The sequence below is a fragment of the Clostridium punense genome (assembly GCF_017874425.1).
In the GTDB taxonomy this organism is placed as follows: Bacteria; Bacillota; Clostridia; order Clostridiales; family Clostridiaceae; genus Clostridium_J; species Clostridium_J punense.
The window spans coordinates 1-57,671 of sequence record NZ_JAGGLL010000005.1 but is presented as its reverse complement, the minus strand read 5'-3'; the positions used below and the strand labels follow the sequence as shown (position 1 = coordinate 57,671).

Annotated in this window: 55 protein-coding genes, 4 tRNA genes and 1 pseudogene; 52 read left to right on the top strand and 8 right to left on the bottom strand. The window is 32.2% G+C overall.

Going from position 1 to position 57,671, the window contains the following annotated elements:
- Nucleotides 1-194 precede the first annotated feature (194 nt).
- The 17 genes and pseudogenes from J2Z44_RS04460 to J2Z44_RS04380 all read left to right on the top strand — a co-directional run bounded on the left by J2Z44_RS04460 (nt 195) and on the right by J2Z44_RS04380 (nt 20,334).
- Nucleotides 195-431, top strand: coding sequence for a Veg family protein (locus J2Z44_RS04460; RefSeq protein ID WP_021282260.1), 237 nt, complete (start codon nt 195-197; stop codon nt 429-431).
- An 886-nt stretch (nt 432-1,317) separates the two neighbouring features.
- Nucleotides 1,318-2,880 (top strand): DUF3794 and LysM peptidoglycan-binding domain-containing protein, encoded by a 1,563-nt coding sequence (locus J2Z44_RS04455; RefSeq protein WP_021282259.1) that lies wholly within the window; start codon nt 1,318-1,320, stop codon nt 2,878-2,880.
- 395 nt (nt 2,881-3,275) lie between these two features.
- Nucleotides 3,276-4,118: a 4-(cytidine 5'-diphospho)-2-C-methyl-D-erythritol kinase gene (ispE, locus tag J2Z44_RS04450; RefSeq protein WP_021282258.1), complete on the top strand. Its 843-nt coding sequence runs from the start codon at nt 3,276-3,278 to the stop codon at nt 4,116-4,118.
- Nucleotides 4,119-4,237: 119 nt separating this feature from the next.
- The gene (locus J2Z44_RS04445; RefSeq protein WP_021282257.1) at nt 4,238-4,438 is read left to right on the top strand and encodes a CLC_0170 family protein; all 201 of its coding nucleotides are present in this window, start codon (nt 4,238-4,240) and stop codon (nt 4,436-4,438) included.
- 204 nt (nt 4,439-4,642) lie between these two features.
- Nucleotides 4,643-6,100, top strand: a complete 1,458-nt coding sequence (locus tag J2Z44_RS04440; RefSeq protein ID WP_021282256.1) for a spore germination protein — start codon at nt 4,643-4,645, stop codon at nt 6,098-6,100.
- Between the two features lie 60 nt (nt 6,101-6,160).
- A complete protein-coding gene (locus tag J2Z44_RS04435; protein WP_209649368.1) occupies nt 6,161-7,264 on the top strand; it encodes a GerAB/ArcD/ProY family transporter in 1,104 nt (367 codons plus the stop codon).
- Nucleotides 7,254-8,426: a Ger(x)C family spore germination protein gene (locus J2Z44_RS04430; RefSeq protein ID WP_021282253.1), complete on the top strand. Its 1,173-nt coding sequence runs from the start codon at nt 7,254-7,256 to the stop codon at nt 8,424-8,426. The genes J2Z44_RS04435 and J2Z44_RS04430 overlap by 11 nt, the downstream gene beginning before the upstream one ends.
- A gap of 366 nt (nt 8,427-8,792) precedes the next feature.
- Nucleotides 8,793-9,407, top strand: a pseudogene (gene spoIIR / locus J2Z44_RS04425) (stage II sporulation protein R); the annotation flags it as partial.
- A gap of 925 nt (nt 9,408-10,332) precedes the next feature.
- Entirely contained in the window at nt 10,333-11,364 is a 1,032-nt protein-coding gene (locus J2Z44_RS04420) for a D-alanine--D-alanine ligase family protein (RefSeq protein WP_209649367.1), read from the top strand.
- Nucleotides 11,365-11,600: 236 nt separating this feature from the next.
- Nucleotides 11,601-12,023: a YwiB family protein gene (locus J2Z44_RS04415; protein ID WP_021282250.1), complete on the top strand. Its 423-nt coding sequence runs from the start codon at nt 11,601-11,603 to the stop codon at nt 12,021-12,023.
- Nucleotides 12,024-12,072: 49 nt separating this feature from the next.
- The gene (locus J2Z44_RS04410) at nt 12,073-12,996 is read left to right on the top strand and encodes a sigma-54 interaction domain-containing protein (RefSeq protein ID WP_021282249.1); all 924 of its coding nucleotides are present in this window, start codon (nt 12,073-12,075) and stop codon (nt 12,994-12,996) included.
- Nucleotides 12,997-13,414: 418 nt separating this feature from the next.
- Nucleotides 13,415-15,022, top strand: coding sequence for a CTP synthase (locus tag J2Z44_RS04405; RefSeq protein ID WP_021282248.1), 1,608 nt, complete (start codon nt 13,415-13,417; stop codon nt 15,020-15,022).
- A 202-nt stretch (nt 15,023-15,224) separates the two neighbouring features.
- On the top strand, nt 15,225-15,920 hold the full coding sequence (locus J2Z44_RS04400; RefSeq protein WP_021282247.1) for a response regulator transcription factor: 696 nt from the start codon (nt 15,225-15,227) through the stop codon (nt 15,918-15,920).
- Nucleotides 15,917-17,290, top strand: coding sequence for a sensor histidine kinase (locus J2Z44_RS04395; protein ID WP_021282246.1), 1,374 nt, complete (start codon nt 15,917-15,919; stop codon nt 17,288-17,290). Before J2Z44_RS04400 ends, J2Z44_RS04395 begins: the two co-directional genes overlap by 4 nt.
- 720 nt (nt 17,291-18,010) lie before the next feature.
- Nucleotides 18,011-19,507, top strand: coding sequence for a transcription termination factor Rho (rho, locus tag J2Z44_RS04390; protein WP_378109477.1), 1,497 nt, complete (start codon nt 18,011-18,013; stop codon nt 19,505-19,507).
- 108 nt (nt 19,508-19,615) lie between these two features.
- Nucleotides 19,616-20,005, top strand: coding sequence for a nucleotidyltransferase substrate binding protein (locus J2Z44_RS04385; RefSeq protein ID WP_021282244.1), 390 nt, complete (start codon nt 19,616-19,618; stop codon nt 20,003-20,005).
- Nucleotides 20,006-20,007: 2 nt separating this feature from the next.
- Nucleotides 20,008-20,334 carry a nucleotidyltransferase domain-containing protein gene (locus tag J2Z44_RS04380; RefSeq protein ID WP_021282243.1) on the top strand — a complete coding sequence of 109 codons (327 nt, stop codon included), beginning with the start codon at nt 20,008-20,010 and terminating at the stop codon, nt 20,332-20,334.
- A 155-nt stretch (nt 20,335-20,489) separates the two neighbouring features.
- Here the strand turns inward: J2Z44_RS04380 and J2Z44_RS04375 are convergent, their stop codons facing one another.
- Nucleotides 20,490-22,331: an urease accessory protein UreH domain-containing protein gene (locus J2Z44_RS04375; RefSeq protein ID WP_021282242.1), complete on the bottom strand. Its 1,842-nt coding sequence runs from the start codon at nt 22,329-22,331 to the stop codon at nt 20,490-20,492.
- A 203-nt stretch (nt 22,332-22,534) separates the two neighbouring features.
- Here J2Z44_RS04375 and J2Z44_RS04370 point away from each other — a divergent pair, with 203 nt between their 5' ends.
- Together J2Z44_RS04370 and J2Z44_RS04365 are read left to right on the top strand one after the other, a co-directional pair.
- Nucleotides 22,535-23,227, top strand: a complete 693-nt coding sequence (locus tag J2Z44_RS04370; protein ID WP_021282241.1) for a hypothetical protein — start codon at nt 22,535-22,537, stop codon at nt 23,225-23,227.
- Nucleotides 23,228-23,427: 200 nt separating this feature from the next.
- A complete protein-coding gene (locus J2Z44_RS04365) occupies nt 23,428-25,869 on the top strand; it encodes a heavy metal translocating P-type ATPase (protein WP_082206879.1) in 2,442 nt (813 codons plus the stop codon).
- Between the two features lie 161 nt (nt 25,870-26,030).
- Here J2Z44_RS04365 and J2Z44_RS04360 read toward each other — a convergent pair whose 3' ends face one another.
- Together J2Z44_RS04360 and rpmE are read right to left on the bottom strand one after the other, a co-directional pair.
- Nucleotides 26,031-26,228 carry an alpha/beta-type small acid-soluble spore protein gene (locus J2Z44_RS04360; RefSeq protein WP_021282237.1) on the bottom strand — a complete coding sequence of 66 codons (198 nt, stop codon included), beginning with the start codon at nt 26,226-26,228 and terminating at the stop codon, nt 26,031-26,033.
- A 324-nt stretch (nt 26,229-26,552) separates the two neighbouring features.
- On the bottom strand, nt 26,553-26,765 hold the full coding sequence (rpmE, locus tag J2Z44_RS04355; protein WP_021282236.1) for a 50S ribosomal protein L31: 213 nt from the start codon (nt 26,763-26,765) through the stop codon (nt 26,553-26,555).
- A gap of 422 nt (nt 26,766-27,187) precedes the next feature.
- On the opposite strand from rpmE, the gene J2Z44_RS04350 reads away from it, so the two are divergent.
- From J2Z44_RS04350 to upp, 10 genes are all read left to right on the top strand, one after another.
- Nucleotides 27,188-27,799 (top strand): thymidine kinase, encoded by a 612-nt coding sequence (locus tag J2Z44_RS04350; RefSeq protein WP_209649366.1) that lies wholly within the window; start codon nt 27,188-27,190, stop codon nt 27,797-27,799.
- 89 nt (nt 27,800-27,888) lie between these two features.
- On the top strand, nt 27,889-28,887 hold the full coding sequence (locus J2Z44_RS04345) for a DUF1385 domain-containing protein (protein WP_031271051.1): 999 nt from the start codon (nt 27,889-27,891) through the stop codon (nt 28,885-28,887).
- Between the two features lie 52 nt (nt 28,888-28,939).
- The gene (gene prmC, locus J2Z44_RS04340; protein WP_021282233.1) at nt 28,940-29,791 is read left to right on the top strand and encodes a peptide chain release factor N(5)-glutamine methyltransferase; all 852 of its coding nucleotides are present in this window, start codon (nt 28,940-28,942) and stop codon (nt 29,789-29,791) included.
- A gap of 254 nt (nt 29,792-30,045) precedes the next feature.
- Nucleotides 30,046-31,128: a peptide chain release factor 1 gene (prfA, locus tag J2Z44_RS04335; protein ID WP_021282232.1), complete on the top strand. Its 1,083-nt coding sequence runs from the start codon at nt 30,046-30,048 to the stop codon at nt 31,126-31,128.
- A gap of 108 nt (nt 31,129-31,236) precedes the next feature.
- On the top strand, nt 31,237-31,809 hold the full coding sequence (locus J2Z44_RS04330) for a hypothetical protein (protein WP_021282231.1): 573 nt from the start codon (nt 31,237-31,239) through the stop codon (nt 31,807-31,809).
- A 165-nt stretch (nt 31,810-31,974) separates the two neighbouring features.
- Complete coding sequence (locus J2Z44_RS04325) at nt 31,975-32,703, top strand: ZIP family metal transporter (RefSeq protein WP_021282230.1); 729 nt, start codon at nt 31,975-31,977, stop codon at nt 32,701-32,703.
- 327 nt (nt 32,704-33,030) lie between these two features.
- Entirely contained in the window at nt 33,031-34,080 is a 1,050-nt protein-coding gene (locus tag J2Z44_RS04320; RefSeq protein ID WP_209649365.1) for an L-threonylcarbamoyladenylate synthase, read from the top strand.
- A 163-nt stretch (nt 34,081-34,243) separates the two neighbouring features.
- A complete protein-coding gene (locus J2Z44_RS04315) occupies nt 34,244-34,690 on the top strand; it encodes a low molecular weight protein arginine phosphatase (protein ID WP_021282227.1) in 447 nt (148 codons plus the stop codon).
- A 216-nt stretch (nt 34,691-34,906) separates the two neighbouring features.
- The gene (gene rpiB / locus J2Z44_RS04310; protein WP_021282226.1) at nt 34,907-35,356 is read left to right on the top strand and encodes a ribose 5-phosphate isomerase B; all 450 of its coding nucleotides are present in this window, start codon (nt 34,907-34,909) and stop codon (nt 35,354-35,356) included.
- Between the two features lie 20 nt (nt 35,357-35,376).
- Complete coding sequence (upp, locus tag J2Z44_RS04305) at nt 35,377-36,006, top strand: uracil phosphoribosyltransferase (RefSeq protein ID WP_021282225.1); 630 nt, start codon at nt 35,377-35,379, stop codon at nt 36,004-36,006.
- A gap of 232 nt (nt 36,007-36,238) precedes the next feature.
- Here upp and J2Z44_RS04300 read toward each other — a convergent pair whose 3' ends face one another.
- From J2Z44_RS04300 to J2Z44_RS04285, 4 genes are all read right to left on the bottom strand, one after another.
- A complete protein-coding gene (locus J2Z44_RS04300; protein WP_021282223.1) occupies nt 36,239-36,664 on the bottom strand; it encodes a hypothetical protein in 426 nt (141 codons plus the stop codon).
- Between the two features lies 1 nt (nt 36,665).
- Nucleotides 36,666-37,190 (bottom strand): RNA polymerase sigma factor SigY, encoded by a 525-nt coding sequence (gene sigY / locus J2Z44_RS04295; protein ID WP_021282222.1) that lies wholly within the window; start codon nt 37,188-37,190, stop codon nt 36,666-36,668.
- A gap of 315 nt (nt 37,191-37,505) precedes the next feature.
- The gene (locus J2Z44_RS04290; RefSeq protein WP_021282221.1) at nt 37,506-38,057 is read right to left on the bottom strand and encodes an NADH peroxidase; all 552 of its coding nucleotides are present in this window, start codon (nt 38,055-38,057) and stop codon (nt 37,506-37,508) included.
- Nucleotides 38,058-38,276: 219 nt separating this feature from the next.
- Nucleotides 38,277-38,978, bottom strand: a complete 702-nt coding sequence (locus tag J2Z44_RS04285) for a Crp/Fnr family transcriptional regulator (RefSeq protein WP_021282220.1) — start codon at nt 38,976-38,978, stop codon at nt 38,277-38,279.
- A 388-nt stretch (nt 38,979-39,366) separates the two neighbouring features.
- Between J2Z44_RS04285 and J2Z44_RS04280 the strand changes: the two genes are divergently transcribed.
- The 18 genes from J2Z44_RS04280 to mreB all read left to right on the top strand — a co-directional run bounded on the left by J2Z44_RS04280 (nt 39,367) and on the right by mreB (nt 55,668).
- Nucleotides 39,367-39,855 carry a deoxycytidylate deaminase gene (locus J2Z44_RS04280; protein ID WP_021282219.1) on the top strand — a complete coding sequence of 163 codons (489 nt, stop codon included), beginning with the start codon at nt 39,367-39,369 and terminating at the stop codon, nt 39,853-39,855.
- 32 nt (nt 39,856-39,887) lie between these two features.
- Complete coding sequence (locus J2Z44_RS04275; protein ID WP_021282218.1) at nt 39,888-40,916, top strand: glycosyltransferase family 4 protein; 1,029 nt, start codon at nt 39,888-39,890, stop codon at nt 40,914-40,916.
- A gap of 594 nt (nt 40,917-41,510) precedes the next feature.
- Nucleotides 41,511-41,885, top strand: coding sequence for a hypothetical protein (locus J2Z44_RS04270; protein ID WP_021282217.1), 375 nt, complete (start codon nt 41,511-41,513; stop codon nt 41,883-41,885).
- 4 nt (nt 41,886-41,889) lie between these two features.
- The gene (locus J2Z44_RS04265; protein WP_021282216.1) at nt 41,890-42,570 is read left to right on the top strand and encodes a F0F1 ATP synthase subunit A; all 681 of its coding nucleotides are present in this window, start codon (nt 41,890-41,892) and stop codon (nt 42,568-42,570) included.
- Between the two features lie 175 nt (nt 42,571-42,745).
- Nucleotides 42,746-42,994 carry an ATP synthase F0 subunit C gene (atpE, locus tag J2Z44_RS04260; protein ID WP_021282215.1) on the top strand — a complete coding sequence of 83 codons (249 nt, stop codon included), beginning with the start codon at nt 42,746-42,748 and terminating at the stop codon, nt 42,992-42,994.
- A gap of 99 nt (nt 42,995-43,093) precedes the next feature.
- Nucleotides 43,094-43,573 carry a F0F1 ATP synthase subunit B gene (locus tag J2Z44_RS04255; protein WP_021282214.1) on the top strand — a complete coding sequence of 160 codons (480 nt, stop codon included), beginning with the start codon at nt 43,094-43,096 and terminating at the stop codon, nt 43,571-43,573.
- Nucleotides 43,574-43,576: 3 nt separating this feature from the next.
- Entirely contained in the window at nt 43,577-44,632 is a 1,056-nt protein-coding gene (locus J2Z44_RS04250) for a F0F1 ATP synthase subunit delta (protein WP_209649364.1), read from the top strand.
- A gap of 38 nt (nt 44,633-44,670) precedes the next feature.
- Nucleotides 44,671-46,188: a F0F1 ATP synthase subunit alpha gene (gene atpA / locus J2Z44_RS04245; protein WP_021282211.1), complete on the top strand. Its 1,518-nt coding sequence runs from the start codon at nt 44,671-44,673 to the stop codon at nt 46,186-46,188.
- Nucleotides 46,189-46,217: 29 nt separating this feature from the next.
- Complete coding sequence (gene atpG, locus J2Z44_RS04240) at nt 46,218-47,072, top strand: ATP synthase F1 subunit gamma (RefSeq protein ID WP_021282210.1); 855 nt, start codon at nt 46,218-46,220, stop codon at nt 47,070-47,072.
- Nucleotides 47,073-47,108: 36 nt separating this feature from the next.
- Entirely contained in the window at nt 47,109-48,503 is a 1,395-nt protein-coding gene (gene atpD, locus J2Z44_RS04235; protein ID WP_021282209.1) for a F0F1 ATP synthase subunit beta, read from the top strand.
- A gap of 40 nt (nt 48,504-48,543) precedes the next feature.
- Nucleotides 48,544-48,945, top strand: coding sequence for a F0F1 ATP synthase subunit epsilon (locus J2Z44_RS04230; RefSeq protein ID WP_021282208.1), 402 nt, complete (start codon nt 48,544-48,546; stop codon nt 48,943-48,945).
- A 177-nt stretch (nt 48,946-49,122) separates the two neighbouring features.
- A complete protein-coding gene (locus tag J2Z44_RS04225; protein WP_021282207.1) occupies nt 49,123-49,674 on the top strand; it encodes an SLAP domain-containing protein in 552 nt (183 codons plus the stop codon).
- A gap of 172 nt (nt 49,675-49,846) precedes the next feature.
- Entirely contained in the window at nt 49,847-50,545 is a 699-nt protein-coding gene (locus tag J2Z44_RS04220; RefSeq protein WP_021282206.1) for a hypothetical protein, read from the top strand.
- Between the two features lie 27 nt (nt 50,546-50,572).
- On the top strand, nt 50,573-51,826 hold the full coding sequence (murA, locus tag J2Z44_RS04215; RefSeq protein ID WP_021282205.1) for a UDP-N-acetylglucosamine 1-carboxyvinyltransferase: 1,254 nt from the start codon (nt 50,573-50,575) through the stop codon (nt 51,824-51,826).
- 376 nt (nt 51,827-52,202) lie between these two features.
- Entirely contained in the window at nt 52,203-53,330 is a 1,128-nt protein-coding gene (spoIID, locus tag J2Z44_RS04210) for a stage II sporulation protein D (protein WP_021282204.1), read from the top strand.
- A 145-nt stretch (nt 53,331-53,475) separates the two neighbouring features.
- The gene (locus J2Z44_RS04205) at nt 53,476-54,159 is read left to right on the top strand and encodes a M23 family metallopeptidase (protein WP_021282203.1); all 684 of its coding nucleotides are present in this window, start codon (nt 53,476-53,478) and stop codon (nt 54,157-54,159) included.
- 125 nt (nt 54,160-54,284) lie between these two features.
- A complete protein-coding gene (gene spoIIID / locus J2Z44_RS04200; protein WP_017413501.1) occupies nt 54,285-54,539 on the top strand; it encodes a sporulation transcriptional regulator SpoIIID in 255 nt (84 codons plus the stop codon).
- A 94-nt stretch (nt 54,540-54,633) separates the two neighbouring features.
- Entirely contained in the window at nt 54,634-55,668 is a 1,035-nt protein-coding gene (gene mreB / locus J2Z44_RS04195; protein WP_021282202.1) for a rod shape-determining protein, read from the top strand.
- Between the two features lie 86 nt (nt 55,669-55,754).
- Here mreB and yyaC read toward each other — a convergent pair whose 3' ends face one another.
- Nucleotides 55,755-56,312, bottom strand: a complete 558-nt coding sequence (gene yyaC, locus J2Z44_RS04190) for a spore protease YyaC (RefSeq protein ID WP_021282201.1) — start codon at nt 56,310-56,312, stop codon at nt 55,755-55,757.
- A 183-nt stretch (nt 56,313-56,495) separates the two neighbouring features.
- Here yyaC and J2Z44_RS04185 point away from each other — a divergent pair, with 183 nt between their 5' ends.
- From J2Z44_RS04185 to J2Z44_RS04165, 5 genes are all read left to right on the top strand, one after another.
- Complete coding sequence (locus tag J2Z44_RS04185) at nt 56,496-57,146, top strand: hypothetical protein (protein WP_021282200.1); 651 nt, start codon at nt 56,496-56,498, stop codon at nt 57,144-57,146.
- A gap of 158 nt (nt 57,147-57,304) precedes the next feature.
- Nucleotides 57,305-57,379: transfer RNA gene (locus tag J2Z44_RS04180), tRNA-Thr, on the top strand.
- A 6-nt stretch (nt 57,380-57,385) separates the two neighbouring features.
- A tRNA-Tyr gene (locus J2Z44_RS04175) sits at nt 57,386-57,470 on the top strand.
- A gap of 5 nt (nt 57,471-57,475) precedes the next feature.
- A tRNA-Val gene (locus J2Z44_RS04170) sits at nt 57,476-57,551 on the top strand.
- 30 nt (nt 57,552-57,581) lie between these two features.
- Nucleotides 57,582-57,656 (top strand) — tRNA-Thr (locus J2Z44_RS04165).
- Nucleotides 57,657-57,671: the final 15 nt, after the last annotated feature.

Genomic DNA, 57,671 nt, shown 5'->3' with positions numbered 1-57,671 from the left:
TAAAGGCTAATGAGATTGAAATTTTTAACATTTCAAGTTTACATATTCGACAAAAAATCCAAATTATGCAACAATTCAAGAAATTTAACAAAACTTTAACATTGACAACTGTATTGTTCATATTGTACAATTGTAGGTTTACTTGACATAAATCCCATTTACCCCTATAATATAATTAGAAAGAAGGTGCTACCATGGATAGAAAAAATGTATTGACTTCAATTAAAAGAGACATTGAGAGTCATGTTGGCGAAAAGGTAACATTGAAGGCTAACGGCGGCAGAAGAAAGATTATTGTTAATGACGGCGTTTTGGAAAAAACTTATGACAGCATATTTGTAATTCGACTAGAAAATGCAACTCAAAGAACTGTTACATACAGCTACAGTGATGTGCTAACAAAAACTGTTCAATTAGTGTTTGCAGTATAGTAAAACATAATTTTAATTTTGACATCAAAGAGTTTGTTTGTTTAATAATTAATATTAAACAATACATGCAGTTTTATTCATAAAAAGGTGAAGTGCTATAGCACTTCACCTTTTCTTGTTATATATAAAACTTATTTTCATTAAAAATAATATTAGCAAAACCTTAAGAATAGCAGCTTTCAAAGGAGATCTAAAAGCATAATTACGGTGACTCCTTCTTTAAAATGGGGTGATAATAACTCTAGTCATTCTAAAAATATATGTAATCTATTGTAGCTGAATTTCTTAGTAATCTGGGGCCTTTATAGAAATATTATAGGATCTTAAGGGTGTCGAAAATTTTTAATTTTTATTTATAGGGAAGTTCTATTTTAATGCTGTGGTTAATATAATTAAATGTACAAAATCTTTAAGATAATTTTAAAGTTCATGTGAGGGGTTTTCCAAAGGCAAGACTTTTAGGCATCTTCAAAAAATAAATAAGTCAATCTGCTCGTCTATTTTGTGTTATACTGCGTCAACAGAACCCTTTGATAGCCCCACTATCTGCGGAACCTGTTTCCTGGTCTGCACAAGCTTGCTTGTGAACACACGCTTGCTTGTGAACACAAAATAGCCTTCACATCTTTGACTTGTTATTTATTTTCAGATGCCTTATATAAAAAAAAGAAAGATGGTGGGTGCCATCTTTCAGCTATGGTATAAAAGGGTATTGAGAATTTATGAGAGGTTATATGGTCAATAACCACTTTTATTGTAAAATATTTTTCGACATATGTCAACATATTTTAGCGAAATTTGTACTATATTTTTTTTCGACATTAGTTATATTTTTTTATGGTTGTCTATATAAATTATTAGTAGGTATTTTAGGAGGGATATTGTTATGCGCTTGGATTTAATCAAGGACAATATAGAGTACGAGCAATTATTAGGTCAAAACTCTACAGATATGGTAGTTAAAGAAGAGTATGTAATACCAGATACACTTCCAGATGTAAATGAAGTGTTAACATTAGATGCTAAGCCTATGGTAACTAACAAAGATGTTTCCAATGGAAAGGTTAATGTAGAAGGACAGATCCAATTTACTGTTCTTTACATGGCTAAGGAAGATGAAGTTATTGAGGCTCATCCAGTTACTTATAATTCTAAGTTCGCAAGCAGTCTTGATGTGAACGGTGCAACTAATGACATGCTTTGTGAAATAGATTTATGCATGGAAGATATTAAATGCATAATTATAAATGAAAGAAAAATATCTATTCAAGGAGTTATGAACATAAAATGCGATGCTTATAAAATGAATTCCTTTGAAATAGTTAAGGATGTAGAGAATGGAAATGATCTTCAATTCTTGAAAAGCCCAATGACCGTAGACAAGGTTATGGATCCAATTGGTGGAGAAATTATAGGTAAGTGCGAGTTAAAGGTTGACATGGATAAACCTGAAGTTGGTAAGGTTGTTAATTACAATGTGAACATAGGTAAGAAAGATATTAGATTATATGATGGCGGAATACGTATAGAGGCAGTAGCTAACGTAACTATATTGTATAAGGCTAAGGGCTGCAAGGATTTAGTTGCAGTTTGTACAAATGTTCCATTAAACAAGGAGTTAACTTGTGAGGGATTAAGACCAAATATGGAGCACTACACAGATTTTACTGTTGCTTCCTTTGACCATGATGTAAGAGAAGATGATATGGGGGAAAATAGAATAATTGATGTGGAGTTCCTTGTTAGGACTTGTACTCATGTTATGTACAAGGATGAAGTTGAGATGATTGAGGATGCTTACTCACCAGCTTGCATGCTTGATATGAATGCAGAAGAGTATGATATAAATGTTATTCAAGGACAAGGACAACATGAAAGCCTTGTTAAGGGTGATATTGAAGTTGGAGAAAACATGCCAAAGCCTAATAAGGTTATTATGGCAAATGGAACAGTTTCTATTGTTGATAAGAAGATTTCTGATGATAAGGTGACTATAGAAGGTGTGTTAAAGGTTGATGTATTATACTCAACTGAAGACGAGGTTAATTATGTAGCATGTATTTCTGATGAAATTCCATTCACTTCTCAAATTGAAGTAAGTGGTGCTATGGACAATATGGAGGCATTAACTAAGGCTTTCTTAGAGATGCTAGAAGCTAGTGTTGAGGTTGGAAATATTTCAATTAGAGCTATTGTTAGGACTCAATGCAAGGTTTGCTACAATGCTAAGAAAAAATTCTTAGTAGATATGCAAGCTTCAGAGGAAGAAGTTCCTAAGAAAAAAGCAAGTATCATCATTTATGTAGTTCAACCAGGAGATACTTTATGGCAAATAGCTAAGAAGTACTTCACTACTAAGGAAGATATTATGGCTATAAATGATATGGCTGAAAATGGGGATATTAAACCAACTCAAAAATTAATCATCCCAGGAAGAGCTGTAGTATAGCAGTAATTTAATAAATTTCTCAGTAGCGTATTAGTTAAACTTAGTAGCTAGTTAGAGAAATACTCGCTCTATAGTAGTGAGAAGTATTAACGCTTAATAAGACATAATATTTTTACTTTAGGCATCTGAAAATAAATAATAAGTCAAAGTAGACTATCATACTGACTTATTTATTTATCGAAGGTGCCTTATTTATATAAGGGGTACTACCATTAAGGTGGGCCTCTTATTATTTTACTATTCATGGTTTGCATAATCTGTTGAGTATATACTATACTAAGGTTATAAAAAACATCAATAAGTAAGAAGTAAGCACGAATGATCTTGTCACTTTTAGCTCTTAATTACTGAATAAATTATTATTATTATTATTATTATATAGGTTGGTGAGAAAAATGAAATTAAAAGCATATGGAAAAATTAATATATCCTTAGATGTAATTGGAAAAAGAGAGGATGGTTATCATCTTCTTAGAATGATTATGCAAACTGTAGATATTTATGATGAACTTACCTTTGAACCTTGTGAAGAAGGAATACATATAACTTGTGATAAAGAAGGTGTGCCTACAGATAAGAGAAACCTAGTGTATAAGGCTATTGAGTTATTTAAAAACACCTATGAAATTCAAGGTGGAATTAAAGTACATATAAATAAAAATATCCCTATGGAAGCAGGCATGGCAGGGGGAAGTACTGATGCAGCAACAGCTTTAAAGGCTATGAGGGATTTATATAAGCCTGAAGTTAGTAACCAGGAGTTGATGGACTTAGGTGTAAAAATTGGGGCTGATGTACCTTATTGTATTTTAGGTGGCACTGCACTTTGTGAAGGAATCGGAGAGGTAATAACACCATTAAAGCCCTTTAAAAATAAAGTTCTGTTAGTGGTCAAACCTAACTTTGGAGTTTCTACTGTGTCTGTGTATAAAGCTTTTAATATAAAGGAAGTTAAGGATCATCCTGATACAGAAGGCTTAATTACAGCTATGGAAAAAGAGGATGTAAGCTATGTAGCTGAAAATATGATGAATTTATTGGAAGAGGTTACTATTAAAAAAAATGAGGAAATACAGGAAATTAAAGCGTTTATGGTAGAAGAAGGTTCTTTAGGTGCAATGATGACTGGGAGTGGACCTACGGTATTCGGATTCTTTGAAAGCAAAGACAAAGCTGAAAAGTGCTATGAAAAGTTAAAAGGAAAGTATAAAGAAGCTTTTGTTACAACTACAATTTAGTAATCTAAAAACCGCCTTGAGGAAGTTTTTCCTCAAGGTGGTTTTTTATTATGCATATAAAAATCATATTAGTTAAAACTAATTAGGAAATTTTTATAAAGGAAGATGTGATAAAGCTTATGATTAGGACTATTATTGAGCGTTTTGATATTTATTTATTAGTACTTTCTTTGGCTGCAGGCATCCTAGTAGCTTACTTTGATGCTAAAAAATTTAAAAAACAAGATAAGCCAGTAGCCTATAAACAGGCTAGATACCTTGGTATAGGAGTTGCAGCTGTTGCAATAATATTCTACATTATCAGGTTTATGGTTGTTTAAAATCATAATTGATGGATTCAAATAAAATGCAAGCTATAAGAAATAAGTTTTGTATTATTAACCTTCAAGGAGACTTTGAAAAATAGTCGTCCTAGAGGGTTGTCCGCTATTAAAAAGTCTTAGTAAGCCAGTATGAATAGGCATAAGGCCTAAGTGCTTAACTTGGATTCTTATAATTTAGGTAAGGAAAGGGAAGTGAGTTAATTGCAAGAACAAATTCGCGAAAACATTTCTCAAAAGTCGCAGCAAAACATGATGTATGTTAGGGAGCTGTTTAAAAATGCAGCAGATGTTGTATTTAGAGAGTTTAAAATAGGAAATCTTAATGCTGGGTTAGTTTATATTGATGGTATGGCAGATAAAACTTTGCTTAATGACTTCTTATTAGAGCCATTGATGGATAGTGGAGAAAATATAACTCCAGAGCAGCTAATGGATAAAATTATTGCTATTTCCGATATGAAAAAAATTACTAAGTTAAATGATGGTGTAAATGCAGTGCTTGCAGGAGAGTCTCTAGTTTTTATTGATGATTTGGGAGCGGCCCTTACTATAGCAAATAGATCATGGCCTAATAGGGGTATTGGAGAGCCTTCAGGAGAAACTGTTATAAGAGGTTCTAGAGAAGGATTCACTGAAACCATAAGGTTTAATACAGCGCTTGTAAGAAGAAGAATCAGGGATACAAGATTAAAGGTGGAACCAAGTCAGGCCGGAGTACGGTCTAAAACTGATATGGCAATTATGTATATTGATGACATTGTAAATCAAGATGTGCTAGAAGAATTAAAGACTAGATTAAAAGATGTAAATATTGATGCAATTTTGGATAGTGGATATATAGAGCAATTTATAGAAGATGATAAGACTACTCCATTTCCTCAAATTCAAAGTACTGAACGTCCAGATGTAGTAGCAGCAGCCTTATATGAGGGGAGAATTGCAATCTTTGTAGATAACTCGCCCTTTGCCTTAATTGTGCCAGCAGTACTTGCACATTTTTTTCAATCTCCAGATGATTACTATAACAGATGGATAAGTGGGTCTGTAGTTAGAATAATTAGGTTGTTTGCAATAGTACTATCTTTAATTTTACCAGCATCCTATGTAGCTATGACTTCTTTCCATACGGGGCTCATTCCTACAAAGCTAGCCTATGCTATAGCTGCCTCAAGAGAAGGTGTTCCTTTTGCAGCTTACGTTGAGGCACTACTTATGGAAGCTGCTTTGGCTTTCTTAATAGAAGCTATTATAAAGCTTCCAAAGCCTGTTGGGTCAACTATTGGTATTGTTGGAGGTCTTATCATAGGACAGTCAGCAGTTAGTGCAGGACTTGTAAGTCCAATTATGGTTATCGTATTAGGACTTACAGCCATTACTACTTTCTTAATTCCAAACTATACTGTAACTACTGCCTTTTCTTATTTTAGAGTAATGCTTATTTTGCTTTCTTCATTTTTAGGGCTTTATGGAATTATGCTTGGGCTTATTTTCTTACTAATTCATTTGACAAGAATAGAGAGCTTTGGAATACCTTATTTAGCTCCAGCAGTAAATACAATTATGAAGGACTTAAAGGATTTATATGTGAGAATGCCTCTAAAGGACTTTAAAGAAAGACCTGAATTTTTAGAGCCTAAGGATAAGGTGAGACAAAAATAACTGGCTTAGGCATCATTGATTTATTATTTATTTTCAGATGCCTTATTGGAGGAATGAAAGGTGAAAGATAAAAATTTTATACAAGACTTTGGATTGTTTGCAAGCTTAGTGGTATCTATGATAGGAATAGGGGTGTTTTATAGCCCGGCCTTAGTGGCAAAATATGTTGGTGCTGATGGATGGATAGTTGCCATCATCACCGCTGCAGGAATTTTTTTAATAATGTATATGATGTATTACTTAATGAAGGCTAACAACTATGAGGATATTGTAGTTATTCTTGGGAATATCTATGGAGTAGCCTTAGGAAGAATTATATCTATACTTTATGCAATTATGATGATTCTTGCTCTGGGTATATCCTTAAGGGTATTTTCAGAAGTAATAACCATGTTCCTCTTAGTCAACACACCCACAGAGGTAATTTTAATAACTATGATTTTCCTAGGAATATTTTTGAGTAGGGGAGGATTAGTTAATGTAGTTAATTTTAATGAATTGGCTTTCTGGATGATATTTATTCCAGCTATACTAGCCTTTCTTTTGACTCTGCCAACTGCAGATTTTACAAATTTGCTTCCTGTATTCTCCACAGTCCCAGTAAACTATTTTAAAGGAAGCTTCGAACTGCTATTTTTACTAAATGGATTTTCTATGGCCTTTATATTAATACCTTATGTTAAAAAGAAGGAGCGAATAGGAAAAATTCTAAGACGTAGTAGCATTTTCATAGGGGCCTTTTACGGAGTTACTTTTATATTGGTTGCAGCAACTTTATCTGTAGCACAAACTAGGGACACTATATTCCCAACTATTACAATGATTCAATCTATCACATCAAGAGCTGGTTTTTTAGAGAGATGGGATAGTTTAATTATGGCAATTTGGGTTATTTTCTACTTTACTGCCTTTGCGAATACCTATTATTTTTCTTCTTATATAGCAAAGCATGTGTTTAATCTTAAAGATATTAAAATTGCTTCCGTTATTTTTCTGCCAGTAGTTTATATAGCAGCTCTATTTCCTGAAAGTGTGGTTGATGTAAGGAATTTAAAGATGGGCTTCATAAGAATGGGTTTCATTGGTACACTTTTCGTGGTTATAGGCATTACTTTTTTACTTAGCTATATTAGGAAGGGGAGAGGAGTCAAAAATGAAAATTAAGAAGGTTCTTCCAGCACTAATTATTAGCCTGTTGCTTACTGGTTGTTGGGACAATGTGGAGATAGATAGAAAAGCTTTTGTAGCTACTATTGCAGTGGATATTGGAAAAGATATAAAAGAGAGAGAAGGACTTAAGGTATTTAAACCAACAGATGCCTTTGCAGAAAAGCCTATAGATGTTTTAAGTGTGACCTATGGTTTTCCTGATATAAGAAATATGGAGCAGGAAAAGGGTGCTGCGGAAGAGCTGGCGATAACTGTAGGTGGCTACTCTATGACAGATACTTATTTTAAAGCTATTGCACAAAGTAGTAGAAATCTTCAGTTTAGTCATAGTAAGGTGTTGTTCTTAAGTGATGATTTGTTTAGATACCCTGAGGTTGCAAAAGAAGTTATGGACTATATTGAAAGGGAACCATCCTTAAATAGAACAACCATTATGGCGGTAGTAGAGGGGAAAGCTGAGGACTATGTAAAGTTTAAGCCTCTTATGGAAGAAAATATAGAAAACTATATCACAGGACTCATGGGAAACAACAGCAGAAATGGCTCAGTATATCCTGTGAATCTAAATAAATACATAGATATGTCTACTCAGCAGGATGTTAATATGTTGCCATTATTCAAACTTGAAGAAGGTAATAAAAATCTAGTATTATCAGGGATAACCTTAATTAAGGATTATCAAATTGTAGGATACCTAAATGATAAGGAGGTTACTGATGTTCAAATCTTAAGAGGAGATATAGGCTCTTGCAAAAAGGTGGTTTATAAGGATGCTCACCCTATAGATTATTATATTAGAGATGTGTCAACCAAGGTTGATATGAATTTAGTAGATGATAAACTAGTGATAAACTATAAGATTTTCACTGAGGGAACTATTAAGGGCTACTATACAGATGCTAACCTACTAAACACTGATGTAATAAGAGAGATAGAGCAGTACTTTGCTGAGTCTATGGAAAAGGAATTAGTTGGCATAGCTGATGTAACTAGAAATAAGCTTCAAGTAGATTTATTAAATGTTAAGGAAAATTTGAGAAAGTATCATCCTAGAATTTGGGGTGAAATTCAAAGTAGATGGCCACAGGTTTACCAAAATGCAGAAATAAAGGTTACTGTAGATAACCATATAAGAACAGTGGGCTTAACTGATTAAAGAAAAAGAAGCCAACTAGAGAGCTTTTGCTGGAATTCTTAGAAGGAAGGCTTCTTAGAGTTTTAACAAAGCCCTCTAGGGGCTTTTTTTTAATTCTATAGGAAATTCAACTTTTTTGCGCTAGCAAAATGCCTGGAAGGTGTTGAAGTCACAGGGTTTCAGAATAAGTGTAAAAAGGTGTAAGCAATCGCTAGCTTTTAAAAGGGAGTGTGCATACACGCATTTGTTCTTATCTAGAGTTTTCTATTCTTCCTCTTAAATAAAAATAATTTAAAATTTTTCTCAGTCAGTGTATAGAACTTGTCCTCTTGGTAATAATTAGGATATAACAGTAATTAATTAAGGGATTCAAGGGGGAGAAATAAAATGAAAAAGTTTTTAACAATGGTGGTTACAGTATTAGTTATATTAACATTCTTGACAGGTTTATATAGTGCTAAAAATATAGGTGCTGCAAATGCACAAACTTTACAAATAAACGAGGAAGAAGTAGTTGACTCAACAATAGAAGATATTTCAGAAAAATTAATTAGATTCCATGTTATTGCAAATAGTGATGAAGAAAAGGATCAAGCTCTAAAATTAAAGGTTAGAGATGAGGTTTTAAAATATATTCAACCAATGCTAAAAGATAGTAAGGACATTGACAACTCAAGAGAAATTCTTAAAAGAGAAAATGAAAATATATTAAATATTGCAAGAACTGTGATTGAAGCAAACGGTTATAGTTATAAAGTAGATTCAACTCTTTCAAGAGAGTATTTTCCAGTTAAGACTTATGGAAATATCACACTTCCACAGGGTGAATATGAAGCTTATAGAATACTTATAGGAAGTGGAGAAGGTAAAAACTGGTGGTGTGTTATGTTCCCGCCAATATGCTTTGTAGATGTAACCAAAGGGGCAGTAGCATATGAAGAAACAGAAAAAGAAATGAAAGAAGTGCTTTCTGAGGATGAGTATAAAATGGTTGATAACAAAGTAAGTGAACAAAAGAAAAATGCAACAGTATCAAAGGAAAGTAATAAAAGTACTGCAAAGAAGTCAAGCAATTCAACTGCTAAAAAGAATACTACAGAAAAAGAAAAAAATAATTTAAATAAAACTTTGAGTTTAGAAAAAGAAAAAATTGTAGATAATACTGAGGATAACAATATAGTAATAAAATTTAAAATTGGGGAAATATTAAAAGATATAATTAATTAAAATAGATATAAGCTTTTAGAAGATAGTTAGTTGCATTCGTGTACTAAAAGTATTAATGAAACTAAGTAAATAGCTAATCGAATTGAAGGAGGTTTTCTCCTTCGATTATGATTATAAGTAAAGATAAGAGAACCTCCCCCAATATAATCTCCTTTCTCTTATCTTTGCTTTAATAATGATAAGCAGTAGAGCATTTATCTAATAGGATTCAATTTATGAAATATAAGTATTAAAGGTCAGCAAAGAAGAAAATTACTTTGCTGACCTTTAAGCATCTTCGAAAATAAACAAGTCAATATGCTTGTTTATTTTACGTTATAATGCATTAACAGGTTCCTTGTCTGCGCAAGCTTGCTTGTGAACACAAGCTTGCTTGTGAATGCAAAATATACTTCATATTTTTCACTTAATATTTATTTTCAGGAACCTAATTTTCGTAAAATTTAAACTTTAAGCTAAATCATAAAAACTTCATTTTAAAGGTTGAAGAAATAAGAAGATAGGCATAGAATTATTTAAGAGTAAGGAATAAAGAAAATCAGTAGAAGTTTTTTTTGAAGGTTGTTGTTTAAGCTTTAAATCTATCTGGTGATTAGTGTAATAACCCTATTTAATATAGGTTTAAAGTTAAGATATGTTTCACAAGAGAATACTATATTGAATAAATTGTTAATATAAATTATTGTTAGGAGAGATAACTATGAAGAAAAATGTAGCTATATTATTTGGAGGGCAGTCTACAGAGCATGAGGTTTCTAGAGTGTCAGCTACATCAGTTTTAAATCATATAAACAATGAAAAGTATAATATTTACCCAATAGGAATCACAAAAGAAGGTAAGTGGTTTTTATACAAGGGAGAATATGAAAATATTGCCAGCGGACAATGGGAACAGGATAATGAAAATAAAGTTTCTAATGGGTTAGAAGTTCTTGTAGATAAAAAAGTTGAAGTTGTATTTCCTGTACTTCATGGAATGTATGGAGAAGATGGTACAATTCAAGGGTTATGTAAGTTAATGAATATCCCTTGTGTAGGCCCTTCTGTAATGAGTTCAGCAGTATGTATGGATAAAATTTATACTAAGTACTTATTAGAACATGGAAACATTAAGCAAGCTAAATATGTAGTAGTTACAACCTTTGATTATAAAAAGGATAGCAGCGTTTTTGTTAAGGCCATAGAAGAAAATTTAGGATATCCTTGCTTTGTTAAACCAGCAAACAGTGGATCTTCAGTAGGAATTACTAAGGCTCATAACAGAGAAGAGCTTGTTAAAGGATTAGAATTAGCGCTAAACCATGACAGAAAGGTTTTGGTTGAAGAGGGATTAAATGCTAGGGAGATAGAAGTATCTGTGTTAGGAAATGATGACCCTAAGGCCTCTATTCCAGGAGAGATTATTCCGGCTAAGGAATTCTATGATTATGAAGCAAAGTATCAAAATGCAGCTTCTAAGCTTTTAATTCCAGCAGCATTGCCAGAGGAAAAGTTAAGTATTATAAGAGATTTAGCAGTTAAGATTTATAAAAAGCTAGATTGTTCAGGAATGGCTAGAGTAGACTTTTTAGTGGATAAGGACACAGAGGAAGTTTACTTAAACGAAGTTAACACAATTCCAGGCTTCACAAGTATTAGCATGTACCCTAAAATGTGGGAAGCAACGGGACTTTCTTATCCAGCTTTAATTGATGAGCTTATTGAATTAGCTATAGAAAGAAATAATAGTTAGGATTAATAACCAAGCTATGAAATTAAAGGAATTTCATAGCTTGGTTATTTAAGTTTTATAGGAAAAATGATATTATTTAATAGAGGAATGAAAAGTGAGACTTAATATCTTATAAGTGAATACTGAGAGGTTCATTTAAGTTTTCTAAGAGAAGTTAGTTGTTTGATAATTCTATGTAAAATATAAATTAAGGCATCTTCAAATGCCTAATCTAAAGAATTTAAGAGGAGTTAAATATGAAGAATAACGCAGTTATAAAAGTGGCAAGCATTCAAAATCATGAAGAAGATGAAAAGATTGAAGTTGTAAGTATAGGAACCTTCTGCAAAGAAGAGGAAGTTTTTGTGGCAACCTATGAGGAGTCAGAACTTTCTGGTATGGGAGACACTACAACTATATTTAAAATTGGTAAGGATTATTTTAACTTAATCCGTGAAGGTGAAATTAATACTGTGATGGAGTTTAAGAGAGGCCATAGTACCTCCATTTTATATAATACACCTCAAGGTGGGTTAGCATTACAGGTGAAAACAAGAAGTCTAAAAATTGATATAAATGATTTAGGTGGAACTGTAGACCTTGAGTATGATATTTTTGTTGATGGCAAGCAAAGTATTAATACAAAGCTTATAGCTATTATTGATGTAAAGCAAAACTAAAGTAAAAATTGTTTATTATATAAAGGGTTAAAACTTGGGGGCAAAATTTATGTATACTTTTGATGATATTGTTGGAGATAGTAAAAGTATAAAAAGAGTTAAGGAATTGGGTAAGAAGGCTTGCAATACCACCTCACCAGTTCTTATATATGGAGATACAGGCACTGGGAAAGAACTTGTTGTACAAGCTATTCATGAAGGTTCTTCAAGAAGAAATAAAAGCTTTATACCGCAAAACTGTGCAGCTATACCAGAAAATCTTCTGGAGAGTATTTTCTTTGGGGTGTCAAAAGGAAGTTTCACAGGAGCTGAATCAAAGCTAGGCTTATTTGAACTTGCTGATGGTGGAACATTATATTTAGATGAGCTTAACTCTATGCCTATAAACTTTCAAGGGAAGTTACTAAGGGTACTGCAAGATGGAGAGATTAGAAGAGTTGGGGATACTGTTAGTAAAAAAGTAGATGTAAGGATTGTTGCATCTTTAAATGAAAATCCAGAGGAGCTTGTAGGTGGTGAGAAGCTTAGAAGAGATTTGTACTATAGGCTCAATGTGCTTAGAATTGATTTGCCTCAGCTTAATGAAAGAAAAGAGGATATTCCTAAGCTAGTTAGTCATTTTATTGAAAAGTTTAATAACAGGTTTAATAAAATAATTACTGGTATTAAAGAAGATGCTTTAAAGGCCCTAATAGCTCATGACTATGAAGGAAACGTTAGAGAACTTGAACATATCCTAGAGGGTGCTTTTAATTTAAGAAATGAAGGCTATATTGAGCTAGAGGATTTATGTCTAAGAATGGACACGGGAAGCTTCATGTGTTGGTCCTTGAAAGATAAATTAGAATATTATGAGAAGAAATATATTAAAGAGGCAGTAATAATGTCAGGTTATAATATTTCTAAAGCAGCTAAAATTCTAGATATACCAAGGCAAACTCTTCAGTATAAAATTAAAAAATATGAAATATAAAATTTTATAAGGACACCTATGGACTTTTCTAGGAAAATATACTTTTCGTGACACAAAAAAGTTTTAAGGTAACAAAGGGAGTGACTTGGTATAAGATGAATCCAACCATTGTACTCTTATAATATGAGGGCTGTATTGTGAAAAGCTTTGTTGAGGAACAGAGAATATTGCAATGCAGCTTTTTTAATCAGGTTCAAATGAATTTTAAAAGAATTTACTTATTAAAAAAAGCAAAAAAATAAAACAAAAAACACTAGCATAAACAAAAAATATATGATAGTATAATATTTGTTTTTAAATACAGATATTCCATTTTATTTTATAGGGTAATTTTTATTATAATAGGGAATGGCGACTAAGTCAATAGTATTTTTAAATAAATTTAAAATTTCATATAGGAACTTAAGGAGGAATTTTTGTGAGCACTAAATATGTTTTTGTCACTGGTGGAGTTGTTTCATCTTTAGGAAAAGGGATTACTGCGGCTTCTTTAGGAAGATTACTTAAAAATAGAGGATTAAAGGTTTCAATTCAAAAATTTGACCCATATCTCAATGTGGACCCAGGTACTATGAGTCCTTATCAGCATGGGGAGGTTTTTGTAACGGATGATGGTGCAGAAACAGATTTGGATCTTGGTCATTATGAAAGATTTATTGATGAAAATTTAAGTAAAAACAGTAATGTGACTACAGGGAAAGTCTATTGGTCAGTGATTTCCAAAGAAAGAAGAGGAGATTATTTAGGGGGAACTGTTCAGGTAATTCCGCATATCACAAATGAGCTTAAAGATCGAGTTTATAGGGTGGCAAAAGAGAAAAATGTAGATGTAGTTATCACAGAAATTGGTGGAACTGTAGGGGACATTGAGTCTTTACCATTTCTAGAGGCTATAAGACAAATAAAATATGAAGTTGGAAGAGAAAATGTCTGCTTCATTCATGTGACCTTAGTTCCATACCTTGGCAAAGCAGGTGAATTAAAGACAAAGCCTACTCAACACTCTGTTAAAGAGTTAAGAAGTATAGGGATTCAGCCTGATATTATAGTTTGTAGAAGTGAAAAAGAAATTCCTATGGATTTAAGAAATAAGATTGGACTGTTTTGTAATATTGATGGAAGAGCAGTAATTCAAAATTTGGATGCGGAAAATTTATATGAAGTTCCTTTAATGCTTCACCATGAGGGTTTAGATACTTTAGTCTGTGAAAAGTTAAATTTAGACTGCAGAGCAATAGATAATACTGCTTGGATTGAAATGGTAAATAAGCTTAAAAGTCTAAAAGAAAATGTAAGTATTGCTTTAGTTGGTAAGTATGTAGAACTTCATGATGCCTACATATCAGTGGTTGAAGCCTTGAGTCATGGAGGTCTTAACTGTGATTCAAATGTTCACATTAAATGGATTAATGCAGAAGAGGTAACTAGAGAAAATGTTGAAGGTCTTTTAGGAGAAGTAGACGGCATATTAGTTCCAGGAGGCTTTGGGGATAGAGGAGTAGAAGGAAAAATTGAGGCTATTAGGTACTCAAGAGAAAACAAAGTGCCTTTTTTAGGAATATGCCTTGGAATGCAATGTGCAGTAATTGAGTATGCAAGAAATGTATTAGGTTATAAGGATGCTAACAGTGCTGAGCTTGTGCCGGAAACTACATATCCTGTAATTGACTTGATGCCTGACCAAAAGGATGTGGATGAAAAAGGTGGAACCATGAGACTTGGTTTATATGCTTGCAGATTATCTAAGGATACTAAGGCCTTTGATGCATATGGTGAAGAAGTAATATATGAAAGACATAGACATAGATATGAGTTTAATAATGAATATAGAGAAGAATTAATAAATGCAGGGTTAGTGCTTAGTGGAACTAGTCCAGATAAAAGATTAGTTGAAATTGTTGAGCTTAAGAATCACCCTTGGTTTGTAGCTTCTCAATTCCACCCAGAACTAAAATCTAGACCAAATAACCCTCACCCATTATTTAGTGAGTTTGTGAAAGCTTCTTTAGAAAATAAAAATAAATAAGCTTTAAAAGCCTAAGGTTGAAGAATAGTAAATTTTCACTTTTATTCTTTAACTTTAGGTTATTTAGTTTTATAACCAAATAACTAAGAAGAGTGTTTTTAAAAAACTTTGTGAATAATAATAGTAGTTTACATATAATATCCATAAAATTATGATAACATTAAATTTATTTAAGCTATAGGATTACATGAGGTGATGATTTATGAGCAAGAAAAAAATTTTAGCCGTAGATGATGAAGTTAAAATTCTAGAAATAGTTAAGGCTTATTTAGAACATGAAGGCTATGAGGTTATTACTGCTACCGATGGTAAAGGAGCCATAAGTAGGCTTTCGGAAGAGGATTTTTCTCTAGCAGTACTGGATTTAATGCTTCCAGATATGACAGGTGAGGAAATTTGTAGGCTTATTAGAAAGAAATCAGATATGCCAATAATAATGCTTACTGCAAAGGTGGATGAGAGTAGTATTATAAATGGTCTTAACATAGGAAGTGATGACTATGTAACAAAACCCTTTAGTCCTAAGCAACTAGTTGCTAGAGTTAATGCTCTAATAAGAAGGTATGAAAGCAAGTTTTCAACAGAGAATATTTTAACTTACAATGAAGAGCTTTTTATAGATTTAGACAACCTAGAAGTTAAAAAAGGAGATAAAATATTAACTTTAACTGCCACGGAATTTAAAATTTTAACTCTTCTTGCGAAAAATCCTAAAAGAGTGTTCAGTAGGGAGGATTTGATTAGCCATGTGCTAGGAGAGGATTTTGAAGGCTTCGATAGAACCATTGATTCTCATATAAAAAATCTAAGACAAAAGGTTGAGGATAATACGAGAAAGCCTAAATATATCATAACAGTTCACGGCTTTGGATATAAATTTGGTGGTGAAGTGCAGTGATAAAGCTGAGAGGAAAACTCATAACTTCTAATATTATAGTATCTTTAATAAGTATTATTTTAGTTGGAGCTCTATCTATGAATCTATTGGAGAGTAACTATAAAAAGCTGGTGCAACAAAACATTGAAGATAAAACTGAGGCTATTGTGCAAAATTTAGAAAACCAATATAAAGGTGGGAGCTTTAATGTTTATGCCGTTGAAAATATAGGAATAGATGCAATGAATAATGGACTTATAATAGAAGTTTTAAACAATGAGAAAGATGTAATATGGGATGCTATGAAATTTAATCATGGTATGTGCCAAAACATACTGCAAAATGTAAGCAATAACACAAGGCGAAATTCAAGTGCTCCAATAAAGTATGTAACAAAGACTTTTGACTTAACTGTAAACAATGAAAAGCATGGAGTAGTTAATATAAGTTATTATGGTCCTTTTTACTATAAAGATAATGATCTAGTTTACTTAAAAAGTTTAAGAAATGCTATGATTTTTGTGGCTATTGTTGCTTTGATTTTATCTATAACTATTGGACTTCTTATATCCACAAAAATAAGCAGCATGATTTCTAAGGTAGTTACCTCTACAGCTATGATCTCAAAGGGGAATTATAATATGATAAGTAATGACTCAGATATTGAGGAGATGAATACTCTTGTGGATTCTGTAAATAATTTATCTTCTTCTTTAAGAAAACAAGAGTATCTCCGCAAGGTTCTTACAAAGGATATGTCACATGAGCTAAGAACACCTTTAACTACCTTGCAGGGGAATTTAGAGGGAATGATTGACGGCATATGGGAGCCTACATCGGAAAGGCTTCAAAGTTGTAATGATGAGGTTATTAGATTGTATAGACTAGTAGGAGATTTAGAAAATCTTGCAAGGATTGAAGAGGAAGAAGTTATTCTTAGCAATAGTGAAATAAATATAGGAGATTTAATTTCTAGCATATTAAGTAATTTTGAGAAACAATTTCTAGATAAAAATATAAAAGTTCAGTATAAGCCTAAGGACATTTTTATTCATGGAGATAAGGATAAGCTAAGTCAAGCCCTTATAAACATTGTATCTAATAGTGAAAAGTACACCCTAGAAGGTGGCGAAGTTTATTTGAGTATTTCTCAGGAGAAGAATAAAGTGGTTATAAAGGTGAGAGATACGGGGATAGGTATTGATAAGGAGCATTTACCTTATATTTTTGAAAGGTTCTATAGAGCAGACGAGTCAAGGGCTAGAGCTACAGGGGGATCTGGCATTGGCCTTGCAATAACTAAATCCATAATTGAGGCTCATAAAGGAAGCATTGAGGTTAATAGCAAGATAAATGAAGGTACAGAGTTTATTGTTTACCTTCCTAAGTAATTAAGGCATTTTCAAAAAATAAATAAGTCAGTATGCTCGGCTATTTTGTGTTATACTGCGTCAACAGAACCTTTAGATAGCCTACTATCTGCAGAACCTGTTTCCTTGTCTAACTCAAAATATCCTTCACATCTTTGACTTGTTATTTATTTTCAAATGCCTAAAGTGAAAGTAAAGGCGCCTTACATGCTTTTGCTTTCACTCTTTTAAATTATCATAAATAAAAATATAAAAGTTACTAGTTTTTTAATTTTATTTAGTGTATATTTATAGGTATAAAATTATTTAAGGACTTCTTCTGTTTTTTTACTTTCATTTGAATTTTCTTCATTTTAAAATAAATTAGATATGTATACAAAGACTTGTAAAATTAATGGTTAATATAATAAAAGATGGTAATAATTTATTTATGCATATTTTTAGAAATTCCACTATAAGGCATCTTCAAAAAATAAATAAGTCAATCTGCTCGTCTATTTTGTGATATACTGCGTCAACAGAACCCTTTGATAGCCCCACTATCTGCGGAACCTGTTTCCTTGTCGGCACAAGCTTGCTTGTGAACGCAAAATAGCCGTCACATCTTGAACTTGTTATTTATTTTTAGATGCCTAAATACAAATTAAATTAATCCCAACATGAATTTATAATTATATATAGTTTTATATGGTCTTTAGGTATTTGGAGGTGTAATACTTGACTAATAAAGAGTTAGATAATATGAATCTTAGTGAACTGAGAGAAGTTGCTAAGAATCTTGGTATAAAAAACATTGCTAAGTTTAAAAAGGCAGAACTTGCTGAGGAAATAAAAAGGGTTTCTCCTGTTGCCATTGAGAAAGAAGGGGTAATTTTAAGAGAAAAAATTAGTCCTAAAACTGATTTTAAGGAATCTAGGGAAGTTGATTCGGACAAGGGTCGTGAAGAAAGCTTTTTCGGTAACAACAGTAGAGATAACAATACTTTCACTGAAAGCACTAGGGATGAAGATTTAGCTACTCCTTCTGAGGATTTTGGGAAGGTGGAAGCTATAGAAGAAAAAGAAGAGAGCTTTGAGGAAAGAAGAGAAAAGCTAAAAGAATTAATTAGTGAATCAAACTCTGCTAAAGGTGTTTTAGAAATTAGTGATAATAGTAACTTTGGTCTTTTAAGAAGTAATAATTACTTAAGTGGAGATGATGATATTTATGTTTCCTTATCTCAAATTAGAAGATTTAACCTAAAGGTTGGAGATGAAGTTCAAGGTAAGGTAAGAATTCCAAAAGAAGGAGAGAAGTATAAGGCACTTTTATATGTGGAAAAGGTTAATGGAGAGAATCCTGATAAAGCCATAAGAAGAGTACCTTTTGAAAAGCTAACTCCAATATATCCACAAGAGAAAATAAAGCTTGAAACTAATCCAGAGGATTTATCTTCAAGACTTATGGATATAATATCTCCAATTGGAAAAGGACAAAGAGGTGTTATTGTAGCACCACCTAAAGCAGGTAAAACAAGCATTTTAAAGAAAATAGCTCAAAGCATAACTAAAAATAATCCAGAGGTAAAGCTTATTGTACTTCTAATTGATGAAAGACCAGAAGAAGTTACTGATATGCAAAGATCTATTGATGGAGATGTAATTTATTCTACTTTCGATGAAGAACCAGAACATCACGCTAAGGTTGCTTACATGGTTTTAGAAAGAGCTAAAAGATGTGTAGAGCAGGGTCAGGATGTGGTTATATTATTAGATAGTATAACAAGGCTAGCAAGAGCTTATAACTTAACTATTACTAGAACAGGAAGAACCCTATCAGGGGGACTTGATACTGGAGCTCTTCTAATGCCTAAAAAGTTTTTTGGAGCAGCTAGAAACGTTGAAGAAGGCGGAAGCTTAACAATTCTTGCCACTGCTTTAGTTGAAACAGGAAGCAGAATGGATGATATGATTTTTGAGGAGTTTAAGGGTACTGGCAACATGGAAGTGCACTTAGATAGAATTCTTCAGGAAAGAAGAATATTCCCTGCAATAGATATCTATAAATCTGGTACTCGTAGAGAGGACTTATTATTAAGTAAAACAGAGCTAGAGGTTACTTATAACATAAGAAAACTTATGTATAATGAGGGAAACACTGCAGCAGTTACAGAAAAGTTACTAAGTGTTTTATCAAAAACAAAAACTAATAAGGACTTCTTTGATATTTTAAGTAAGAGCCCGGAACTACTTAAGTAATGTAAGTATAGGATAATAAAGGTAGTACTAGTTCGCTCTATAGGATTTTTCCAAGAATCTATCACTGGTGGAGAGTATAGTTAAATTGGTTAAAAGTAGGTGTTATGTATGAATCAAGATATACGTTGGAAGCAAAGACTTTCAAACTTCAAAAAAGCAACAACTCAATTAACTGAGTTTATAGAAAAAGATAGTCTTAATAAATTTGAAGTACAAGGATTAATTCAATGCTTTGAGTACACTTTTGAATTAGCATGGAAAACAATGAAGGATTACTTAGAATTTGAAGGTTACGAAGTGAAAAGTCCGAGAGCTACCATTCAAACGGCTTTCCAAATTGAATTGCTTACTGATGGACATATATGGATTGATGCCTTAGAAAAAAGGAATTTAATGGCACATACCTATGATGAGGAAGTTGCAAAGCAAGCAGAGCAATTAATAAAAATAAGTTATTATCCAGTAATTAAAGAGTTGTTAGGCAAATTAGAGGGATAACAATGGATTTTGGATTAAAAGAATTTGATTTAAGTTATATAATAAAAAAAGTAAGTGAGTTTAATGAGATCGAAAAAGCTGTTATTTTTGGTTCGAGGGCTAAAGGAAACTATAAAGCTGGTTCTGATATTGATATAGCTATTATGGGAGATAAGGTAAATTTTGATGTTATGTCAAAATTACATTCCTTACTAGAAGATCGAGGACCTTTACCATATTTATTTGATATAATAGATTATACGCATTTAAATCATGATGAGCTAAAGGCCCATATTGATAGAGTGGGGAAGGTAATCTATGAAAAAACAGTTAGCAACGAGAAAGAATAAATTAAATATCTTTAACTTAAAATAAATATTTAAGACTAAAAAGAAATACCCAATAAGTAGTGTAAAAATACTACTTATTGGGTATTTCTTCATAGAATTTCAAGTGAAAAGTTAGACCAAGGTTAACCAATATTGGAGAAAGTGTAATTTATTCTCTAATAAATGTATTCTGTTCTAAGTTGTTCTAAATCTGCCTTATTTACATCATCTACAACTTGGAAGAACAATACTAGCTGATCTTTATTTAAAATTAAGTAAGTACCGGGATTTTGGAATAGTTTTTCAAACTCACCTTTTGAATTAGTTATTTTAAAGGAAGTTACTTTATTATAACCAACATCTAATATAGTATATTCTCCATCAGGAGAGTCCATTTTGCTTAAATCAAAATCAATTTTTGCATTGATACCTTTGTTTAGCACTACCATTAGTGGCTCGAAATCTGCCCCTACTCCTTTGACGGTTAGACTTTGTATATCTCCAGAAACTGTAGCTTTTTTTATAAGTCTTTCAGTTGGAACCTGAGATATATTTGTTCCGTAAATTGTAGGTTCTTGAGCAGCTGTGCCACTAGCAGCACCTCCACCGCAACATCCAGCAGCATTAGAAGATGGAGCAGCGTTTTGAGCAGCTGATATATCAGACTGACTTATGGTATCTAAATTGTCAACAACCTTTATTAAACCTCTAATCATTCCCATCCAACAACTATAGTTAATATCTTCATTACCAGGAGTAAATTCTATAACAGTTTCTCCTTTAGATAGCTTTTGTCTTTTATTCATGGATGGTATAACAATTTCGTTATTACAAGAAGTTATAGTCTTTCCTTCTACTATTAATTTTGCGGGAACTCCCTTTTGAACAAAGACTACATTAGGATTATACCCGCTAGCATCAGCAGTAATCCTTACTTCTTGCACTCCATTAACAACTTTTGCCTTATTTTCTTCTGTAATTTGTACATTTGCTGAAGTGGTTTTTGAACTTAAAAGAGCCATAGGAGATAGGTTAATTCCTAAAAGAGTAAGTCCTCGATTAGACATAACAATACCAAGGACCACTACTATTATTCCGCTAAGTTTCATTAATTTTTTAGTGTTATTTTGGTTCATAAGATTAGCTACTAATCCGAAGCCAAGCATTAGTGGAACTGTTCCTATAGAAAATATAAACATGGATAAGGCACCTTTTATAGGGCTTCCTGTAGCTAAGGCATAGAGCTGCATGGTTTGAAGAGGACCACAAGGCATAAAGCCGTTAAGTAAACCTACAACAAAGGGGGTAGATCCCTTTCCTTTACTATTGCATTTTGACCAAGGTAACTTTATAGCAAGTCCTCTAAAGGTTGAAAAACCAGCCATGTTAAAGCCCATAATTACCATGAAGATACCTGCAATTATTGCAATAGAAGCTTGAGTTGTAAGAGTTAAGGAGAATACAGAACCCAAGGCTCCAACGATACCCCCTAAAACTGTATAAGAAATTACTCTGCCTAGATTATACATTAAGGAAGGTTTTATAGAATCAACCTTGCTCTTAGCAATGGTGGTAATACTTTGAGACATCATTATACCGCCGCACATTCCAACACAGTGCAAGGAAGTAAGTAACCCTACAACAAATAGCATGAAATAGGTAGTATTTGCTCCTAGTTTAGAGCTCATATCAAAGGCACCAGAGTTTTGGCTTAGCCTTATAATTATAAAGGCAATTAGAACAACTCCAATAATTGATAAGTATTCTGAAGGTTTATCTGAAGATTTATTATCCTTTGCTAAGTCAGACTCAATAGAGTAGCCGGCTTTTTCGATTGCTGAGCATATTTTAGCATAAGAGCAAGCTGAATCATCGAATTTTACAAAAACTGAAGATTTCTTATAGCTGGCTTTAACTTCTAAAATTCCCGTTAGTTCATTGATTTCATCTGTGATTAAGGCTTCACAGGAAGTACACACCATATTTCCTACCTTAATATTTATAGTTTTTATTGACAAATCTCTCACCTCTCATATAAAAATTAATAAGTACCTTGAATTTAGTTAATAATAATATACATAAATTTTATGTAGATTTTATGTAAAGATGAAGAAAAAAATCTTTTAAATTATCAATTTATCCATAAAAAATTCATAAATTCATGATAAGCTATATTCATAGACACCCCCCGAGGGGGTAGGGAGATTAGGAGGATACATTTATGTTAAAAACCAAAGCAGTTGTTATAAGTACTATAATTTTAGGGGTTGCACTTACTGCAACAGGTTGTGGAAATAAAGGAAATGTAGATGAAACAAAGGTTAAGGCATCAGAGTCTTTTGTAAATATAATAAAAGAAAATAAGAAGGAAATAGGTTTTCATGCAGAATTATCTCACTGGGGACTTAAGCTTCCTACAGGAGAAAAGTTCGAATGGACTAAAGATACTTCAGCCAATGAAATAGATTTTGCTATGGTAGTTCCTGCAGACCAATTTACAAAAGCTGGAGTAGATGTTACTAAAATTGATTCAAAGGAGCTTGTATTTAAGCCAGCAGCCAATGAGGGGGGGATGGAGACCCCAAACTTATTAATTAAACCTTACAACTTAAATGATAAGAAACAAAACTCAAATGGAGCTGAAGATGCCTTTAAAAGATTACTAAAGGTTCAAGAAGTGCCAGTAAGCTATGATGCAAACTCCAAGAGTTATGCCTTAAACTTAGCAGAAGGTTACAGAGTTAACTGGACTGAGAAGTTAGGTGAAAATCCTTCAGATATTATATTTACTTTAAAGGCAGAGCCTTTAATTAAAGCAGGTCTTGATATAAATAAAATTTCTGGAGAAGGATGGGCGTATAGTAAGGAGAATAATACCTTAGTGAAAGAGTTTAAGGTATCTGAAAATAAGTAATAAGTGAAAGCGGTGAAAGATATTTTCACAGAGGCATTGTAAAATAAATAGCAAAAGATACAAGTTCCTTAGAGCGGTAGAACTATCTAGGGAACTTGTTGATGCAGTATAACACAAAATAGACAAGGATGCTGATTTGCTTATTTGTGAGGATGTCTAAGTTATAAGGCTTTGAATTGCAAATGAAAGGAGATTTTAAAATGGAAAGTAAGATGCTTAAAATACAAGGCATGACTTGTGCAGCTTGTGCTAAGGCTGTAGAGCGTGCTTCTAAAAAGGTAGATGGAGTTAATGAGGCAAGCGTAAATTTAGCAACAGAAAAACTTACAGTGACCTTTGATGAAAGTAAAACAAACTTGGATGCTATAAGTGCAGCTATAACAAAGGCTGGATACACTGCATCTGTAGAAACCACCACAGCAACCATTAAAGTTGGAGGAATGACTTGAGCCTCTTGTGCTAAGGCTGTGGAGTCAGCTGTAAGGAAATTAGATGGAGTGGTTGAAGGAAATGTAAACTTAGCAACAGAAAAGCTTACCGTAACCTATGAGCCTTCAAAGCTTAGAATTTCTGATATTAAGGCTGCTGTAGTGAAAGCAGGATATAAAGCAAGTGAAGAAGAAACTACAGTAGATAAGGATAAGGAAAATAAGGAGAGAGAGATTAAAAATTTATGGAAGAGATTTTTAGTTTCTGCAGCCTTTACTCTACCTCTTCTTTATATATCTATGGCACATATGTTAGGCTATATGCTGCCAGAGTTTTTTGACCCAATGAAAAACCCAATTAACTTTGCTATGTCGCAGTTAATTTTGGTTATACCTGTAATGATTGCGGGCTGGAAATTTTTTAAGGTTGGTTTAAAATCATTAATAATGAGAAGTCCTAATATGGATTCTTTAATTTCTATTGGAACTTGGGCTGCTTTTTTATTTGGATTATTTGCTATATATCAAATTTTAAATGGCAACGTAGATTATGCCTATGAGCTGTATTTTGAATCAGGAGCTACTATATTAACCCTAATTACTTTGGGTAAATATTTAGAGTCTGTAACTAAAGGCAAAACTTCTGAGGCTATCAAAAAACTAATGGGTCTTGCACCAAAGACTGCTACTATAGTTAGAGATGGAAAAGAAGTAGAAATTTCTATAGATGATGTAGAAGTTGGAGATATAATTCTTGTAAAGCCAGGGGAAAAGTTACCTGTAGATGGAGAAGTAGTAGAAGGAAATACTTCTATTGATGAATCTATGCTTACGGGAGAGAGTATGCCAGTTGAGAAAACTATAGGCTCTAAGGTTATTGGAGCAAGTATTAACAAGAATGGGTCTATAAAGTATAAAGCTACAAAAGTTGGTAAGGACACAGCTCTTGCACAGATTATAAAACTTGTTGAGGATGCTCAAGGGTCTAAGGCACCAATTGCAAAGATGGCAGATATAATTTCAGGATATTTTGTACCAACAGTTATTACTATTGCAATTCTTTCAGCTCTAGCATGGGCTATTGCTGGTGAAACTCCAGTATTTGTTCTTACTATATTTATTTCAGTTTTAGTAATTGCTTGTCCTTGTGCTCTTGGTCTTGCAACACCTACAGCTATAATGGTGGGTACTGGTAAGGGCGCAGAGCATGGAGTGCTAATTAAAAGTGGTGAAGCCTTAGAAACTGCACATAAAATTAAAACAGTGGTATTTGATAAGACAGGGACTATTACTGAAGGTAAACCAAAGGTAACAGATATAGTTGTAAATAATATATCAAAAGAAGAATTACTTCAAATTACTGCTAGTGCAGAAAAAGGTTCGGAGCATCCTCTAGGAGAAGCTATTGTTAAGCATGCAGAAGAAAGTGGTATTGAATTTAAGAAAACTACTAACTTTAAAGCTATCTCTGGTAAGGGAATCGAAGTTACTATCGACGAAAAAAATATTTTATTAGGAAATAAGAAGCTAATGGTGGAAAGTGAAATTTCTATTGAAGCTTTAGAGGAAGAATCAAATAGATTAGCTACTGAAGGAAAAACTCCAATGTATGTAGCCGTTGATAAAGAACTTAAGGGAATTATTGCGGTGGCAGATACAGTAAAAGAAAGCAGTAAAAAAGCTATTGAAAAGCTTCACTCCATGGGAATAGAAGTTGCTATGCTTACTGGAGATAATAAAAGAACAGCAGATGCTATTGCAAAACAAGTTGGAATTGATGTGGCCATATCTGAAGTACTACCTCAAGATAAAGCAAATGAGGTTAAAAAACTTCAAAGCCAAGGTAAAAAAGTGGCTATGGTTGGAGATGGAATTAATGATGCACCAGCTCTTGCCCAAGCAGACATCGGAATTGCAATTGGATCGGGTACAGATGTAGCTATGGAATCAGCAGACATAGTGCTTATGAGAAGTGACCTAATGGATGTACCAACAGCAATTCAGCTAAGTAAAAAGACAATTTCAAACATTAAACAAAACTTATTCTGGGCTTTTGGGTACAATACTTTGGGAATACCAGTGGCTATGGGAATACTTTATGCCCTTGGAGGACCATTATTAAATCCAATGATTGCAGCCCTTGCTATGAGTTTTAGCTCAGTATCAGTACTATTAAATGCTTTAAGATTAAAAACCTTTAAGCCTATGGCATAGGGAAATATTGTTGATAGGAAAATCCGTTTGTTGTGGAACTTTCCAGTAAAAAGTTTTTAAAAGTGAGAAATAAGAGGTTTAAGAAAATTATTTTTAATAAAATAGGAAAAGCTGTAGGAAAAGGTCTTCCTGCAGCTTTTTCTTTTAGTTATAAATTGTGATTATAAATTTCTTTCGTAAGATTCTACCATTCTTTTAACCATTTGTCCGCCTACTGATCCTGCTTCTCTTGAAGTTAGGTCTCCATTGTAGCCTTCTTTTAAGTTAACTCCCACTTCTTTAGCAGCTTCCATTTTAAATCTGTTTAAACCTTCTTTTGCTTCTGGAACTAATGCTCTGTTATTACTGTTATTTGCCATTGGGAATTCCTCCTTTTGATATAAACCATAAAGTTTATAAGATTAATTAATCAATAGTCATTAATTAATAACTCTTAATTAATGATTATCAACTAAGTGTTATTATTGTGTGCTGATTCAAATTAATTAACCTATTAAATTAGAGGAAATTGAGAAATATATTGCCTTAATTAGAATTTTTAGGATTATAAAGTGAAAATTTACCTTATGCACCCATGAAGTATTAAGGGTGCCAAGAGTGATTCAAGTAAGGTTAAGGTCTTAGTTTTTATTATATTGCAAATGCAAAAAAGGAGAAGTTTCCTTCTCCTTATTAAAGTCTAATTATTCTTCGTTTTTAAGATTAAATTTCTTCATGAACTTATCAACTCTTCCACCAGCATCAACAACTTTTTGCTTACCAGTGAAGAATGGATGACATTTAGAACAAATTTCTACTTTTAACTCACCTTTAACAGAACCAGTTGTAAAAGTGTTTCCGCATGCACACTTAACTACTGTTTCATGGCTATAATTTGGATGTAATCCTTCTTGCATATCTTTCACCTCTTTCGAAATTACATATATACCCGTATTGTCAACTTCTAAATTATAGCACAAGGTCCTATATTGGTCAACATAAACCTCACTATTTATTGCGGAAAATTGTGAATTTCAGTGTAAAAATAAATAGTTTACACATGATTAGCTATAAGTAGTAGATTATGGATAAAATTTTTCATAAATAAAATCACATAGAAGCTGTGAATAGTTGAAGTATAATTTCAAGATAGGATTTATATAGGATTCTAAGTTGGGAATTTTGCCTATTTATCTTTAAAGTCTTTAAGAGGATGAAGGTAAATTAGCACATAAGAAAGGAATGACTTTGGTTATCTATATATAAATATAATTTGATAAACCAAAAGATTTCTTATAAAATATACATATATTATATCTTGAAGCTATGGAGGATTAACATGAGTAAATTATATTTTAGATATGGTGCAATGAATTGTGGGAAATCAACAAACCTTTTACAGGTGGCACATAATTATGAAGAGAGAGGTATGAAGATTTTAATTATAAAGCCAAAGACAGATACTAAAGGTGGAAATAAGGTAGTTTCAAGGTTAGGGGTTACACGACAGGTTGATTTGCTTTTAGATGGTGAGGAAAATGTACTTGAAAAGGTATCTCAATATATAAAAGAAAATGGAAATATTGACTGCATATTAGGAGATGAAGTGCAGTTTTTTAAAAAACATCAAATAGATGAGTTATTTGAAATTGCAGTAACTTTAAATATACCAACAATATGCTATGGTCTTAGAACAGACTTTCAAATGAATGGCTTTGAAGGAAGTGAAAGACTACTATTATTGGCTCACAGCCTAGAGGAGCTTAAAACCATTTGTAAATGTGGTAAGAAAGCTTTATTAAATGGAAGGCTAATAAATGGAAAGTTTGTTTTTGAAGGCGAGCAAATTGCTATAGACAAGGAAGATAATGTGGAGTATGAAGCCTTATGCCCAAAATGCTTCTTTTTATATAAAGAGCAGTATGAGAAGGGGAGAAACAAGGATGAATAATATAAGTTTCATCATGGAAACCTATATAGTCATAGTAAAGTAGAGTTGAATCTAGTTTGTTTAAAGGAGATAGAAAGGTAGGTGTACACATGAGTAAGAAGGTCTCTGTGGGAGGTCAGGCGGTTATAGAAGGTGTAATGATGAGAGGTTCAAAGGGGTTGGCTACTGCTGTAAGGCTACCTGATGGAACAATAGAAATAAAAAAAGAAAACTATGAAAGTTTTTCAAAAAGAAATAAAATTTTTTCCTTGCCAATAATAAGAGGATTTATATCCTTAATTGAATCTCTAATTATTGGAATGAAGAGTTTAGAGTTTTCAGCTTCCTTTTTTGATGATGAAGAAGAGGAGCCTTCGAAATTTGATAGTTGGTTTAAAAATACCTTTAAAGAAAAGAGCAATGATGTAATAATGGGGATTTCTCTAGTGGTATCTCTTGCATTTGCAGCTCTCCTGTTTTTTATATTGCCTACAGTACTTACTAGTTTTGTTAAGAGTAATATAACAAAAAATACTATTATATTAAATGTAATTGAAGGAATAATAAGGGTTGCAGTATTTTTATTATATATTTACCTTGTAGGTAAAATGGAGGACATTAAAAGAGTGTATCAATATCATGGTGCAGAACATAAGACTATTTTCTGTTATGAGGCTGGAGAAGAATTGACTCCAGAGAATGCTAAGAAGTTTAGTAGATTTCACCCAAGATGTGGAACAAATTTTTTGTTTTTGGTCATGGTTATTAGCATTATTATATTTTCCTTTACAGGATGGCAGTCTGTAGGGCAAAGAATACTATGGAGACTGTTACTTTTACCTATAGTTTCAGGGGTTACTTATGAGGTAATTAGGTGGCTAGGAAAGAGTAATAATTCCTTCGCTAGCTTTGTTGCAGCACCTGGGTTAAAACTCCAAGGAATAACGACTAAAGAACCTGATTTATCAATGCTTGAAGTGGCAATAGCTTCCTTAAAGGCTGCAGAAGGTATAGAGGATAATATTACTGAGGAGGATAAGGGCAATAGTGCTACGGATGAAGAGAACCTAATGAATATAAAGGCTGGTAGTGAGGCAATAAATATATAAAATTATAATACTTGAATAGTGAATAATTTCGTTTGGAAAGAGGATAAAGTACATGAATATAGCACAGCTATTAACTAAGGGATATGAACTACTTAAAGAAGAAGATATTGACAGCTATATGATTGATGCACAACTACTTCTTTGTAAGGTTTTAAATGTGGAAAAGTTGTTTATAATGATGAATAGAAACTTAGAAGTGGATGGAGAAAAGGAAGAGGAATTTTTAAAGCTTATAAACCTTAGAAAAAGCAAGATGCCTATAAAATATATATTAGGTTTTAGTGAGTTTATGGGTTTAGAATTTAAAGTTAAAGAAGGGGTTTTAATTCCAAGACCTGATACTGAGATATTAGTTGAGGAAGCCATCAGCATAATTAAGGAAAAGAGTTTTGAAAAAGTTTGTGATTTATGTTGTGGCAGTGGAGCTATAGGAATTTCTATTGCTCACTATACTAAAAATACAAAGGTTTATCTTTATGATATTAGTGAAACAGCCTTAGAAGTTACAGAGGAAAATATAAAAGGATTAGGAGTTCAGCATAAGGCGCAAGTCTATAAAAGTGACCTTTTTAGTAAAGCTGTTGAGGAAAATCACACCTTCCAGATAGTTGTGTCAAACCCACCTTATATTAGGACGGAAGTGATTCCAACTCTTATGGAGGATGTGAAAAATTTTGAACCCTATATTGCCCTTTGGGGTGGAGATGATGGGTTAGATTTTTACAGGACTATAACTTTTCAGAGTAAAAAAGTATTAGAAAAGGGCGGATACTTAGCTTTTGAGATTGGACATGATCAAAATATGCAGGTAGAAGAGATTTTAAGAAATGAGGGATTTATCAATGTGTACTCCTTAAAAGATTTAGCAGGTAATTACAGAGTGGTCATAGGAAATTTACCATAAAGCTTTTTCGAAAATATATAAGCAGTATATTTGTTTATTTTGACTTGTTATCTATTTTGAAATGGCTAAAAATTTTTATTATAAAATTGAAAATTGATATTTTTATGGTATAATGATATGATGTGAAAAACTATGACATGAAGATGAAATTTATATTTAATCTTTGAAGTCTTTTTAGGAACTAGGTGAACTTAGTATAGTGAGTATTAAAGTTAGTTCCATAGAATACAAATTTAAATACGGAGTGATAAGTTATGTTAGATAGATTACATTTTTTAGAAAATAAGTATGATGAATTGTCCAATAAAATAAGTGATCCTACTGTAATGGCTAACCAAAAGGAATGGCAAAAATTATGTAAGGAACATGCTGACCTTGAAGTAATCGTGACAAAATATAGAGAATACAAAGAGGCAGAAACAGACCTTGAGGCTAACAAGGAAATGCTTAATGAAGAATCAGATAGAGATATGAGAGAAATGATTCAAGAGGAAATCAAATCTTTAACTGAAACTTGTGAAACTTGTCAAGAAGAGTTAAGAATTCTTCTTTTACCTAAGGATCCAAATGATGATAAGAACGTGTTCATAGAAATAAGAGGAGGAGCAGGTGGAGATGAAGCAGCTCTATTTGCTGCAAACTTATTTAGAATGTACACAAGATATGCTGAGCGTAACAGATGGAAAGTTGAGGTTATGAGTGCTAATGAAACTGATATTGGTGGTTTCAAGGAAGTGGTATTCATGGTTAAGGGAGATAGAGCTTACAGTAAGTTAAAATATGAAAGTGGAGTTCATAGAGTTCAAAGAGTTCCAGACACAGAATCAAGCGGAAGAATTCATACATCTACAGCTACAGTTGCAGTGCTTCCAGAGGTAGATGATGTTGAAATCGAGATTGGTGCAAATGATATAAGAACAGATGTATTTAGAGCTTCAGGAAACGGTGGACAGTGCGTTAACACTACTGACTCAGCGGTTAGATTAACTCACTTACCAACTGGACTTGTGGTTTCTTGCCAAGATGAAAAGTCACAACTTAAAAACAAGGAAAAGGCTATGAAAATCTTAAAAGCAAGACTTTTTGAAGCTGCAGAAGCAGAAAGACTTGCTGGAATTGCTGAAGACAGAAAGAGTCAGGTTGGTACAGGAGACAGAAGTGAAAGAATTAGAACTTATAACTATCCTCAAGGAAGGGTAACAGATCATAGAATAGGGGTTACTTTATATAAACTTGATGCTTTTCTTGATGGAGACATCGATGAAATGCTAAATGCACTAATAACTACAGACCAAGCTGAAAAAATGAAGGCTATGGGAAACAGTAGTGAGTTCTAAAATAAGGCTTTCTTAGATTATGTTTTAATTGGAATCTGAGTTAAGGCAGCATAAAAACTTACAAAGATATGCTATATATTTACTAATTTATAATTTGGAAGGTGTTTTATGGATATCGATAAAGTCCTAAGAAAGCAAAAAAAATCTTATAAAAGGTTTATGCTATCAATGGGCTTTATTTTTGTGCTTTTGCCCATTGTGCTACAACTAAGTGGAAATTTTAATATGTTTTTTATATTTTACCTAGTGCTTATTGAAACTTTAATCATTTTTTCTATGGTTATTAGACATAATGAGGAATACCTAGTATATAAATTAGAGGGAACTAGGCTTACTATTATAGTTGGTGCTAGAAAACGTAGATATAATATTTCTACAGAAAAGGTGGCCATAGTCCACACCATAAAAAATGAAAAGATTTTTGATTTAATGATTGTAACAAAATCAAGGTTTAGAAATAAAAGGTTGGGCCACTTGGATTTTAGAGTGTTAGAGAAGTACCCAGAGGTAGAGAAGGTTTATAATAAAGTTAAAATGCCTGAAGAAGGGCCATACTTTTTTTTCATAATAAGAAAGGGTGGAATGAGGAAGTATCTTTTATTAAACTTATTGTATAAGTATTCTTCTAATGCTATTTTTACTGAAAGTGCAGTGGAGAGAATTAAAGAAACTAGAAATTAGAATAAACCTACAGATGGAGAAATAAATTGTTAGTATAGGGAAGGAAATTAAAATTAGCTTATAAATTTAATTACTTTACCCCTTAAGGCTTTTAGAAATAAATATATATAATTATAGACTTAAGCCTTTATTAACTGTTTTATTTTATATTTGTGGGGGGATAATATGAATAGCACCATTTTGACTATAGGGATTTTTTCGGCTATAGTTTCACTAATCGGTACACTGCTTGGAGCTCTTATAGGGGTAACTATTAAAAAACCTACTAGAAAGCTCCTAGGAAGTATTTTAGGAATTGCTTCTGGAATAATGATTTCTATAATATTTCTAGAACTTATTCCGGAGTCTATTCACAAAACTAACTTCTTAACTACTTTTATTGCTATATTAATCGGAATTGTTGTAATAGGCTTTACAGATTACTTAAGCAAAGATAAAAAGTGGGCAAAGGATAGTCATAGGAAAGTAGCTTTTCTCATGGCTTTAGGTCTTATGCTACATAATTTTCCTGAAGGAATTATTATGGGTTTTGGCTTTGTAAAAGAAGCTAATTTAGGCATTAAAATGAGTCTTTTAATTTCTATTCATGATATGCCAGAGGGTATAGCAATAGCAGCACCTCTTATTGCCTCAGGGGTTAAGGGGTCAAAAATCCTATGGTATGCCTTTTTAGTTGCTCTTCCTACTGCCATTGGTGCGTGGATAGGTATATTAATTGGTGCTATATCTCAAGTTTTTCTAGGATATTGTATAGCCTTTGCTAGTGGTGTTATGCTTTATGTAGTTTTTGGACAAATGATACCAGAAAGCAATGAGCTTTGCAGCAGTTATAGAAATGCAATTACCATACTAATTGGTATTATTTTTGGTTTTGTTATGATAAATGTAATATAAGATTAAAAACTTTTTATAGGTAGATAAAGTTAATAATCATAGTGAATGAGAACTTATATTAAGTTTTTTAGGATTTATGAAGGAATAAAGTAAATAATCTTCTACAAGATCTAATGGACTAAGGTAAGAAGAGCGTTTATGTATGAAGCTATATTTGATACTATAAGGCACTTTTAAAAAATAAATAAGTCAGTATGTTTATCAATTTTGATTTGTTATTTATTTTTAAATGCCTAAGGCTTTCAAGAGGAGTAAATAAAAATTCATCTTGAAAGCCTATATTTTAATAATATTTTTTATTAATAATTAGTTTTTGAGGTGTTAAAAATGAAAACAAAAGTTGCCATACTAAATGAACAAAGTTTAGACAAAAATATAATATTAGAAGCAGCGGAGATTATTAAAAGGGGAGGAGTAGTTGCTTTCCCAACAGAAACTGTTTACGGTCTAGGAGCTAATGCTTTAGATGAAGAGGCAGTTAAAAAGATTTTTATTGCTAAGGGAAGGCCGCAGGACAATCCTTTAATTATTCATGTGGGGGATTTTAATATAAGCCCTTATGTTAAAGAAGTCCCTAAAGTTGCAAAGGAAATAATGAATAAGTTTTGGCCAGGTCCTATTACACTTATCTTTGAAAAAAGTGATAAGGTTCCAATGATAACTAGTGCTAATCTTTCAACCATCGGAGTTAGAATGCCTGATAATAATATTGCAAGAGAACTTATTTTAGCAGCAAATACCACTATAGCGGCTCCATCAGCTAATATCTCAGGAAGACCTAGTCCAACAGATGTGGATAGTTGCATTGAGGATTTAAGTGGTAAGATTGATTACATACTAGGTGGGGAAAATAGTGAAGTAGGGTTAGAGTCAACCATAGTAGATTGTACTGTTAATCCTATTTGTATATTAAGACCAGGTGCCATTACGCTAGAAATGTTAAAGGAAATAGATGAGAATGTTTATGTGGATCCAGCGGTATTAAATAAACCTACAGAGGATTTTAAACCTAAGGCTCCAGGAATGAAGTATAGACATTATGCACCAAAAGCACCAGTAAAAATTGTTAGTGGAGATATAGAAAAAACTATTGCAAAAATCAATGAAATAGTGTTAAATTATATAGAACGTGGCAAAAGGGTTGGGGTTATTGCTACTGATGAAACTAAAAACAGCTATAACAGTGATATAGTAGTTTCTTTAGGAAGTAGAGAAAACCTTTATGAAATAGGCCAAAACTTATTTAAAGTTCTTAGAAGCTTTGATACTATGGATGTTGATATAATATTATGTGAAGCTTTTAATGAACAGGGTGTTGGAGCAGCTATAATGAATAGGCTGAAAAAAAGTGCTGGTTTTGATATTATAGAAGCTTAACAGGATGAAAAATTACAATTAGCTATTGTAAATTTTCATGCTACTTCTAAATACCTAGTATAAATGTTTATACATATTGTTGTTAACTATAATTTGTTATCTAATCATCAATATAAATTATATAGAATTAATTTTTATATTTGCTTAAGAAAGGAGAAAAATAATGAAGATATTATTTGTTTGTACGGGCAATACATGTAGAAGTAATATGGCTGAAGCTATATTTAATAAACTTATTAATACAAATGGCCTACAGGCAACTTCAGCAGGGTTATCCATAGTCCCATTTTCTCTTGCCTCAAAGCATACGGTAGAGATTTTAAGGCATAAGTATGAAGTTGATATTTCTAACAGGCAAGCAGTTCAGTTAAGTAAAGAAATGCTTATAGAGGCTGATTTAGTTCTAACTATGACGGCCCATATGAAAGACTTAATTGTTAGAAACTTTCCTGAATTTAATGAAAAAGTTCATAGTCTTAGAGGTTTTGTCGGCAAAAATGGGGACATAGTTGACCCTTTTGGCGGCAGTATAGATGTTTACTCTCAAACTTTTGAAATGCTTAGAGAGGACATCTTATCTCTAATTGAGATATTAAAAAAGAGATACTAGTATTTATACTGATATCTTTTTTTTTGCATATACTATAGGGCATCTTCAAAAATAAATAAGTCAAAGATGCGAAGGATGTTTTGGGTTCCACTAAAAAATAGGTTCCTCAGATAGCAGATCTATCTGAGGCTTCTGTTCACGTAGTATAACACAGAATAGACGAGGATACAGACTTATTATTTATTGGCAGATCCCTAATTTTAAGGAGGTACTCATATGAAAATAGCATTAGGAAGCGACCATGGTGGGTTAAGACTTAAAAAGGAAATAATAAAACACCTAGAGAAGAAAGGCATAGAATTTAAGGATTTCGGAACATACAGTGAGGATTCTTGTGATTATCCAGACTTTGCTGAAAAGGTTGCGGTAGAGGTTGCGGCTAAAAATTTTGAATTCGGAATTTTAGTATGTGGAACAGGAATTGGTATTAGCATAGCAGCTAATAAGGTTCCAGGAATAAGAGCAGCGCTATGTAGTGATACTTTTAGTGCTCATGCCACAAGAGAGCATAATGATGCTAATATTTTAGCTCTTGGAGAAAGAATTGTTGGACCAGGACTTGCCCTTGATATTGTAGATGCATTTTTAAATGCTAAATTTGAGGGAGACCGACATACAAAAAGAATAAATAAAATTAGTGAAATTGAAAAAAAATATAAGAAATAATAATTTTAGGGGGAATAAAAATGAGTAAAGTTACACAAATTGCACATCCACTTATATTACACAAATTAGCTTTTATTAGAGATAAGAATACAGGGTCTAAGGATTTTAGAGAGTTAGTTGAAGAAGTTGCTATGCTTATGGCTTATGAGGTAACAAGAGATATTCAACTTGAAGAAGTTGAAATTGAAACTCCAATTTGTAAAACTAAGTGTAAAGTATTAGCAGGTAAGAAACTTGCTATCGTTCCAATATTAAGAGCAGGACTTGGTATGGTAGATGGTATGTTAAAGTTAATACCAGCTGCCAAAGTTGGACACATAGGGCTTTATAGAAATGAAGAAACTCTAATGCCTGTAGAGTATTTCTGTAAATTACCACAAGATATAGAAGAAAGAGATGTTATCGTAACAGACCCTATGCTTGCTACAGGTGGATCAGCAGTTGATGCTATTCATGCTTTAAAGAAAAGAGGGGCTAAAAACATAAGATTAATGTGTTTAGTAGCTGCGCCTGTAGGTATTAAGGCAGTAATGGATGCACATCCTGATGTAGATATATATGTAGCTGCTATAGATGAATGTCTAAATGACCATGGATACATAGTTCCTGGTCTAGGAGATGCTGGAGACAGATTATTTGGAACTAAATAGGTAAAAGTAAACAGATAAAAGGTGTAGAAATTATTTTTCTACACCTTTTGACTTTTGCTTATAATGCCTTACTATAAGATATATAATCAAATTAGTAGGAATATTGAGTAGGCATATTAATCCCCAAAACCAATAATAGCGAATGTTTTTCTTTCGTGCATCCTTAAATACCCAAGTTCCTTGAATCAATAATGCAACTATTAAAATGAAAATGAGGAAATATTTTAAGGTACTATTCATAACTACCACGCCCTTTTATAGATTTAAAAGCTATAGGAAGCAAAGCAATAGGCGAGGCTACAGCTATAAATAAATATACTTTAACAAAGTTTGGATTTATTATTGAAGTAATTGTTATTAATGCAAATAATAGAATGGAAGAAATTAGAAAGTAGAAAATTTCAGAGCGTTCTTTCTTTCTTAAGACAATTTTCTCAGCTTTCACAATGTTTTCTAAGATATTCACTTCTAAATCAAGGTTATCTTCTTTAATCTCTAACTTATCTTCCATCACATGAAGCCTTTTTTCAAATTCCAATGATTCTTCAAGGTTTTCTTCTAGAATTTCATTATTATAGTCTTCGTTATAGTATTTATCTATTACATTATTTTCAATAGAAGTTTTTCTTGCTGTGTTATTTTTTTTCTTCTTTTTCAAGTTATTTACCTCCTTCAAGTTTCTTTAATATATCTTTAATGCAATTATGAAGCCTGGAGCGAACTGTTCCTATGGGACAATTTAGTATGGTGGCTATCTCTTCATATTTGTAGTTATAATAATGTTTTAGAATAAAAACAGTTCTTTTTTCATAGGGTAATTCTTTGAGGATGTGCATAACTTCCTCATAGTTCATTTTAGTTAAAACTTCATCTTCAATGAGAGTTGGGGAAGCCTCATCATAACCCTCTATTGATACAAATCTCTTTCTCTTTTTAAGGCTATCCCTATACACATTGGTAGCTATAGCTATAATCCAAGTAGAAAATTTGCCTGTAGGCTTATACTTATTTATATTTACACATATTTTTACTACTGTGTCATTAATAACATCAGAAGCTTCATCTAAGTTTCCTGTAAGCTTGATTACATATCCCTTTAGTATGGGATAGTTATTTAAAATTAGGGTATTTAAAGCACTTTTATTACCATTTTGAGCTTCTTTTATTAATTGATCTTCATTCAAAGAAAACCCTCCTTTCTTAAGAAGGTATTGATATATATTATTCTGTAATTATATAAGATACAATACTATTTTGAAGAGAATAGTTTTTTAGAGTATAATAAATTTACTGTTTAAAAACTAAATATAATAATTAAACTGAATTAAGCTATAAAAAGTTCATAAAATTTATTCAAAACTTTTACTATGTACAAAAATAAGTTCTTCTCAGTGAATTTGCGCTAAGTTAAAAAGCTATAGGACTTCAGTCCTATAGCTTTTTACTGTTTAAATTATAGAGGTAGTATTTTGTTTTTGGGATAGGTTGTTTATTTAAATTTATTTGTTACCGAAATATCTTTGTAATAAACCGTTAAATGCTGCACCGTGTCTTGCCTCGTCTTTGCACATTTCATGAACTGTGTCATGGATTGCATCTAAGTTTAATTTTTTAGCAAGTGTAGCTAAGTCTTTCTTTCCTTGGCAAGCGCCATGCTCAGCATCTACTCTCATTTGTAGGTTTGTTTTTGTATCAGCAACTACAACTTCACCTAATAATTCAGCGAATTTAGCAGCATGCTCTGCTTCTTCAAAAGCAATTCTTTTATAAGCTTCAGCAACTTCTGGGAATCCTTCTCTGTCTGCTTGACGGCTCATAGCTAAGTACATTCCAACTTCTGTGCACTCTCCAACGAAGTTTGCTCTTAATCCTTCTATAACTTCTTGATCTACGTCTTTTGCAACGCCTATTCTATGTTCATCTGCCCATGATAATGAATCTTCATTTTTTTCTACAAATTTTGATGCTGGAGCCTTACATACTGGACATACCTCTGGAGCCGCATCTCCCTCATGAATATAACCACAAATTGTACATACAAATTTTTTCATAATAAATATTCCTCCTTAAAAACCTTAAATATATTAATTTAGTTTAATTTTACTATGTTGGTAATTTATTTCGTCTTACCCGATGAATTTATTATATAACATTGGATAATAATTATCAATAGAAAATAATTATTTTTTATAAAAATTATTCATTTAAATTTCGACAATGTTTTTTTAGTTACATTTTTACTATAGTACCTTATAGAAGAGATGGGCAGGTTAGTATATATTAATATAATCTTGAAGAGTTTCAAGATCTAATACGTGAACCAAGTCCTTTTCCACACTTATGAGCCCTTCATTCTTCATATTAATCAGCTCTCTAGATAGAGAGGGTCTTTGTACTCCTAAATATTCTGCTAAACTTTTTTTTGAAATTGGAAGTCTAAGCCTTAAGGTTTTTTGTTCCTTATATAGTTGAAGCAAATAAAAAATAATCTTTTGACGCAGAGTTTCTAGAGAGAGCTCTGTAACTTTTTTATTTAGATTTAGTATTTTTGAAGATAGAAGTTCCATGAAATTTTTTAGCACTTGAGGGTTTTCACTACACATGTGTATGATATCCTCCCTAGAAATGTGCATAATTCTTGAATTTCTCATGGTTACTATGGTAGCTGGATACTTATGATGAGAAGAAAAAACTATAGCCTCTCCAAAAATATTTCCCTCAGTTAAAGAGCTTAAGGAAACAATTTTACCATTAGGATAATGTTTTTGAATTTCTACAGTTCCTTGAATAACTATTCCTATAGACGTACAGTCATCCCCTTCTAGGGCTAGAATGCAAGTTTTACAATTGACACAGTTTAAACAATTATCATGGAGATAGAATTTAGTGCTATTTATAAGAGTTTCTATTTCATCCTCATTAAGTCCTTTAAAAAGTATGCATTTTTTTAATGGTTGAATTAAGTTTTTCATAATAATCACCTTTTTATTAATAATAGTTATTCATATTCTACCATAAGCTCTATATTTTGTGATTAGTTAAGCAAAGAAAAACAGATAAGGACCTTTATGCAAATAATGCATTTGGAAGTAAATAACAAGCCAAAATAGAAAACTATACTGACTTGTTTATTTTTTTGAAAATGCCTAGTATAATTGTAACTTATGTTAATCACAAATTTTGTAATAATTTATAATGACTAATCAATTTATTAAACATTTAATATTACATATAATGGGATTAGTTTACAAAAGTTTGTGAAATAATCGGCGATTTTTCAAAATGTAACAAACTTTTTCTTTTAAATTCTATAGTTATGTTATAAAATATATATAATTGCAAGTAAAAGAGGTGTGGATAATGGATAGAATAGATAAACACAATTACTATTTAGATATATGTGAGACTATATTAGAAAGAGGAACTTGCATAAGAAGGAACTTTGCGGCTATAATAGTAAAGAATGACGAAATTATATCTACAGGATATTCAGGTGCACCAAGGGGACGAGTTAATTGTACTGATTTAGGAATTTGCAAACGTGAGGAACTAAAAGTGCCAAGAGGTACTAGGTATGAACTTTGCAGATCCGTTCATGCTGAACAAAATGCAGTTATATCAGCAAGAAGACAGGACATGATTGGAGCCACTTTATATTTAGTAGGAAAAGAAGTTTCTACAGGAGATTTTGTTGAAAATGCATCACCTTGCTCTTTATGCAAGAGATTCATAATTAATTCTGGAATTTCAAAAGTAATAATAAGAGATACAAAAAATGAATTTAGAATTGTAGATGTGGATTATTGGATAGAAAATGATGAATCCTTATCAGGGGATAGCAGCTACTAAATTAATATTAATAGTGTTTAGGAAGGTATTTTATGATTAAATTAATTTTATTTATATTTATTTCGGTATTAACTTATTTAGCTACACCTTGGGTAAGAAAGTTAGCTATTAAGTTAAATGCAATAGATATTCCTAAAGATGAAAGACGAATACATAGCCAGCCTATACCAAGAATGGGTGGGTTTGCAATTTATATTGGATTTCTAATCGGTGTGCTTATTAACTTTAATAATCTTGGTGCAACTGAATTTGGATTGTTATCTGGAGCTACCATAATAGTTGTTGGTGGAATTATCGATGATATTAAGACTATAAGACCTAAGTATAAATTAGCATTTCAGCTTGCTGCTGCTCTTTGCTTAATTGTTTCAGGGCTAACTATTAGATTAGTAACTAATCCTTTTGCTACGGTATTTCCTTATATTAATCTAGGGTATTTTAGCATACCCATCACAATCATTTGGGTTATTGGAATTACAAATGCCTTTAATCTTATTGATGGTTTAGATGGACTTGCTGCTGGCATTGCATTTATTGCTTCTATTACTATGATGGTAGTTGCTATAATAAATGGAAGGCACGATACTATATTATTTACTACAATACTAGGAGGGGCTATCTTAGGATTTCTTCCTCATAACTTTAATCCAGCTAGTATTTTTATGGGAGATACAGGATCTCAGTTGTTAGGATTTTTACTTGCAGCGATCTCCGTTGATGGGTCTATAAAATCTGCTACATCCTTAGTTATAGCGGTGCCACTATTAGCTTTAGGATTACCTATCTATGATACTTTATTTGCTATGATAAGAAGAAAAATTAATGGCAAGCCTATCATGGAGGGGGATAAGGGGCATCTCCACCATAGATTATTGGATTTGGGGCTAACTCAAAGGCAAGCAGTTCTAATTATGTATTTAATAGGTGCTATACTAGGAGCACTAGCTGTAATTGCAATGCAGCTAAGCAGTAAGAAAGCATATTTCTTATTTGCATCTGTTGTATTAATTATATTTATGATTGCGTGGAAGTTCAATATGTTTAAAAAAGCGAATAAATAACTAGCTTATGTCAAAAGCTAACAAGTATGAAGTGAAGGATACTTGTTAGCTTTTTTCTTATAATGAGTAACACAATAATGGAATCAACGAAAAATATACAGAATATTATAAGGCAACTCTACTAAAAATAGCTATAAATTAGATAATATGCGTATTATTTTACTGTAAACGTTGTTAAATAGAAGAAATAATGAATGTAATCATTGCTAAAATTGCAATTAACATAATAGTTTTACTCAACAATTAATAAAATATTCACAAAAAGGAATAAAATAATTAGTAATAAGTCTTTATACGAAAAATATTCACTAATAAACTAGTTTTTATGAATAAAATTCAATAATATTATTCATAAAAAGTTAAAAATAACAATTTTTTAATTATAATGAATTAAAAATTGAATAATTATTATTGGAATTATCTAAGGATACAGATAAATGATGATAAACGATGGTATTCAGATTAAATGAGGATTAAATTGATATAAGTAAAAACTGGTCAGAAATATAGAGGAATTTCCCTGTTTTAAGGGTTTTTAAATAGTTATTTATAATTATATAATATTAATTAGTTTTAAATCAAAGGAGAGCAAAGGTGAATGAATTAAATAAGGTGCTTTTAAAAAAAGTGGCTGCATATGATTTGATTATAAGTGTGGTATTTATTAGTGTGGGTTACTTATTTCTTGGAAGTTCGACAATATTCTTCCTTTTGGGTATGCTTTTTTCATATATTAACTTAAGTATGAACTCTTTTGTAACGAATAATTTGTTAATTGGATACGTACCAGGAAAAAATATACTTAGACTACTTAGCACTCTATTTAGAATCCTTCTTGTATGTGGAGTTGGAGTTATAATTATTTCTAAAAGTGATTTAAACTTCATAATATACATAATAGGGTATACTTCACAATTATTAGCTATTGTACTCTATGGATTAAATCTAAAATCTGATGAAAGGAAGTGATCATATGGAAGAAGTATTGCCAAGATATGTTTTGAATTTATTTGGATTTCCAATTTATATAACAGATAGTCTTATAATTCAATGGGTGGTAATATTAATAGCATTAATACTATCTATAATTTATAGTAACAATATAAAAAGGATTCCAGGTAAGGTTCAAAGTATAGTGGAAATACTTATAGAATTTATAACCAAAACCGTAGATGAGAATATGGGCGAAGGTAAGAGGAGTTTTGTTCCTTACATTGGTTCATTGGGAATTTATTTATTTATTTTAAATATGGTTGGTCTCTTTGGGATTAAACCGCCTACTTCAGACTTTAGTGTAACTTTAGGGTTATCTCTTACCACATTCTTAATAATTCAAGGATATACCATTAAAAAGCTTGGTCTTTGGGGTTACTTTAAGGGATATGCGTCACCGGTGGCAATTTTGCTTCCAATAAATATAATGGAAAGAATTATGTTACCTATATCACTTAGTCTCAGATTGTTTGGAAATATTTTTGCAGCAACAATTATTATGGAATTACTTTATGGAGCATTGCATGGAATTAGCTTTATTACAACGCTAGGTATTCCGGTACCCTTCCACTTTTACTTCGATGTATTTGATGGAACAATACAAATGGTTATCTTTGTTATGTTAACCATGATTAATATTAAAATAATTTCTGAACATTAAAATCTCAGATAATTAACTAGTTTCTATTTTAAGTAAGGATTATAAAAATATATTTTTAAAAACTCTTATTTGAATAGATAACCATACTAAAACGATTATAGTAAAAAGTACTAAAGGTACAATGAAAAACAGTATAAGTAATATATTTTGATGAAATTTAAGGAGGATTTTTATTATGGAATCAGCAGCTTTTATAGCAGGAATGTCAGCAATTGGAGCAGGTATAGCAGCTCTAGCAGTTATTGGTGGAGGAATTGGAACAGGAAATGCTACAGCTAAAGCAGTAGAAAGCATTGCAAAACAACCTGATGCCAGCGGTAAAATAATGACAGCATTAATCATCGGGGGAGCATTATCAGAAGCAACAGCAATTTATGGTTTCTTACTAGGATTATTATTAATTCTTATGGGCGTAAAAGGCTAATAAGTTTTAATTGAAAGGTATTAAATTTTTTTAGAAGGGTAGGTGTAAATCCTGGTTTAGGGAGTAGTATAAAGGTGCTTTAAGCCAGGATTTTATATAATGGAGATACATGGAAGTATAATAATTGCATCAACCATTAACTTTTTTATATTTTATTTTATACTTAAGAAATTTGTGTTCAACAAAACCCTTGGAGTAATCAATGGAAGAAAAGAAGAAGTTGAAGAAGCATTTAGAAAAGCCAGGGCTGAAGAGGAAAGAGCCCAACAGATTAAAAATGAACATGAAGTTAATATAAAAAAATATAAAGAAGAGGGAGTAAAGCTTGTTGAAGCTTACAAAACTAAAGCAGATAAAATTTATTCAGAAACTATAGAAGATGCAAGTAAGGAAGCTACACTTATCCGTGAAAGAGCTGTGGTGGATGCAGAAAGAGAAAAACAAAAAGCTGAAAAAGAAATAAAATCAGAAATAATTAACTTATCAATGAAATTTGCTGAAAAGGCTCTAGAGAAGGAAATAAATGAGGAAGAGCATAAGAGGTTAATTGATGATTTTATCACTAAGGTGGGTAGTTAAGCTATGTATGAGTTTTTAGATAGAAGATATGCACTTGCTCTTTATGATGCTTGTAGTGAGAAAGGCAACATAGAACAGGTTTTAGAAGAGTTTGAAGCTATAGTTGATGAAATGGCTAACAATGAAGGCCTTATGAAAATTACAAAGCATCCTCAAATAAGCAAAGTGGCTAAGAAGAGAATTTTCAGGGAAATCTTCGAGGGAAAAGTTTCTGCAGAAATGCTTAATTTTCTTCTTTTGCTTATTGAAAAAGAGAGGATACTTTATCTAAAGGAAAAATATAATCAATTTAAATTAATTCATCTAGAAAGATCAAATAAAGTATTAGCTAAGGTAAAAACAGTAGTAGCACTTACTCCTTCACAAAAGGAAGCGCTTCAGGAAAAACTAGAAAAGACTTATAGAAAAGAAGTTATTCTTGAGGAAGAAGTGGATAAATCTATTATTGGTGGTATTATTGTCATGGTAGGCAGTGATGTTATAGATGGATCAGTTAAGAATAAGTTGAAGGAAATGAAGGACTTAGTTGAAAATAATCAAAGATCTAGATATAACTTTGATGAGTTAAACAAAGATCTTGTAGCAGAGGTTATAACTTCCGCACTTCTTTCTCAGGAGCAAACAGATAGATTAAGAATTAATCTTGGAAAGTTTTACAATAGAGCAATAGTTGTAAAACAAGTCATTGATGCTTCAATTGTAGGAGGAGTTAAAGTTATAATAGGAAATGATGTGTTTGAAGGAGATCTTTTTCAGGAACTTACTAACACTGAGGGTAGTGAGGATACAGAATTTTTAGGAAAATCTAACGAGGTATTTAGAGGTCCTGAAGCATTCAATAAGATATTAAACGCAGAGGTTAAGACTGTAGTTCCTTTAAATTCAGAGCAAAGAGAAAAGTTAAAAAACTGCTTGGAAAATTTCTATAGAAGAAAAATTGTAATTATTGAAAAAATAGATAAAAACTTAATTGGCGGAGTTTACGTAAGAATTGGCGATGACATTACTGATGGAACAGTTAAAGGAAAGCTAAAAACCATTAGAAGAACAATGTCCTAGCAAGTTTGTGCACAAGTTATAGGAGTAGAGGTGAAATCATGCACATTAAACCAGGTGAAATAACATCTATTATAAAAAAAGAACTTGAAAGATATGAAAATCATATAAACACTATAGATTCAGGAACAATTATTCAAATTGGAGATGGAATAGCAAGAGTTTATGGTTTGGATGAATGTTTAGAAGGAGAACTCTTAGAGTTCCCTAATGATGTTTATGGTATGGCTTTAAACTTAGAACAAGACAATGTTGGTTGTGTTTTGCTAGGATCTGAAGAAGGCATAAGAGAAGGAGACATTGTTAAAAGAACAGGCAGAGTTGTTGAGGTTCCAGTAGGCGATGAGCTTATTGGTAGAGTTGTAGATTCCCTTGGTCAACCCGTAGACGGAAAAGGGCCTATAATGACAGAAAAATATAGTCCTGTAGAAGTAGAAGCCCCAGGAGTTATCGAAAGACAATCTGTTAAGGAACCACTACAAACAGGTATTAAAGCTATTGACTCTATGATTCCAATAGGAAAAGGACAAAGAGAACTTATCATAGGTGATAGACAAACAGGTAAAACAGCTTTAGCAATTGATGCTATCTTAAATCAAAAGGGCAAGGATGTAATTTGTATCTATGTTGCTATAGGACAAAAACAATCTACAGTAGCCCATATTGTAAATACTCTAGGAGAAATGGGTGCTATGGACTATACAATAGTAGTAGCAGCTACAGCATCTCAATCTGCACCACTACAGTACTTAGCACCTTTTGCAGGTTGTAGTATGGGTGAGTATTTTATGCATCAAGGAAAAGATGTTTTAATAGTTTATGATGATTTATCTAAACATGCAGTTGCGTATAGAGCTATGTCATTACTTCTTAAAAGACCACCAGGAAGGGAAGCTTATCCTGGAGACGTATTCTATCTACATTCTAGATTGCTTGAAAGAGCTGCTAAGCTTTCAGAGAAACTTGGAGGAGGATCACTTACTGCTCTTCCTATTATTGAAACCTTGGCAGGAGACGTTACGGCTTATATACCAACAAATGTTATTTCCATTACAGATGGTCAGATTTTCCTAGAGGCAGAACTTTTCTACTCAGGCCAAAGACCAGCAGTTAATGCGGGTATATCAGTTTCAAGGGTTGGTGGAAGTGCTCAAACAAAGGCGATGAAGCAAGTTGCAGCTACTTTAAGATTAGAGCTTGCACAATATAGAGAGCTTGCCAACTTTTCGCAGTTTGGTTCAGATTTAGATAAAGAAACTGTTAAGAGACTTGAAAAAGGAAAAAGATTAATAGAAATATTAAAACAAGATCAATATGTGCCAATGGATGTAGAAAAACAAATTGTAATCCTTTATGCGGGAGTAAATAACTTCTTAATGGATATACCAGTTAATAAAATAAAAAGTTTTGAAAAGAGCTTCTTAGAGTATATAGACACTCATTACAGAGAAATAACAAAGTCCATAAACGAGAAAAAATCATTGGATGACGAAATAAAATCAAAACTAAATGAAGCTATAGATGAGTACAAAAAGATATTTTTAGCAGAACTTAGTTAAGCTACTATGTTTTGCAGGAGGTGGGAAACATGGCAGCAACGGGATTAGTTAATATTAAAAGAAGAATTAAAACGGTACAGAATACTAAGAAAATTACAAAGGCCATGGGTCTGGTTGCCACATCTAAACTAAAGAAAGCTAGAGCAAGGTTAAATGAAAACAATAACTACTTCAAAGCATATAAGGAAATTGTAGATGAAGTAGTTCCTTCATTATCAAGTGAGAGTATATTTATAAAAGGTAATAATAGTGCTAAAAAGTTATACATAGTTATAACTTCTGACATGGGACTTTGTGGTTCTTATAACGGCAGCATATTATCTGCTACCAATGAAATAATTAGTAAGGATAAGGACAATTCCATCTTAATGATGGTGGGGCAAAGGGGAAGATCTATACTTAAGAGATATAAATATGAAACTGTAGCAGAATATATTCAAATTCCTGATGTACCAACAGTTAAAGAGTCTAGTATAATATGTAGACATGGTATGAAGTTATTCTTAAATAATGAGGTTGGAGAAGTGCATTTGATTTATACGAAGTTTGTAAATCAATTGAGGAAAAGTCCAACTGCAGTACAATTATTACCTTTAGTTTCACAGGCTTCAAGTAACGGATACGAGAGTAACTTTGATATTGAAGGAGATAAAGAAGAGTTTCTAGATAAGTTAATAGCACCATATTTAAATTCTCTAATTTTAAATGCAATGGTTAATGCAAAGGTATCTGAACAAAGCTATAGAATGGAAGCTATGGAAGGTGCCACTAAGAATGCAGATGAACTAATTGATAGACTAAATTTAAGCTATAATAGAATTAGACAAAGTGCTATTACACAGGAGATATCAGAAATAGTGGGCGGTGCTCAAGCACAAAAATAGTGGCATAAAAGGCACTAAATAATTTGGAGGGTTAAAATGTCACAACATATTGGAAAAGTAGTTCAAATAATAGGACCGGTAATAGATATAAAATTTGATACAGATTCACTTCCTAATATTTACAATGCTATAGAAATAAAAATGGATGGCAAAGTTATAATTGCAGAAGTTGAACAACATATAGGTGATGATATAGTTAGAGCAATAGCTATGGAAAGCACAGAAGGATTAAAAAGAGGCGTTAATGCGATAGATACTGGTAAGCCAGTACAAGTACCTGTTGGAAAACAAGTTCTAGGAAGATTGTTCAATGTATTGGGGCATACTATGGATGAAAAAGGGCCAATTGAATCAGAAGAATATTATACAATTCATAGGCCAGCACCAACATTTGAAGAACAATCTGTGGAACCAGAAATGTTTGAAACTGGAATAAAGGTTATAGATTTAATTGCTCCATATCAACGTGGTGGAAAAATAGGACTATTTGGTGGTGCAGGGGTTGGAAAAACTGTACTAATTCAGGAGTTAATTAACAACATTGCTCGTGAACATGGAGGACTTTCTGTATTTACAGGAGTTGGAGAAAGAACAAGGGAAGGTAACGACCTTTACAATGAAATGATGGAGTCAGGAGTTATTGAAAAGACAGCCTTAGTTTTTGGACAAATGAATGAACCACCAGGAGCGAGAATGAGAGTAGCTTTAACAGGGCTTACTATGGCAGAATATTTTAGAGATAAAGGTCAAGATGTGCTTTTATTTATAGACAATATATTTAGATTTACTCAGGCTGGTTCAGAAGTTTCAGCACTTCTAGGAAGAATACCAAGTGCTGTTGGTTATCAACCAACTCTTGCTACTGAAATGGGAGCTTTACAAGAGAGAATAACATCTACTAAAAATGGATCAATTACTTCAGTTCAAGCAGTATATGTACCAGCGGATGACTTAACTGACCCAGCACCAGCTACTACATTTACGCACCTAGATGCAACAACAGTTCTATCTAGAGCTATTGTTGAACTTGGTATATATCCAGCAGTAGATCCTCTAGAGTCTTCATCAAGAGTTTTAGACCCTAGAATTGTTGGTGAAGAGCACTATGAGGTAGCAGCTAAAGTTAAGCATATTTTAGAAAGATATAAAGAGCTTCAAGATATTATTGCTATATTAGGAGTAGATGAGCTTTCAGAAGAAGATAAGCTTATTGTTGGTAGAGCAAGAAGAGTACAAAGATTCTTATCTCAACCATTTACTGTAGGAGAACAATTCACAGGTTATAAGGGAAAATATGTACCTGTAAAGGAAACTATCAGAGGTTTCAGAGAAATTCTTGAAGGCAAACATGATGATGTGCCAGAAGCAGCCTTCTTATTTGCGGGTACTATTGATGATGTTATCGAAAGAGCAAAAACAATGGGTGAATAGGTAATAAGGCTCATAATTATTGGAATGGAAGTGAAAAACTATGGAAAATAAATTTCATCTTACAATAATTACGCCAGATAGAGAGTTATTCATAGGAGAAGTAGTATCCTTAAATTGTGAAGGCAATGAAGGGCATTTTGGAATTCTTCCAAATCATGCACCTATGATAGCTACTTTAGTGCCTACAGTGACAACTTTTCAAGATGTAAATGGAAAACAATATACTGCATTTACATCAGATGGTGTGTTTAAGGTAAATAATAACAAGGCAATTCTACTTTGCAATTCAGCAGAATGGCCAGAAGAAATAGATAAGGAAAGAGCCGAAAGTGCAAAACAACGTGCTGAGGAAAGACTAAGTGAAAAAACTAAGGATCTAGATGCCTTAAGGGCGAAACTATCACTTTTAAGAGCTTTATCAAGATTAAAGACTATAAAATAATAATACCTAAAAAAAGCAGATACTTAGATATCTGCTTTTTTTATTATTTTTTGTTTATGGTAAGGAAAAGTAATAAATAATATAATATATGTATAGAATAAAGAAAAGTATTTCAAAGAATTTTCAATTTCATCGAGTTCATATATTTTATAAATTAATATAATTAGGAGAATGGATATGAAAAAAAGGATAGTTTTAGTAATTATATGTTTTTTGCTTACAGCATGTGGAAGAGTAAATGAAAATAAAAAGGGCTTACAAAGTGATAATAACAATAGCGTTATAAATAATGAAAGTACTGTTAAAGATAACTTAGTTCCTCAAAAATATTCCTTTGGTCCAAAGGTAAAAGAAGAAGAGGTATCCGAGGAAACTAAGAAGGAATTACAAAGCCATTTAAATAAGTTAGGAAATCCAGAAAAAGATAATATCAGCTTCAATGGATTCTCTGCAAAGTTTAGACAGGATGGTGCCTTAGTAGTATCTGTATTTATTAGGAATGGGTATAGCTATACAGTACATGATATAGAGGCTAAGGTGGATTTGAAGAAGCATAATGAAGTTATTGCTTCAGCAACCTTTAACTTAACTGAAGATGAGTTTGGTTCACTTAATCCTGGAGAATCTAGAGTGTGGAATTTAATATATGAACCCCAGCATATCTTAAGTAAGAACGTGGACTTAAAGGAGTATTTCTTAGAGTACTCCACAAAGTATAATAGGAAGTAACACTTTTCAAGGAATCCTATATATTAATAGTAGGGAAAGCTATAGAGTATCATAAAATATAATAAGCTACTATAATACTAGGAAGTAGAATTTTATTCCTGAACAGAAATGTTAAAATATGGAATAAAATCCCCTGTGCTTGTTAATACTTTAAGCATAGGGGGGGATTAATATGAAATTTAAGTTTAAAACAGTAAAAGTATTAATTATAACTTTAGCAATATTAACATTTAATGCTAATTTTCTTTATGCCAAAGGGCAAGTTGATATGTTCGAAAAACTCTTATCTAATAAAAATATAGAAGTAACGGAATATTCAGTTACAGCCACCTTTAAAGCTAATTCTCAAGGGTTTGATACTTGCGATATAATATTAAATAGAGTAAGTACCATTTTAGGAGAAATGGAATATACTAAAACTAATGAAGGGGAATTTAATAATATTGTATTTCTAAGTGAAGATTATAGAGGAACTATAACTTCAACAGCTTATAATAATGAAAATATTTTTACAATAACTATTATAAAAAAAGATAAAGAAAATAAAACAAAGGAACTAAAAAGTAAACTTTCAGAGATTTTATCCCACATAAATAGCAGGATAACTTACTCACAATGTATAAAAGGTAAAATCTTAAGTAACAACTTAGATGAAATTAATAATTATGTCATGGATACACTTGAACAGGGCAAGGTTAAAAATATTAATAGGGCTAAGTTGTATAATGGTTACAGCATTATTTGTAATACTAATTTGTATAGTTCTAAAAAAGTTGGAGCTGTAGATGTAGATTTTCATTGTGCAGTGGTTAAGTATTCCTCAGGATGCTATTTAGTAATGGGTACACCAGAAATAACTTTAGATTATTAAAGATAGCATGATAATTGGAGGATGAAAATGAGTAAATTTATTATAAAGGGTGGTAAAAAACTAAGTGGAGAAGTGAACATAAGTTCAGCAAAAAACTCTGTATTGCCAATACTTGCGGCAACAATTTTAAGTGGGGGAAAATGTGTTATTAAAAATTCCCCAATGCTTGAGGATGTATTTGTATTATGTGATGTTTTAAAGACACTTCTTGCTAAGGTTAATATAGATAAGATTAATAATATAGTAGAGGTTGACACAAGCAATTTAAGTGATTTAAATGTCAGTGATGATTTAGTAAGGAAGATGAGGGCTTCATTTTTAGTAATGGGTGCAATGCTGGCTAGGTTTGGAAGATTTAAAATTTCTCTGCCAGGAGGTTGCAATATAGGATCAAGGCCTATAGACTTACATCTTAAAGGATTAGCTGCACTTGGGGCTAAAATAAAAGTAGGACATGGATATGTGGAGGCATATGCTGATAAATTGACAGGAGCTGATATATATCTAGATTTTCCTTCTGTTGGAGCAACTGAAAATATTATGATGGCGGCTACTTTAGCTAAGGGAGTAACAATTATTGAAAACGCAGCTAAGGAACCAGAAATCATTGATTTAGCCATTTTTTTGAGAAAGTTAGGTGGAAATATTCAAGGTGAAGGAACTGATACCATTACCATAACAGGAGTAGAAAAGCTTGAAGGAGTAGAATATGAGCCTATTTTTGATAGAATTGAAGCAGGAACTTTTATGATAGCAGCAGCTATAACTAATAGTGCCATTACTCTAAGAGGAGTAAATGAAAAGTATTTAAAACCTGTTATTGCTAAGCTTAGGGAAATGGGAGTAAAAATTGACATAAACAATGATAGCATGTTTGTTGATGGAAGAAATAAGCTAAATCCTACAGACATCATAACTATGCCTTATCCAGGATTTCCAACAGATATGCAATCTCAAATGATGAGTTTGTTAGCTAAAGTTAACGGTACAAGCATAATAACTGAAACTATCTTTGAAAACAGATTTATGCAAGTTGGAGAACTTACTAGAATGGGTGGCAATATTAAAATAGATGGAAGAAGTGCTATAATCGAGGGAGTTCAAGATTTTACTGGAGCTGAAGTAAAAGCAACAGATTTAAGGGCCGGAGCAGCTTTAATTTTGGCGGGGTTATGTGCAAAAGGGGAAACAGTTATTAATGATGTATATCATATAGATAGAGGTTATGTTTCTATTGAGAAAAAATTAAAAGCTTTAGGAGCTGATATGGAAAGAGTATAAGCTGCTGAATTGATATTGCTAAAAAGGCATAATTGTCCATAAGGATAAATTATGCCTTTAGTTATATAAGTAAATAAGTTTAAAGCTACATATAGGGAATTAGCGCTAAAACTAAGCTTACACATAAGCCCTATCCTGGTTACCTTAAGGCTTTTTGAACATAAAATTAATGCTGAACAAGTTGAGATTTTTCCATAAAACTCTATAGTAAACCCGTGCTAAGGTTACCTATAGAAAAATACATATATAGTAAACTTATATTTCAAACATATTCCATACATAGAAAATTTAGAAGTAAAAAAATAATATTAATAGTAATATTAACAACCTACTCTTAATACATATTTAATATGCGTTAAGAAAGGATGGAAAAGAGATGAGTTACTATAAAACAAATAATAGAGTAAACCGTGGAAGTGATATATATAAGTCCCTAAAGCCAATTTTAAATGTACTTAAGTATTTTGTCTTAGCCATTGGTTTTTTATTTATATCTGTATATTTGATTTTGGGAAAAAATGAGACAAGTTCTAACTCTAAAAGTGATAACATAGAAAATGTAGAAAGCAAGGTACAGGATAGTAATGTTCAAGAAGCATCAAATAATCAGGGAAATGAAGTTCAAAAGGAATTTAGTTTAACAGTAGATACTGTAAGTGTATATCTAACAAAGGAAGGGCGAGCTGTTGAATTACCTTTAGAGGAATATATTAAAGGCGTTATAAGCAGTGAGATGCCGGTAACCTTTGAAATGGAGGCTTTAAAGTCACAAGCAATAGCTGCAAGAACATATACTTTAGCTCATACAAAAGCCCTTGGCAGCGGGAATCATGAGAATGCAAAAGGGGCGGATTTGTGTGATACAGTACATTGCCAAGTTTATATGACTAAAGAGGCGAGGCTTAAAGCTTGGGGAGTAAGCGGAGAGAAGAACTGGGCTAAAATTGAAGAGGCAGTAAACTCAACTAAAGGAATGGTATTAACTTATAATAATGAACTCGCAAAGGGAGCTTATTATTTTTCTACCAGCGGTGGGAAAACAGAGAATGTAGAGGAAGTTTTTGTTAATGCGCTACCCTACTTAAAAAGTGTAGATAGTCCGGGTGAAGAGATATCTCCAAGTTATAAAAGTAGTGTAACCATACCAATTTCTAAATTTGTAAATACTATTAATAATCAATATAAGGATGCAGGTGTTAGTACAGGAAAGCTTAAAAGTCAAATTAAAATAAGTAGCAAAACAGAAGGCGGTAGTGTAAAAGAAATAAAACTTGGAAATATAACTATACCTGGAAAGACTTTTAGAGTTTTATTTAACTTGAAGTCTGCGAATTTTAAGATAGAAATTCTAGATAAAGATGTAGTAATTAATTGCATAGGCAGTGGTCATGGAGTTGGTATGAGCCAGTGGGGAGCTAATGTAATGGCTAAAGCTGGAAAGGACTATAAAGATATACTAAAACACTACTATAGTGGTGTTGAAATTAAAACAGTAAATAAATAAAAAGTTTAAGTATATGACTGTAGTAAAGGAGTCTGAGGAAATAGAAATTTCTTCAGACTTTTTTTGTTATAAAAAAATAAAAAAAGTTTCTTTTTTATGTATTAATTTCCATATATGAGTCCAGAATACAGGTGGAGGTGTTTTTATGAACAATAAATTTAATAAGTTTAAACAGTTTATTAAGAAGGAGGGCTTTTACGTAATACTCTTTGTATGTTTATGTGCTGTAGCAACTGTAGCAGCAGTTACTGCTGGAGGAAATAAAGATACAGCAATAAATAACACAACACAAGAACAAAAGGGTACAGTAGTTGAGCCGAAAGATCCTCAAGGTGCTCTTCAAGTGAAAGAAGATATAAAACCAGTACCAAATGTACAAGTTCAAAACAAAACTCAAGCAGTTTCTAATACGGGAAATAAAAGTTTTGTTAATCCAGTTAAAGGTTCTTTAGGAAGAGCTTATTCTGAGGATCCAGTTAAATTTAAAACTACTAATGATCACAAAACTCACCCAGCTATGGATATAAAAGCTGAAAAAGGAGCTGCTGTAGTTGCAGTTGCTGAAGGTGTTGTAAAAAATGTAGATCGTACAACTGAAGGTGTATTTGTAGAAATTGACCATCAAAATGGGTTAGTTACTAGATATGCTAATTTAGATGAAAAATTGTCAGTAAAAAAAGGTGACAAAGTAAAAGCTTCTCAAGAAATTGGTAAAGTTGGAAACACAACAAATCTATCTTACGAAGAGTATGGTACATACCTTCATTTCGAAGTTCTTAAAGATGGTAAAAATGTAGATCCAGCTGCATATGTTAGCTACAAAAAGTAAGTAACATATTTTTCAAAAATTAATTTAGTCATTTTCCGATTATATCGGAAAATGACTAATAGAAAGTAATTTAACATTAGTTTTCAGCATATTTATAAATATAGAAGGGTTAAGGAGGTAACACTTTGAAAGATTACATCGAAGATAGAGTACTGGAGGTCGCTAGATACATTATTGAATCACAAGCTACTATAAGAAAAACAGCATCAGTTTTTGGAGTTAGTAAAAGTACAATACACAAGGATATGACTGAGAGATTACCTAAAATAAATCCTCAAGTAGCTGAAGAAGCAAAAACTATCTTAAATTTAAATAAAGCAGAGAGACACATTAGAGGTGGAAAAGCTACAAAAATGAAGTATAAAACGATTGAAGGATAAAATATTTAGTATTATAATAGTAATTAAGGCAAAAAATAGCGAAATTTAGATTATTATAATACAAATATAGGGAAGAGCAGGAGTGAAATTTAAGATGTTTTTTTTTGGAATGGGTACAGATATGGGTATTGACCTAGGTACTGCCACAGTACTGGTGTATATTAAAGGAAAGGGTGTAATTTTAAAGGAACCGTCAGTTGTAGCTATTGACAAAAATGCTAATAAGGTGTTAGCAGTAGGTGAAGAAGCTAGAAAAATGATAGGAAGAACACCTGGTAATATTGTTGCAATTCGTCCGCTAAGAGATGGTGTAATTTCAGATTATGATGTTACAGAAAAAATGCTTGAGCATTTTATTAAAAAGGCATGCGGAAAAAGAAAGATGTCAGCACCAAGGGTTGTGGTTTGCGTTCCTTGTGAGGCAACAGAAGTTGAAAGAAGAGCAGTAGAGGATGCAGCTAGGAATGCAGGTGCAAAGAAGGTTCACCTAATAGAAGAGCCCCTAGCAGCAGCTATAGGCGCAGGTTTAGATATAACAAAAGCTAGCGGAAATATGGTTATTGATATTGGTGGAGGAACTACTGATATAGCAGTTATTTCTTTAGGAGGAATGGTTGTTAGAGAATCCATTAAAGTTGCAGGAGACAAGTTTGATGAGGCAATTATACGTTATATTAGAAAAAAACATAAGCTTATGATAGGTGAAAGAACAGCTGAAGATTTAAAAATTAATATTGGATGTGCATACCCTAAGGAAGAAGAAGTGAGTATGGAAATAAGAGGAAGAGACCTTATTACTGGCCTTCCCAAGAATATACTGGTAAATTCGAGTGAAATGAGAGAAGCATTAAAGGAAGCAGTTTATGCTATTGCTGAATGTACTCATTCTGTTTTAGAAAAAACCCCACCAGAGTTAGCATCTGACATTGCAGATAAAGGTATTGTTATGACTGGAGGAGGCGCTTTACTAGATGGACTAGATAAGTTAATTCAAGAAGTAACAAAAGTACCCGTATATGTAGCAGAGGACTCTGTTTCATGTGTTGCTCTAGGAACTGGAAAGGTTCTAGACTATATTGACAAGCTTGATGATTCATTTAGCAGTCAACATGTATCCTTAATAGACTAAATAAAAGCAATATAGCCCTAGGCTATATTGCTTTTTAAATTTTAACAATGTGAATAGATCTATATCTTTCGTATTTTATACACAATTTATTTCGCCTCCTCAATAGCAGAAACTTCTTTATGCTGGAAGCTTAAGTAATAGGCGTGCATTAAACTGTGAGTTATAACCTTTGACAATTGTACAATTAAATTTAGTCTAATGTTTCTAGTGGTAAAGGGTTCATCATCATCACTAGAGTCAACTATTCCAATTATTGATATATCTCCTACTGGAGGAAGAATCTTACCAACACCCTTTCCAGGATTTATAGGATAATTTCTAACTTGAATTTCACCAATGCTTGAGAAAGGACCTAAGCAAGCATCTATACCAATAATTTTGCAGTTAGGGTGAGCAAGTTTAATCTCAGCTAATCTTGCTTCAAGATTTAAAGCATGTATAGGTTCGGAAATAGTTCCATACACAGGAAGTGGAAAAAACCTTTCTTTCAAATAAGTTCCAACTAGTGGACCTAAGCAATCACCAATACATCTATCAGTCCCTATACACACTATGATAGTATTATCATCTAGATGATCCTTAATAAAATGAGCTAAGTTATAGTATCCTAAAGGTTCCTTATAATGCGTTTTAATCTTACTCACTGAACACACACCCCCTAATTTATTTATATGAGGATATATATGCAATTATTATTTTAAAAACACTAGAAATCTAAGAATATAAAAATAGAAAGAATAAAAATTAATTTTGGGTACATAATTAATAGATGATAAGAAGGATGTTAGTGATGAATAGTATAGAGTTCACTTAAAGGAAGTGGTATTTTGAAAAGGATTTTTTACTCTTTAATCGTAGTTACATATAGTGTAATTTGTATTTATATAATGACTAACTACAATGTACCTAATAAAAACATTAATCATAATATTACTGTAGTTAAAAAACAACAAGGTGAAGTACAGATGAATGGAAAGACTATAGAAGATAAAGAAATCAAGGGAAACAATGAAAAGGAAGATCAATCGGTTTCAAGTTATACCATAAGCAACCCTAATGAGGACTCAGAGGATGAAATAAACTTTCATGATTATAGAAAAAGAAAATCCATTGATATGATAAGGGATTCAATGGAGGAATTATCTCAAATGGAAAATGTAGATGAAATAAAAGGTGAGTTTGATGCTTACAATATAGAGCAGAGAAAAAGGAATCAAGTTATTAAAGTACCAATAGAGGATTTAGTTTCATATCTTTCATTAGAAGAGAAAGCAAAAATTCTGTCCTTATCTAAAAAACTTACTAAAGAAGACTTTCAAAAATTTCAAGAATATTTATCCTACAAAAATCAAAAGATAGGAGTAAGAAGAGCTTTAGAAATACTAGAACAAAGAATGAGTAGTAAGCAGGTAAGCGAAATAAAGGAAATATTCTCCAAGTATATAGATATGAATACTGTAGAAAATATAAAGAGTTAAAAAAAGTGTCTCAAGGAGAAATACAGAGTATTTCAAAAGAAGGGTGAGATAGGGTAAGATAAACTGCTATAAAGTCTGAATTTCAGTTTGATAAAATTCTAATTAAATTGTATACTAATCCTTGTCAAAGTTGAGGCCAATTTTGACAAGTAGAATATGCTGGCATGGCTCAACGGTAGAGCAGCTGACTTGTAATCAGCAGGTTGTAGGTTCGATTCCTATTGCCAGCTCCAAAATGTGGAGGAGTTCCCGAGTGGCCAAAGGGGGCAGACTGTAAATCTGTTACGTTTCGTTTCGATGGTTCGAATCCGTCCTCCTCCACCACATAAGGTCGCATAGCTCAGCTGGGAGAGCATCTGCCTTACAAGCAGAGGGTCACAGGTTCGATCCCTGTTGCGACCACCATTAAACCTAAAAAATAAAACTAAATAATATGCTGGCATGGCTCAACGGTAGAGCAGCTGACTTGTAATCAGCAGGTTGTAGGTTCGATTCCTATTGCCAGCTCCAAAATGTGGAGGAGTT

What these genes read in the sequence shown, in the direction of transcription:
- J2Z44_RS04460 (WP_021282260.1), top strand. Translation starts at nt 195, where the DNA reads ATGGATAGAAAAAATGTATTGACTTCAATTAAAAGAGACATTGAGAGT.
- J2Z44_RS04455 (WP_021282259.1), top strand. Translation starts at nt 1,318, where the DNA reads ATGCGCTTGGATTTAATCAAGGACAATATAGAGTACGAGCAATTATTA.
- ispE (WP_021282258.1), top strand. Translation starts at nt 3,276, where the DNA reads ATGAAATTAAAAGCATATGGAAAAATTAATATATCCTTAGATGTAATT.
- J2Z44_RS04445 (WP_021282257.1), top strand. Translation starts at nt 4,238, where the DNA reads ATGATTAGGACTATTATTGAGCGTTTTGATATTTATTTATTAGTACTT.
- J2Z44_RS04430 (WP_021282253.1), top strand. Translation starts at nt 7,254, where the DNA reads ATGAAAATTAAGAAGGTTCTTCCAGCACTAATTATTAGCCTGTTGCTT.
- J2Z44_RS04420 (WP_209649367.1), top strand. Translation starts at nt 10,333, where the DNA reads ATGAAGAAAAATGTAGCTATATTATTTGGAGGGCAGTCTACAGAGCAT.
- J2Z44_RS04415 (WP_021282250.1), top strand. Translation starts at nt 11,601, where the DNA reads ATGAAGAATAACGCAGTTATAAAAGTGGCAAGCATTCAAAATCATGAA.
- J2Z44_RS04410 (WP_021282249.1), top strand. Translation starts at nt 12,073, where the DNA reads ATGTATACTTTTGATGATATTGTTGGAGATAGTAAAAGTATAAAAAGA.
- J2Z44_RS04400 (WP_021282247.1), top strand. Translation starts at nt 15,225, where the DNA reads ATGAGCAAGAAAAAAATTTTAGCCGTAGATGATGAAGTTAAAATTCTA.
- rho (WP_378109477.1), top strand. Translation starts at nt 18,011, where the DNA reads ATGAATCTTAGTGAACTGAGAGAAGTTGCTAAGAATCTTGGTATAAAA.
- J2Z44_RS04385 (WP_021282244.1), top strand. Translation starts at nt 19,616, where the DNA reads ATGAATCAAGATATACGTTGGAAGCAAAGACTTTCAAACTTCAAAAAA.
- J2Z44_RS04380 (WP_021282243.1), top strand. Translation starts at nt 20,008, where the DNA reads ATGGATTTTGGATTAAAAGAATTTGATTTAAGTTATATAATAAAAAAA.
- J2Z44_RS04370 (WP_021282241.1), top strand. Translation starts at nt 22,535, where the DNA reads ATGTTAAAAACCAAAGCAGTTGTTATAAGTACTATAATTTTAGGGGTT.
- J2Z44_RS04360 (WP_021282237.1), bottom strand. Translation starts at nt 26,228, where the DNA reads ATGGCAAATAACAGTAATAACAGAGCATTAGTTCCAGAAGCAAAAGAA.
- rpmE (WP_021282236.1), bottom strand. Translation starts at nt 26,765, where the DNA reads ATGCAAGAAGGATTACATCCAAATTATAGCCATGAAACAGTAGTTAAG.
- J2Z44_RS04350 (WP_209649366.1), top strand. Translation starts at nt 27,188, where the DNA reads ATGAGTAAATTATATTTTAGATATGGTGCAATGAATTGTGGGAAATCA.
- J2Z44_RS04345 (WP_031271051.1), top strand. Translation starts at nt 27,889, where the DNA reads ATGAGTAAGAAGGTCTCTGTGGGAGGTCAGGCGGTTATAGAAGGTGTA.
- prmC (WP_021282233.1), top strand. Translation starts at nt 28,940, where the DNA reads ATGAATATAGCACAGCTATTAACTAAGGGATATGAACTACTTAAAGAA.
- prfA (WP_021282232.1), top strand. Translation starts at nt 30,046, where the DNA reads ATGTTAGATAGATTACATTTTTTAGAAAATAAGTATGATGAATTGTCC.
- J2Z44_RS04330 (WP_021282231.1), top strand. Translation starts at nt 31,237, where the DNA reads ATGGATATCGATAAAGTCCTAAGAAAGCAAAAAAAATCTTATAAAAGG.
- J2Z44_RS04325 (WP_021282230.1), top strand. Translation starts at nt 31,975, where the DNA reads ATGAATAGCACCATTTTGACTATAGGGATTTTTTCGGCTATAGTTTCA.
- J2Z44_RS04320 (WP_209649365.1), top strand. Translation starts at nt 33,031, where the DNA reads ATGAAAACAAAAGTTGCCATACTAAATGAACAAAGTTTAGACAAAAAT.
- J2Z44_RS04315 (WP_021282227.1), top strand. Translation starts at nt 34,244, where the DNA reads ATGAAGATATTATTTGTTTGTACGGGCAATACATGTAGAAGTAATATG.
- rpiB (WP_021282226.1), top strand. Translation starts at nt 34,907, where the DNA reads ATGAAAATAGCATTAGGAAGCGACCATGGTGGGTTAAGACTTAAAAAG.
- upp (WP_021282225.1), top strand. Translation starts at nt 35,377, where the DNA reads ATGAGTAAAGTTACACAAATTGCACATCCACTTATATTACACAAATTA.
- J2Z44_RS04290 (WP_021282221.1), bottom strand. Translation starts at nt 38,057, where the DNA reads ATGAAAAAATTTGTATGTACAATTTGTGGTTATATTCATGAGGGAGAT.
- J2Z44_RS04285 (WP_021282220.1), bottom strand. Translation starts at nt 38,978, where the DNA reads ATGAAAAACTTAATTCAACCATTAAAAAAATGCATACTTTTTAAAGGA.
- J2Z44_RS04280 (WP_021282219.1), top strand. Translation starts at nt 39,367, where the DNA reads ATGGATAGAATAGATAAACACAATTACTATTTAGATATATGTGAGACT.
- J2Z44_RS04275 (WP_021282218.1), top strand. Translation starts at nt 39,888, where the DNA reads ATGATTAAATTAATTTTATTTATATTTATTTCGGTATTAACTTATTTA.
- J2Z44_RS04265 (WP_021282216.1), top strand. Translation starts at nt 41,890, where the DNA reads ATGGAAGAAGTATTGCCAAGATATGTTTTGAATTTATTTGGATTTCCA.
- atpE (WP_021282215.1), top strand. Translation starts at nt 42,746, where the DNA reads ATGGAATCAGCAGCTTTTATAGCAGGAATGTCAGCAATTGGAGCAGGT.
- J2Z44_RS04255 (WP_021282214.1), top strand. Translation starts at nt 43,094, where the DNA reads ATGGAGATACATGGAAGTATAATAATTGCATCAACCATTAACTTTTTT.
- J2Z44_RS04250 (WP_209649364.1), top strand. Translation starts at nt 43,577, where the DNA reads ATGTATGAGTTTTTAGATAGAAGATATGCACTTGCTCTTTATGATGCT.
- atpA (WP_021282211.1), top strand. Translation starts at nt 44,671, where the DNA reads ATGCACATTAAACCAGGTGAAATAACATCTATTATAAAAAAAGAACTT.
- atpG (WP_021282210.1), top strand. Translation starts at nt 46,218, where the DNA reads ATGGCAGCAACGGGATTAGTTAATATTAAAAGAAGAATTAAAACGGTA.
- atpD (WP_021282209.1), top strand. Translation starts at nt 47,109, where the DNA reads ATGTCACAACATATTGGAAAAGTAGTTCAAATAATAGGACCGGTAATA.
- J2Z44_RS04230 (WP_021282208.1), top strand. Translation starts at nt 48,544, where the DNA reads ATGGAAAATAAATTTCATCTTACAATAATTACGCCAGATAGAGAGTTA.
- J2Z44_RS04225 (WP_021282207.1), top strand. Translation starts at nt 49,123, where the DNA reads ATGAAAAAAAGGATAGTTTTAGTAATTATATGTTTTTTGCTTACAGCA.
- J2Z44_RS04220 (WP_021282206.1), top strand. Translation starts at nt 49,847, where the DNA reads ATGAAATTTAAGTTTAAAACAGTAAAAGTATTAATTATAACTTTAGCA.
- murA (WP_021282205.1), top strand. Translation starts at nt 50,573, where the DNA reads ATGAGTAAATTTATTATAAAGGGTGGTAAAAAACTAAGTGGAGAAGTG.
- spoIID (WP_021282204.1), top strand. Translation starts at nt 52,203, where the DNA reads ATGAGTTACTATAAAACAAATAATAGAGTAAACCGTGGAAGTGATATA.
- J2Z44_RS04205 (WP_021282203.1), top strand. Translation starts at nt 53,476, where the DNA reads ATGAACAATAAATTTAATAAGTTTAAACAGTTTATTAAGAAGGAGGGC.
- mreB (WP_021282202.1), top strand. Translation starts at nt 54,634, where the DNA reads ATGTTTTTTTTTGGAATGGGTACAGATATGGGTATTGACCTAGGTACT.